The following is a 57,093-nucleotide window of genomic DNA, read 5'->3' on the forward strand; positions in this document are numbered from 1 at the left end:
TCCCAGCCAAATATCCGTTCAGGTTCAAGCAATAATGCTTATCCGAACGGCATTACACCTAGTGTGGGCTTTTTTGTGTCTGTCGTCTTTCAGCTAAAACAACCGCTTTAGCTGAAAGACTTGAGTAGAGCTCTAACCTCGAATGATCATTTGTTCGCGCTCTGGACCTACAGACACCATCACAATTGGCACCCCCATCAACTCTTCGATACGCGTAACGTAATCTTGTGCTGCTTGAGGAAGGCTCTCAAACGTGCGGCAGCCAGTGATGTCTTCATCCCAGCCAGCCATATCTTCATATACAGGCTTTAGTTCAGCCGTTTGTGGCCAAATCGGGTTTTCAGTGTGCTCACCAGAGTAAGCGGTACAGATCTTAAGTTCAGACAAACCAGACAGGCAGTCAATCTTAGTCAGTGCGATTTCCGTTGCAGCTTGCAGGTCAACGCCGTTGCGAGTTGCTACCGCATCAAAGTAACCCATATCACGTGGGCGACCCGTGGTTGCACCGTACTCGTTAGAGCTTTCGCGGAAGCTATCTTGCTCTTCCATTGCAGTCACTAGCGTACCAGTACCTACAGATGAGCTGAACGATTTAGCCACAGCAATAACGCGCTCAGGGCGAAGGGCAGGTAAACCACTACCGATGCCTGCGTATGCAGCGGTTACATTTGAAGATGTCGTCCAAGGATATTCACCGTAAACAAGGTCGCGACCTGCGCCTAGCTGAGCTTCAAACAGTAGGTTCGCGTCTTGTGATTGCAGAGCTTTAAGCGGCTCAGTTACGTTGCAAATGAATGGGCGCCAAGCTTTAGTCACTTCAAGTAGCCATTCTGTCATTTCAGAAGCTGTCTGAGTGAAGTCACATTTAGGGTATAGCGCTTTAAGTTGAGGCATCTTCCAATCAAGCAGGAATTGAATGCGTTGCTCTAAGATCTCAGGTTGATTCAGCCAACCGACAAGAATGCCTTTCTTCATCACACGATCGCCGTACGCTGGCGCAATACCTTGACGTGTTGAGCCATAAGCGCCATCGCCTAAACGCTCTTCTTCAAGCGTGTCTTCAAGGGCGTGTAAAGGTAGACACAGTGTTGCACGGTCTGATATCGCCATTTTCACTTTGATGCCAGCTGCTTGTACTTCTGCAATTTCTTCAGTTAGCGCAGCAGGGCTGATCACCATGCCAGGGCCAAGAACTGCCGTACAATCAGGATTAAAAATACCACTCGGTAGTTGGTGCAGTTTGAATGTACCGAAGTCGTTTACTACGGTATGACCGGCATTGTTTCCGCCTTGAAAGCGAATGCTAGCAGAAGCTTTGTCTGCTAAAAAATCAACGATACGGCCTTTGCCTTCGTCGCCCCAGTTTGCGCCTACAACAACAATAGATGGCATAATTTTTCTCCTAACTGATTGAAAAATCATGTTAGGCCTACAAAGTGGATAAGAGAAATTAATTATCTTTATTATCTTGATAAGGATTTCATATATCATATAGGGAGCACAGGAGAGATATGATGCTTGATATAAATTTGTTGAAGACGTTTGTGACGCTAGCGGAGTACAAGCATTTTGGGAAAGCGGCCAACGCGCTTCATATGACGCAGCCCAATGTGAGTTTGCACCTGAAACAACTAGAACAACAAACCCGCATTAAGTTGATAGAACGAAGTCCGTTTCAACTGACTCAAGCAGGTGAAAGGTTACTAGAGACAAGTCAAAGAACATTACTCGAACTGCAGATTTGTCAGGCCGATCTTAATGCCATTAATGACCTCAAAATAGGTACATTAACTATTGCCGTGAGTGACATCATCTCTCGATTCTTGCTAATTCGCCCGTTCCAGAAGTTCAAAGCGCGGTATCCGGGTATCGACCTAACGCTACTGAACACTACGTCATCTCAAGCATCGAGTTTAGTTAAGAACGCTCAGGCGGATCTTGGTTTTGTGATTGCGAAAGAGCAGCACAACGAGTCGCTCTATTTTACTAAGCTTCAAGAGCTTTCATGGTGTGCGTTAGGCGATGGCCTAGACATGCAATACTCTGATAGCAAGACAGGAAACGAGGTTAAAGATGACGATATAGAGACAGAACTCACCTTGATTCTACTTGGCCACGATACGAGAACCCGTGACTTCATTGATGAAGGTTTACCAAGCCTTAATCTACCCAATCATAGAGTCATGGAAGTAGGGAGTGTCGATGCTCAAATCGACTGGGCAGAAGCTGGGTTTGGTGTCGCCATCATTCCTGAGTTTGCGATATCCACCAAGCAGCATTTGAATTCAAAGGTTACGCCATTGACCAATTTCTCTAGCACCAGCCTTGGCTATATCGTGAGGCAGAACCAAGTCTTATCTAAAGCGACTAAGCAGTTATTAGGCTGGGTGAATGATGAGATTACTCTGTTACAAAACAAATAAACGCCATCACTGACTTTGAGTTACCTGAGCCTGCCAAGTGTGGGCTTTTTGTGTTCTGTTAATCATCGTTTTCTAGCATGATAATTCGTAGGTGACTTCCCAAAATAAAAGGGTCGCTAATGAAGTGCTTGGTTAATACGGTATAATTCAATGATATGAAAGTTAATTTAGTACGCGAGTTTGGTAAATAGAACATGAAAAACACTGATTTTAGTCTGATCCCGTATTTTGTTGTCATGATGGAAGAGCTCTCTATCTCGAATACCGCGAAACGTTTTGGCGTTACTCAGCCCGCAATTAGTAAGGCGCTTAACCGACTAAAAGAAACCTATGATGACCCGTTGTTTGTGAAAACAAAGGAAGGTTATAGACCGAGCAGTTTTTGTTATGACATCTACCCTCAGATAAAACAGGCCTACGATGCCTTTGAATCGACTTTCCCGAGTAAGCGAAAGTTCGACCCAACAAAAATTGAAAGGTCGTTTAATGTCGCTTGCATTAGTGGTGCAACTTATTCATTGATGAAGCGTGTATCCGATATCCTCTATGCGGAAACGCCAGATATCGGTCTTCATATTGACCCTTACTATACTGCAGACATCATTCTAGACCTTCGCCAACACCGATATGATTTGTGTATAGTCCATACGCCTATCAACGATCCGGCAATGGAATGTATTCAGCTCTCTAACGAACCTATGGTGGTTGCTTATGATAAAAACCACCCTAGATTAGGGAACGAGATTACGTTGGAAGAATACCTTGAAGAGAAGCATGTTCTTCATAGTATGTGGGATACCAAAGAATCGCCGTTAACCAAAACCAGTAAGTATGCGAAGAGTAGAAAGGTTGCACGAAAGGCGCCTGGCCCATTTGAAATGCTTGATATGGTAAGAGGAACGGATTGGCTTTGTATTAGTCAGAAATCGATACTTGAAAGGTATGGCCTGTTGGATGATTTTAAGCTGTCGCCTTTACCGTTTGAATCGGATCTTGGTACTGAATATCTGGTGTGGCACAAGAGTCGTAATGCAGATATGGCGCATTCATGGTTTAGAAAAAAGATTGTTGATGCCTCACAAAAAAAGCCCCAATGGGGCTTTAATTAGTCAGTTATCTTTAATGGTCGGTAGCCAGGTTATCTAGCTGTTGCTTCGCTGTTTAACCCTTGCTCCGCTATTTCGCGTTTTGTGCTTGCATCTGCTGAATCAGCTTTTGCATTTTTAGCGTGTTGTAATTGATCTCTGCGGCACTGAAGCCTTGGCCTTGTTGCATTGGGTAATCGTTTAGAGAGCCCATGAACTTAATCACTTCTTGAGACATTGGTACGAATAACCACATGTTGTCTACCATCCAACGAGTGTACATGCCAGATTCTTTCGCTGCGGTTTCAAACGGGTCCATACGTAGGTTTGTAATTGAAGCCCAAGCAGGAGCTTGACGGATAGCCGATTGCATTGTGCCTTCCATCATAGCGAAGCTTGCTTTCCAATCGTTCCAACGAAGCGCATTGAAGTCACCGTTTGCAGAGAAGTAGAAGATAGTTTCACGGGGTGACTTTTCAGCCTCTCCTTCAAAATATGGCATAAAGTTCGAGCCATCTAAGTGAACACGCCAATCTGTATTATTTAGAGAAACACCTTCTTTAAGGTCTTCAACGATAGAGTCATTACCGGCAGCAGCAGCTAGTGTCGGTAACCAGTCTTCTTGAGACATTAGCGCGTTAACCGCAGAGCCAGGTTCGATTACACCAGGCCATTTCACGATTTGTGGAACACGCATGCCGCCTTCGTAAGTTGTGCCTTTTTCACCGTGGAAAGGAGATGTACCGCCGTCAGGCCATGTGAACTTCTCTGCACCGTTATCAGTAGAAAGGATAACAATAGTGTTGTCAGCAACCTCTAAGCGTTCAAGAGTATCTAGTAGTGCGCCAACGTTGTCGTCTAATTGAGCCATACCATCTGCATAGATGCCTTGACCAGAAATGCCGCTGTAATGTTCGTTCAGACGAGTCCAAACGTGCAGACGAGTCGAGTTGTACCAGATAAAGAACGGCTTATCTTCTTTTACAGATTTCTCCATGAACGTGATAGCCGCTTCGGTAAAGTCCTCATCGATGTTTTCCATACGAGCGCGAGTCAGTGGACCCGTATCTTCGATTTTGCCATCAGAGGTTGCTTTAATAACGCCACGAGGCCCGTAGTTCTTTCTGAATTCTGGGTCTTTAGGATAAAAGTAGGTTTCAGGCTCTTCTTCCGCGTTTAAGTGGTAAAGGTTACCAAAGAACTCATCAAAACCATGGTTTGTAGGAAGGTGTTTGTCTTGATCGCCTAAGTGATTTTTACCGAATTGTGCCGTCGCGTAACCTTCTTCTTTAAGAGCATCACCAATGGTAGGAGCCCAGTCAGGAATACCATGCGAAGAACCTGGCATACCGATAGTAAGTAGGCCGGTACGGAATGGGTGTTGACCCGTCACGAACGAAGCACGGCCAGCCGTACAAGATTGTTGTGCGTACATATCCGTAAAAATAGCACCCTCATTAGCAATACGATCGATGTTCGGCGTTTCGTAGCCCATCATTCCACGGTTGTATGCGCTAGTGTTGTAGTAACCAAGATCATCTGCCCAGATAGCAAGAATGTTCGGTTGGTCTGCCGCAGCGACGCCTTGAGCAACGCTGAGTGCGCTCATTGCTAACACGGTTTTGGTTAATTTAGTCAAGGTAATGTCCTTTCTTTAGTTTCTATTTGTTTAGAAAGAAAATACCAATTTTGTATTAACTCAGAGGACTACTGGGTATGAATTCTAGTTACTTAGAGGAATAGTGGAGCCGTGATTAGGGCTAGTGTTTTACTCAAAATCAGAGACCTGCCCAGAGTTTATTTCTTGATTAAGTGAGCCTTATTCATTTTCGTCCCATTTCGAAAATCAAATTCGCCGTTGACAAAGTTTGATGATCAAACTAAATTTCAACCAATTGCTTTGATTATCAAATTACTTGTCAATCAAAGGGCTTTTATTAACAACGATCATCTAACCGCAAACATCAGCTAAGGACGCCATTTTGAGTTTTCCAACACGTCACCAACACAACTTTTCTTCACATAACAGCCAAGGTGAGAAACGCACGTTCTATGTCCTGTTATTGACCGTCGTTACCATGGTTGTCGAAATCGTTGCGGGTACCATTTATGGTTCAATGGCATTGCTTGCCGATGGTTGGCACATGGGAACGCATGCTGCAGCGTTTGGTATCACCTTATTTGCATACCGATATGCGAAGAAACATGCCGAGAGTGAACGTTTCTCGTTTGGTACTGGCAAAGTCAGCGTGTTAGGGGGCTACACCAGCGCGATTGCATTGGGTATTGTGTCATTATTGATGCTGGTGGAATCAGTGCATCGTTTATTTAACCCACAAGCGATTCAGTTCAATGAAGCGATCATCGTTGCCTGTATTGGTTTAACTGTGAATGTGGTGAGTATGTTTTTACTCGGCGATCACCATCATGATCACGGACACGAGCATGGCCACGATCATAGTAACAATCATAGTAAGAATCACGGTCATTCACATAGCCATGATCACGACAGCGACCATAATCATAAGCATGGTGAGCACCATCATGACCATAACCTACGCGCAGCCTACATGCATGTGTTGGCGGATACGTTGACTTCACTGTTGGCCATTGTTGCGCTGCTGTTTGGTAAGTTTTACGGTTGGAACTGGTTAGATGCAGCAATGGGAATGGTTGGCGCATTTGTGATTGCTAAGTGGACGATGAACCTTATGAAACAAACCAGTCCAATCCTGCTTGATGAGAATATCCACCAAGATTATCGCGACTCAGTGACCGAAACCTTAACGCCTTATGCGTCGGTCACCGATTTCCATATGTGGAAGGTGAGTGGGCATCACTATTCAGCAGCAATTACTCTTGAATCAAACAGTGATAAAACCGTGTCTGAATATAAACAAATGCTCTCCAAGTTTGATAAGATTAATCATCTTACTCTTGAAGTGCATTCAAACGACCATGCGAAATATAGAACAGCTTAACCAAATACTGACTGAGTTCTACGATAAAATGTCTTCGTGGGAACAGTCTGTAGTCAAAGAGACGGGTTACTCCCTGGCTCAAGTACACACTATTGAAGTACTTGGTATGCATGGCGCGTTAAGAATGAAAGAGCTCGCTGAAAAGCTGGGCATCACCACGGGTACATTGACCGTTCAAATCGAAAAGCTGGTTAAAGCCGAATTGATTGAACGCCATGAACACCCAACGGACCGTCGTGCAATCGTGGTTGCATTAACTGATGAAGGACAGAAGATTCACGTTCACCACAATCAGCTTCACTTGAACCTAGTTAATGAATTAACGCAAGACATCGAAGAAGATGAGAAAGCGGTATTACTAAAGTGCCTATCTAAGATGGTAAAAGCGTTTTAGTCAGCCTTAAGTTCGAACCCTAACTTATTAGCTGCAAAGCAATTGATTAAGAAATCTAAAAATGGACCTGACTCGAATTGAGTAGGTCCATTTTTTCGCCGTTTTCTCTCGACTATACAATCACTAATCGATGGACTCACCGTTTCAAAAACAAGTCAAAACCTCCCAATATTGCTCTTCGTTCTTGCTCCGCTGATGAGCCAAAAAAATGTCATTCACAGCCGTCAGATCAATAATTGCCCAAGCTGTTTTAATTCAAAGCCTTAATAGTAAGGCGTTCAGCTATTTATACCCCGTCAAATATCTGTCTCTCAGTTTTATAATTCTATTAATGTACATGTAGCGAAAATGTGTTATTGATTGATCTGTCGTTAATGGGTTGGGTCTTCTTTGTTTGAATGTATTGATGATGTCACTACTGGCGGGCAGGGCCGCTGCAAAAACTCAACCCCATTACTGATAAAAAATCATAACAATAACTCGATCGCACTAGCCGTATATCCATGCTTTGATGCGATCAATTAGATACTTATAGTTAATTTAGTAAAGACGAGCCATGTATATGAATATAAAGAAAAAGCTCTATTCGTTGGGGGTGTTCTCCATCTTCGGCATGATTTCATTGTTGTTTACCACATCTCAATTTGCGGACACCACCGCTAAAATGAGCGAAGCCAAACAAATTACCAAAGAACTTGAAGTGCGACTGCTAAACCTTCGTCGTAACGAGAAAGATTTCTTACTTCGCAGTGATCTGAAATACCTCGACAAGTTCGACGTAAATTACAAAAAATTCTTAGCGTCTGAATCTGAGCTTAATGCTGTGCTGAATGATCTGGGTTTGGCCAACAGTACGCATTTGCGTGAAGATATCGAAACGTACCACACAAGCTTTGTTAACCTTGTTAAAGCCAGCCAAGTGTATGGACTAGCACGAGACAAAGGATTGTTAGGGGAATTTCATGCTGTACTCGATAACATAAGTGCTTCAGCAAGCGCCGAGCAAAAAATTGAACTGTATCTCTTCAATGATTTGATCGAGAAGGGTGAGTTCGACCCAAGTGTTCTGTCTATTACTTCTAATGCGGGTGGCTCAGCTGCTTTGATAGAAGCAGCTCGTCAAGTCGTAGATCAGAAACGAGTGATAGGGTTAAAACATAACGAAGGGTTACTAGGACAAGCGCGTACAGGTTCGCACGTTATCGAGACTCAATTCAAAGAATTCTCGGCCGTGTTAGATCAACAGGCACAGCAAGAGATGGATAAACTATCGCTGATCAACAACACCCTTTGCGTCACACTGTTAGTGGCGATCATTCTATTCAGCTGGTTAATCGTACGTTCAATCATCGGTAAGATTGAATCTCTACTTACTGTGATCCGTAATATTGTCGACTCGAACGACGTGTCTATTCGTGCGACGGAGAATGGCAAAGACGAACTCGGTAAGCTAGGCGAATACTTCAATCAACTGCTAGACCAGCTTGAAGGGTTGATTGCGACGTCTCAATCTAAGTCACATCAGTTGACACAAAGTACGTCGAGCATGCATGACGAGCTAGAATCGGTCATCAAACAGTTCGAAGTTCAAGCAAACCACACCTCAACAATGACAACTTCAGTGCAAGAGATGGTACTGACTATTGGGGAGATATCAGAAAGTACATCGGTTGCCGCTGAAGGCGTTCATCAAGCGAAAGTGAATGCCGACAAAGGTCGTGAAGTGGTGGTTGATACCATCAATAACATTACCCAGTTGTCTGAACGCCTTTCAAGTAGCCAAGATTCGATTAGTTCTTTGAATCACCATGTCGATCAAATTGGTAGTGCCGTTAACATTATCCAAGGTATTGCGGAACAGACTAATTTATTGGCATTAAACGCAGCCATTGAAGCCGCTCGTGCTGGTGAGCAAGGTCGTGGCTTTGCCGTTGTTGCGGATGAAGTCCGAGCGTTAGCAAGCAGAACGCACCAATCAACCACTGAAATCACCAGTGTAGTCACTGCAATCCAGAGCCAAATGAATGCTTCTATGACAGAGATTGGCGAGTGTAACCAACAAGGCCAGCTGACACTTAAAGATTCAGAAGAACTGGATGCAAGCTTGCAACTGATTTTGAGTGATATGGAAAGCATTCAAGGCAACTCAGAACGTATTGCTTCAGCGATTGAAGAGCAGGGTGCCGTAATGACACAAGTGAGTGACTCAATTACTGAGTTGAATACCATCTCGAATGATAACAACGCTTCGGCGCAGCATTGCTTGGTCGAAGTGGATAAAGTAGCTGAGCAAGCGAACGATATGGATCAAGCGGTAGCGCAGTTCAAGACGTCATAAGATTTCTAGAGTAAGTTAGAAACCAAAGACGTGAGTTCATAGAAAACAAAGGCGTGAATTATTCGCGCCTTTTTTGTGCCTGAAGGATAGGCAAGTTTCTGAATCGATAGAAATAAGAATAAGGCATTACAAAATAGACTTAAGTATCTGTGGAATAAAACTAAAATAATGACAGACTAACGATGAACGAACGCGTTGACGTGAGCCATGTCTTTGGCGCGTTTCGAATAAACGTTAAATCTTACGGAAGAGGAACAGCATGCACTACGACGTATTCAATGGAGACGCAGACGGTATCATCGCGTTGCTACAACTGCGATTAAGTGAACCGAGAAAAAGTGTGCTCGTCACCGGTGTAAAGCGTGATATTAAGTTGGTTTCTCAAGTTGTCAGTCAAATCATAGAGCCGGGCAATCCAAATGATGTCTCTTCCGTTACCGTTCTTGATGTGTCGATGGAGAAGAACCTGCCAGCATTGCACTCACTGTTAGATGCCAACATCGATGTGTTTTACTGCGATCACCATCGGACAGGGGACGTGCCAACCTCTGAGCATTTAGACACTCTGATAGACACCTCGGCAGAGAGTTGCACGAGTTTATTGATTAACCAGAAGCTAAATGGTGCACACGTAGCTTGGGCAATCGCGGCGGCCTTTGGTGATAATTTAAAAGTAGTGGCCGCACAGTTAGCTGATGAAAATGGATTCGAACAATCACAAATTGAGTTCTTAGAAGAGCTAGGTACCTTGGTTAATTACAACGGCTACGGCACATCATTGAGCGATCTACATTTCACGCCAGTTGAGCTCTACCAAAACCTTTATCAATACCCGAACCCGTTCGATCTTATGGATGACAAAGACTCCGTGTTCTATCAATTACGAGCGGCTTACCAAAATGACCGCCAGCAACTATCAAACCTTGCCCCTGTTTATGAAAGTAAAGTCGCACGTGTGTTTGAACTGCCCGGTGAGACTTGGGCAAGACGTATCAGCGGTGTATTTGGCAATGAGATCGTGAATCAAGATCCAAACCGAGCGCAAGCAGTATTAACGAAAAACCAAGATGGCGAATCTTATACTGTTAGCCTAAGAGCACCACTATCCAATAGAACAGGCGCAGATGAAATTTGCTCTAGCTTTGTAACTGGCGGAGGAAGAAAAGCAGCGGCTGGCATTAATCAACTTAGCGAACTTGATAGAGGGAATTTCATTTCACTGTTGGACGCTTATTATTCGCCGAGTGTTGAGCGCTAACGAAAATAGTAGCGAGAGTGAATAGGGTAAAGAGAGGCCATTTGGCTTCTTTTTTTGTGTCTAAAGTCACCCAAATAAGCCTTTCAAAAACTTAGTTAGCATCAAATTCGGCACTTCACATTGTATGACATCAAAGTAAGAGTGATTATCAATTGTATTAATTCTGGGGAAATAGCACTATACGCATATTGAATCTTCAGTATTTTGAATATCCTTATAATGAATCTTGCCCAGGTCGACCTTAACCTACTCGTTATTCTTAAACACCTTCTTGAAGAGAAGCACGTATCAAACACAGCCTTGGCGCTAGACATGAGCCAACCGACGGTGAGTCGTTCACTACAAAAACTACGAACGGTATTCAACGATGACTTGTTAGTCCGCGCAGCCTATGGGTATGAGTTAACTCCGAAAGCAGAAGTCATTAAGCAAGACCTCAACTCTGTGCTCACACGCCTTGAGAAATTGGTACATGGAGACGTATTTGAACCGCAGACGAGCAATAGTACCGTTCGGTTCTTTGGCTTGGTTCCGCAAGTCTCGCATTTGTTACCAAAAGTGGTGGCACAAATCCGCAAGCAAGCGCCGAATATGGTTGTCGATATCGACTCGATTCCTAAACGACACTTTGAACCTCTGTTATCAGGTGATGCGCACTTTGTATTGTCGACGCATGAACCATTAAGTTCTGAACAAAACTTGTATCGAATGTTCGTAATCAGTCGCGACTATCGGTTATTGATGAGCAAAGACCACCCTCTGGCGGATAAAGAGATCACCGTTGATGATTTATTGAGTAGCCAACTCGGCCAGATCTCACTGCAAGGGGATAAGAAGCTCTCGATTGAAAGTCGTTTCAAAGATTTGGGCTTGATCGATAAGCAGCGTCAGCTATCGATACCGATTCAACTGTCTAACTTTAACGTCGCTCCAGATATGGCTGAAGCGACCGATATCATCTTTCACCTGCCGACACCTTTCGCTCAACAAGCAGCAAAACAGAGAAACCTCGTTTGTAAACGCGTACCCAAAGCGATCAGGAGCCCATCAGAAGACGTATATCTCTACTGGCATAAACGTTTCCACAATGACCCTATGTGCCGTTGGATTCGTGAACTATTTAAAGAGACATACTCCTAAGTTATCTGGCACATGAATATTACGGGCTCAATGCTAATGAATTGAATATATTTTGTCTGCATTATTTGATAAATGAATAATCATAATGAATTTTCAGCATGAAACTTTCGTTGATTGGAGTGATAACTGACTGTTTAATGCAAACCATTATCATTACTAATTACATATAAGAATAAATATCATGTCTGAGAAATCTCTGTTGATTCGCAAGCCTCTTTTGGTTCGCAAGCACCTTATAGTTCGCAAACCTCTTATGATTCGTAAACCCCTTTCGGTCGCAGTAGCTGTTATTTGCACCTCACTATCGGCTAACGTGTTAGCGCAAAAAGAAGCGCAAGCGACAGATGAGCAAATGGTTGTTACGGCAACTCGTACTGAAATGGCTCTAAAACAAGTGCCAGCTTCAATGTCGGTTATCACCGCTCAAGACATCGAAGACAGCCCTGGAATCACTTTGGCTGACATCGTTGCAGAATCAACGAGTGTGGAATCTGATTTTGATAGCACACGTGCTGGCCGTCAGATGATCTCTATTCGTGGTATGGATTCAGACTATACGCTTATCATGGTGAATGGCCGTCGCTTAAGCTCTGCAAGTGCCATCATTCGTGGTAACGATTTCGATCTCTCGACTATTCCAGCTGAGTCAATCGAACGTGTTGAAATTATCCGCGGCCCAATGTCTGCACTTTACGGTTCAGATGGTATGGGTGGCACAATCAACATCATCACCAAAGCTCCAGAAAATGATTGGAGCTCAACGATTAACATGGACACTTCGTCTCCATTAGACGGCAATGGTGGGGAAGAATATTCTGTTGGTTTTACCACGTCCGGTGCATTGATTGATGATGAGTTATTTGCGCGTTTTTCTTTAAATCAAACCTCGCGTGACGCATGGCAACCATATACAGGTAATGGTCGTGAGAATATTACCGCTCTAGAGGAACGCGACACTTTAAGTTTGCTTGCCAACCTGACATGGAATATGACAGACAATCAGACGATTGATTTAGACCTTGGCTATAGTGACGATAAACGTGATGGTTTAGCAGAACACGCTACAGGTTCGAACCTAGTGGATAGTAGTGTTGTACGTAACAGTCAAGCGATTACACACAGCGGTTTTTGGAACTGGGGTGACACACAAGTTCGTTACTCTCGTGAAAACGTGACAGACAACGATGCCGCTGATCTAGGTAACAATTACAGTAGCGATGTAGAAGAGCTAACTCAAATAGTAGAAGCGTCAGCAACGACTTATCTTGGTGACAGTCACACCGTAACTTTTGGTATGGACTACCAGTTGAGCGAATTAACCAACAAAGAAAACTTGATCAACGGTACATCAGAAGCGTATCAAGGTGCTTTGTTTGTTCAAGACCAGTGGTTGATGACTGAACAACTCACCGCAACCATTGGTGGACGTTTAGATAAGCACGAATTGTACGGTGAAGAATTCAGCCCGCGTGTGTACTTAGTTCACCAAACGACTAATGCCCTCATCATCAAAGGTGGTGTAGGTAAGGCTTTCAAAGCACCTTCGCTGACTCAAAACCAAGCCGACTACACAGTTAATAGCTGTAAGGGAGCGTGCGATTTATATGGCAACGAAAACCTGAAGCCTGAAACGAGCTTGAACTATGAAATTGCAGCAATATACAACCAACCACGTTGGAATGTTGAAGGTGCCTTGTTCCGCAACGAAATCAATGACCTTATTGATCGCGATGAAACGTACTGCGAGAACGGCGGAGTGTTTGAATCGGGTAAAGGGTGCGCAGACAGTTCTAGCTCTACTGGCTATGTGAAAGGGAAGCGTACTTATACCAATGTATCTGAGGCGGTGGTTCAAGGTGCCGAACTTACGGGTCAATTCCAGATTACCGATGAGTGGGGCGTGTCTGGTAACTACACGTTCTTAGACACAGAAGATAAGTCAACGGGTGAAGAACTGCTCGAGCGTTACAAGCATTCAGGCTTAGTTAAACTGAACTGGAGCCCAATTTTCGATCTGAATGCCTTTATTAGTGCGCGTTACCGTGGAGAGCGTAATATCGAAACTGATTTGACTCAAGATGCATACACTACTTTAAACATTGGTGGCGTATACAACATTAATGATTCAGTTAGAGTACGTGCAGGCATTACTAACTTGACTGATGAAGCTGTATCACAAGAGCTAGAGAGTATGGGTTATGTTGAAGAGCCACGTACTTACTACGTAGGTATGACAGCGGACTTCTAATCAATCTGTGTTTGATTTGGTAGCAAGATACATATAGAAACGAAGAACCCACATTGGCTCGATACTCTATAAAGAGAACGGCGAGTGTGGGTTCTTTTTTGTGTGCTTGTATCGGTTTAATTCGTTTGGAATTGGCTTACCTAGATTTTTACACAAGTGACCAAAGCATTACCTGATTTGGTATCCCAAGGCAGCAGCTTGTCATAATCGTGCTCAAAAATATGAACCTCAAAGTAGGGCTTCAATATCTCGATCAATTCCTTAAACGAGAATGCCACCATAGGGTGTTCGTCATTCCATACTTGAGTTTCACCCGCAGTCGTTTTTTCGATACTTAGCTTTAACATTTGCTTACTACCTTCGCCGGAGTAGTACCAACCTGAGCGAAAGGTAAAGTCATCATGTTCTTTGTTGGCTGTATGTCGAACAAACAAGTCATTGCTTATCTTCTCTTTATCAACCACGTTGAAGCAGAAGACACCTTCGTGTTTCAAAGCTCGGTGCACGCTTGCAATGCACTCTTTTAGTCTCTCAATACCGTCGTTGTAATGGATGGAATACAAGAAACAAGTGATAAGATCGAGCGGTTCTGAGACCTCAAAGTTACTCATGTTTTGTACTGAAAAGTTAGCTTCAGGGCAACGAACTTGAGCAATGTCGAGCATTGGTTTATTCAGATCAAGGCCACTACTTTGATAGCCGTAATCAATAAAATGGCGAACGTGTGGTCCAGTGCCACATCCAAGGTCGAGGTGTGTTTTTCCTTCATTTCCAAAAATCTGATGTAACCTACGAACGCAGTCACTCTGCGCTTGGTAGTCAATATCGACACACATTAAATCATAGTAACCGGATAGGTCGGTATAGAGTGCGTTGGCGGACATGTTTGCCTGCAGCATTTGCTGAAAAAATTGGGGTGGCGCATAGTAAACTAGAACTTAAAAATAACAAGAAAATCTTGGGTCAACTTATAGGCTTAAATGACCTTTTCTTGATGCTTAGCAATTGTTTCACGAGCCACACTCTATACATGCACCTTCGTGGTTTACTGAGACTCTATTTTTTCCGTTGGATTTAGCACGATAGAGCGCGTCGTCTGTAACTCGAATCAACGTATCTAGGGAGTTGTTGGTACGAACGATGCAGCTGTCGGTAATGCCAATACTGACGCTTGATTGAAACTTGGTGCGATTAAATCCCAAGAATTGATGAGTTCGAAATTCTTCGCAAATACGTTGACCAACAATTTTCGCTTGGGAGTATGCCGTGTCGAAAATGGTTCCATGAGTCGTTCGGTTTTTTGGAAAGAAGACGATAAACTCTTCACCTCCCCAGCGGCCAACCACGCCGTTCAAGGCTTTGACGTGCTTCTTAATGGTATTCGCGAGAGTGCGAATCACTTCGTCACCAACACTGTGTCCAAATTGGTCATTAATTTTTTTGAAGTCATCAATATCCAACAGTAAACAAGACATCTCAGTTTGTTCTTTTAACGGTTTTTTTAACCAATCGTAAATGGCACTGCGGCTGAATACTTGTGTTAGGTCGTCGTGAAGTGCGCGGTGCAGTAGCTCTTGTTCTAATTTAACCTTGTCGGAAACGTCTTCTACCACCACTTGGATCGCTTTTTCGCCTTCCCAATTGATGATGTTGTCGTAGATGTTGAAGTGTTTTTTACTCCCGTCAAAGCATTGGTTTTCAACCACAGAACTGAAGCTTGGTGTATCACCGGCAAGAATACTCTGGCTGCGTCTCATGGCATTGATACGACTGTCCGGCGGAATAATTGAAATGATTGAGTCCATGGAGAGCACTGCTTCTATCGATTTGGCACCCTGCATTTCAACCCAGGCTTGATTAACCATTAGAGGCTTGAAATTTTGGTGGACGAGCACGCCCTGTTTCGAACTATTGAGTAAAGTCCGGTACATACGATCTTTTTCTTGATGTTTACGCTCTGAAGCAACAACTGAGGTAATATCTATGATCATTACACGAAGAGCGGGGCGGTCGTTGACTCTGACCGCTTGAGCAAGGCTAAACAGCGAGAGAAGGCGGTTATTCACCGGAATATCTTTATAAAGCTTTCCCTTTCCCAGTTGGCCTTTAATCGCAGAAAGGTAACGTTCACGGACAGAGCCGTGATAATCTTTGGGTATTAATGAGTAGACAAAATCGACGTTGTTGAGAAGTGCTTCACGGCAACTGTAACCGAAGATTTTTGCAATGTTTTCGTCGACATCGATGACACGGTGGTCTTGCAGCGTAATATAGCCCTGTGCAGAGTCGAAATTCTGCCTAGGGGTGGCTGTGGTTAAATCTAGTTGGATGCTCATATAGATCTGACTACATATCCTCTCACCAAAAACAGGTGCTTTAAATAAATGGTGGTGTCGTAAATAAATTGTGACTGCTGTATATCGACAAAGCTATCAGATACCTAACACGGCAAGCGTCACGAGACTATGTGATTAAAGTGTGCCGTACGCAACTTTTTGAGGGTAGCGTAATTTTACTGTATCTAAAACGGATAAAAAAATTATTAAGGATAATTAAAGAGTTATGGAAATAAAAATTGATGATTTGTCGGGTGGAGAGGTTATTGAGCTACTCGAAGAGCATTTAGCGGATATGTATGCGACATCGCCAGTCGAAAGCGTTCATGCACTGGATCTAGATGGGCTCAAGTCGCCAGAGATTACTTTTTTCAGTGCTTGGAAAGACAGCCAACTGCTTGGGTGTGTCGCCATTAAAGAGCTTGATACACAACACGCTGAACTGAAGTCGATGAGAACCTCGCAGTTTGCAAGAAAGTCCGGTGTCGCAAGCAAGCTATTGCAGCACGTTTTGGATACGGCAACCGCTCGCCAATATCGACGTATTAGCCTAGAAACGGGATCGGAAGACTACTTTAAGCCAGCGCGTAATTTGTACCAAAAATTTGGCTTTGGTTACTGTGAACCTTTTGCTAATTATGTGTTAGATCCGCACAGTCAGTTCATGAGTATTGAGTTACGTTAAGAGGCTAACCTTTGATACCGACTTATTTTGCAGGTTTTACTCTTGGGCTTTCGCTTATCCTCGCGATCGGTTCTCAAAATGCGTTCGTTCTTAAACAGGGCTTAAAGAATCAGCATGTGTTTGCTATTTGTGCTGTCTGCGCGATTTCAGATGCATTACTGATCAGCTTTGGTGTGATGGGCTTTGGTGCGATCGTTGAGCAGTTCCCTCAAGTTGAGCAGTTTGCTCGTTACGGTGGGGCTATCTTTTTAGGCGTTTACTCATTCTTGAGCTTTCGCTCAGCATTTACCGAAAATCATGCCTTAGAAGCCGGTGTCGAAACCAAAAACTCTTTAACCAAAGCAGTTACCATGTGTTTAGCGTTTACTTGGCTTAATCCGCATGTGTATCTGGATACTGTGGTATTGCTTGGTTCTATCTCTACACAATATCAACCAAATCAAATGTTGTTTGGTGCAGGTGCAGTATCGGCTTCATTCGTGTTCTTTTTTTTACTAGGTTATGGCGCTCGCTTCTTAGCTCCAATGTTTAAGAACCCGAGATCATGGAAGATGTTGGAGTTTGTTGTAGGAGTGATCATGGCATCTATTGCACTATCTTTGGTTGTTTAGTTTTACTCTGCTTTCGTTAACTTCTCCTCATCAGTTGAACGCTGGTGGGGAAAGTACGGCTTGTTAGCTTGCTAGCTCGTTAATTAGTAATTAGTACTGTATCCCTCTGTCTTGCCTCCCTAGCTATTAATTATTCTTTGCAAAGATTTCGCATTTCTCTGTTGGTTTTAAACGTCTTGATAACAACAAATTAAATTATTTCGTGAAATAACGAATTATTCTTCGTCTTTTGGATTTTGGGTTCGTCTTAGGGGTGTAACAAGAAATTATTAACCCGATTCGGAGGTAAAAATGATTAAATTGATTAGCTTTAAAAACTGCCCATTTGTTCAACGTGTAATGGGTTCACTAGTAATGAAAAACGTCCCGTTTGAAATTGAGTACATTGAGCTGAATAACAAACCACAGTGGTTTTTGGATATCTCACCGAACGGGCAGGTTCCTGTATTGATTACAGAAAATGACACGGTTCTTTTTGAGTCTGATGCGATTGTTGAATACCTAGACGATAAATATGCCCCTATTGAAGAGGTTTCACCCGAGCAGAAAGCACTCGACCGTGCTTGGTCTTATCAAGCGAGCAAACATTACATGCCACAGTGCGGCACCATGGCGAGTAAAGACAAAGAGACTTTTGAAACACGCTTAGCCAATTTACAAAAGGCGTTCCTAAAGGCAGAGAAAAAACTGGGTGATACTGAGTTCTTTAAAGGGGACTACATCTCTAACGTCGACATCGCTTGGTTACCACTGTTACACCGAGCATTTGTAATTAAAGGGCGTTCAGGCTTCGATATGCTAGAAAGCTTCCCGAAAGTACAGAGGTGGCAAGCGGCTCTGATTGAATCTGGGTTGACCGATAAAACCGTTCCAGCGGACTTTATTGACAAGTTCAGCGGCTTTTATTTAACGAATAACTACCTGGCAAGCCTAGCAGAAGCTCGCTAAATAAAGATTAAGTAATTTATGGCGTATAGTTTAGGCCACAGACAATTAAAACCGCTCTAACGTTGAGCGGTTTTTTTATGTCAAAAATAATGATTGGTTACGCTATGGGCATAGTTGATCCAAAGCCTGAAATTAGTTGGTTTTCACAAGCTTATAAAAGGGTATTTTGTCGACTATTTTGGTAAATTAAAGCTATTACCGACTTCCAGTGAGCAGCAATGAAGATTCTTCACACGTCCGATTGGCACCTTGGCCAAAACTTCTACAATAAAAGCCGTAAGAATGAACATGAACGGTTTTTACAATGGTTACTTGAGCAAGTTACTGAGCACAACATCGACGCGATCATTGTTGCTGGCGATATTTTTGATACCAGCACACCGCCGAGTTACGCTCGTGAGATGTATAACAAGTTTGTGGTCGACTCGAGCAAGATCGGCTGCCAATTGGTGTTGTTAGGTGGAAATCACGATTCGGTGTCTGTGCTTAAAGAGACACAACAGCTGCTCAAATACATGGGTGCCGATGTGATTCCTAATACCAATGAAGATCATGCGACTCAGGTTGTCGAACTAAAAGGCAAGAACGGCGATGTAGAAGCGCTGGTTTGTGCCATTCCCTTTATTCGCCCTCGCGATGTGTTGACCAGCCAGGCGGGTGTTACTGGTGTAGAGCGTCAGAAGCAACTCGGCGATGCAATCAAACAGCACTACCAAAGTGTTTATGATGCCGCTTTAGAAAAACGTGCGACGTTTGAAAACAGCGAGCACATGCCGATTATCGCTACTGGTCATTTAACAGCGATGGGTGTCCAACAATCGGATTCGGTGCGTGATATCTATGTTGGCAACCTTGATGGTTTCGCCGCTGATGGCTTCCCAGATGCAGACTATATCGCACTTGGTCATATCCATCGCCCACAAGTGGTGGCAAAGCGTGAATACATTCGTTATTCAGGCTCTCCAATCCCACTAAGCTTTGATGAACTTAAATCTCAGAAACAAGTGTGTGTTGTTGAGTTTGTTGAAGGTGAGCGCACCATTTCTCAATTGCCTGTTCCTACATTCCAACCTCTAGCTGAAATCAAAGGCGACTTGAGCGAGATCGAATCTCAGCTGAACCAATACATAGGTTTAGATAGCGAACAAAGCGTGTGGTTATCGATAGAAGTGCAAGCGCAAGATTACTTGTCGGATCTACAAGAACGTATGCGTTCATTGACTGACGGTTTGAATGTGGAAGTACTTCAACTGCGCAGAGCAAGAGAGCGTCGCAATCAAGCATTAGAGCAAGAGTCGGCAGAAACCTTATCTGAACTGAGCCCGATGGACGTGTTTACGAAGCGTATTGCCTTAGAAGAGTTTGAAACCGATTCTGAAAAAGCGCGTTTAGAGCGCATGACGGTGAAGTTTAAACAAGTGATGGTTGAAGTCTCTTACGGTGCGGATAGCCAAGAAGAAATAGAAGCGCAAAAAGGGACAGGTGAGTAACGAATATGAAGATTTTAAGCCTAGAATTTGAAAACCTGAACTCTCTGAAAGGTCGTTGGAAGCTCGACTTTACTCAGTCACCGTTTGCAGAAAATGGTCTGTTTGCGATCACCGGCCCAACGGGTGCGGGTAAGACAACGATTCTTGATGCGATTTGTTTGGCACTGTTCCACCGAACACCACGTTTGAAAAGTATCGCTAAAGGCACCAACGAGCTAATGACGCGCGGTACCGGTGAGTGTTTCGCTGAGATTGAATTTGAAGTGAAGGGTAAAACTTACCGTTCTAATTTTCATCATAAGAGAGCGCGCGGAAAACACGACGGTGCGCTGCAGACACCAACCTGTGAATTTGCGGATGCTGATAGTGATGCTGTATTAGAAACGCAGCTCACTAAGAAAATTAAGATGGTTGAGACCGTGACCGGTTTGGACTTTTCACGATTTACTAAATCTATCATGCTGTCGCAAGGTGAGTTTGCTGCTTTCTTGAATGCCAACGCTAACGACCGTGCCGAGTTATTGGAAGAGCTTACGGGTACCGAAATTTATAGCCTGATTTCAGAGCGTATATACGACCACTTCAAATCGAGCGAAGAATCACTCAACCACCTAAAAGCGAAAGCTGAAGGGGTTAGCTTACTGTCTGAAGAGCAAATCCAAGAGCTAACCGCAGAGCGTGAAACGTTAGAAACCGAACAGAAGCGATTAGCTGAGCAGTTAAAAGAGTGGCAAGCGCATCTAAGCTGGTGGAAAGACGTGACCAAAGCTCAGCAAACTATTGCAACCAGTGAGCACGATTGTAAAACCGCTCAAGATGAACTAGGCCGTAACCAACCTTCATTAGAGCGCTTGGCAAACAGTGAGCCGGCTGAAAAGCTGCGCCCAATGCACAAAGATTTAAAGCGTTGCGAACAAGAGGTGAACACTACTCAAGCTCACTTAGATAACAGCACCAAGTTACTTGCCCTTCGTGATGTAGAGAAGCAAGACGCGCAAACTCAACTGACTCAAAGCAGTGCAATTGTCGAACAGGTTAAAGCCGAGCAACAAGATCAAGAGAAGATCATCGATCTCGTACGTCCGCTAGACAACCAAATTACCGTACTCAAAGATAAGCAAACTGCGGCCGTTAATGCAGCAAATACGCTAAACGAGCAACACACGCAACAGCGTAATCAACAGATTGTTTTAGTCCAAAAAATTGATGCACTGAAGCAACAAGATCAACTCAGCACTGAGTACTTAAATACACATCAAGCTGACCAACATCTGGAAAAATACTTAGGTCAGTGGCAAGCCAAAGTTGAGCAAGTTCGTACGCTAGAGCGTCAACATGCAGAACAGTTAAACTCGGCTAAGCAAGCTTTGTCGGCTCTTGATGCTCAGCAAGCGGTTATCAAAAGTGCGCAACAAGCCAAAGCAACGCAAGACAAAACTTTAAGTGAATTGGTTGTGTTAGAGAGTAGTGCAAAGCAACAGTGGGAAGCATTGCAAGGCAACACCAGCGAACAAGTATTGAATGCGCAAAAAGATCTGTTGGAGTACTGGAATCGCAATACGCACTCATTACTTGAGATCAACCGTGGCTTCCTAAATGCCCAGCAACACCTGCACGCAAAAACTCAGGCACATCAGACCAACATCCAATTGGTCGACAAGCTTTCGAAAGAACGTGAAGTGTTGGTGGAGCGATATAAAGAGAAAGAGACTTCGCTTGAGCGATTAACGCGTTTGATTGATCAAGAAGGCGAGTTGGCGAAGTACCGTGCAGCTCTAGAATCAGGCTCTGAGTGCCCGCTATGTGGTTCAACAGACCATTCGATTGAACAGTCACAAGACACTGCAAATTTGGTTGCTCAAAAAGAAACGGAAAACCTAGAGTTAACGGCCATCAAAAAAGAAGGCCAAGAGCATCGTCAGCAGTTAGATTCTCTGGCCCCTATGATTGCGGCGCTTAACGATGACATTCAGCGAGCGCAAGCGGATATTCAACAAGCTCAACTGAATTGGCAAGGCGTTGTCGGCAAGCTTCAACAGAGCTTATCTGATTTCGTTGACACGGCTCCAGAGCTAGCACTGCTAACGGTAAACGATTTAGGCAATGAAGCTACAGTCGCGACCTTTGCTCAGCAGTGTGAACTTCAACTAAGTCAGTTCTCGCAGCAACTCAAAGCGTTGGGTGATGCTAAAGCACACTATGCCGAAGCTGAGAAACAACGCTTGTCGGTAAGTGTTATGGCTGACAAGGCGAAGTCTAATCTCGAGTTGGCCGAGCAACGCTTAGCGGATCTGAATAAGCAAAACCAAGTCGCAAACGAGCAAGTGACTCAGATTGCTCAAGCGAAAGATCAGCAATGGAACGCTTTGAAAGAGAGCATTGTTCAAACGGCTATCGAAGCGCCTGAACTTGAACATATCGATGATTGGTTTACTGCAAAATCACAGGCATCAAGCACTTGGCAGCAAACTAAACAGCAACAGGCCGATATTGAAAAGCAGCTGATTACTCAAAATGCCGAACTGAAAACTTTAGATGACAAGCTAAGCAGTGTTGAGAAAGAGCTTGCGACACTGACGCAAGAGCATGAGTCTTTAGTGTCAGAGCTCACTCGTGTAACGGCTGAAAGAACTGAGTTGTTTGGTGACAAAGACATTCAAGCCACCAGCAATGCGATGAAGCAAAAAGTCACTGACGCGGTAAATGCATTTGATGCTGCGCAGTTGGTGCTTAACCGTTGTGAACTGGAGCATCGAACTGAGCAAACCAAACACACCAGCTTCTCTGGCGAGTTGATCAGCAAGCAGTCAAGTCATACACAAGCGTTGAATGTTTGGTTACAAGCACTGAAAGCTAGTCCTTTCGAAGTTGAGTCTGATTTTGAAGCGGCGTTGTTAGACGAAGAGATTAGAATTCAACTTCAAAGCCTGAAGAAGTTTTTAGACGAAGCGATTGTCAGTGCGCAAGCTAGGTTGAACACCGCCAAAGCGACACAAGTGGAGCTACAAAATCACGAAAATGCGAAAGCATGGCAAGAGCAAGACCAACAGCAAGTTGAAGAAGCGACTACTGAGTGTCAAAACGCACAGCAAAGCCATGCGACAAAGATCGGTGCAATTTCTGCCAATCTTGAAACGGATAGCCAGAACCGCAGCAATCAGCAAGATCTGTTCAAGAAAATCGACGAGCAACAGATCGAGTTCGATGATATCTCACGTCTGAATTCACTTATTGGTTCTAAGAACGGCGACAAGTTCCGTAAGTTTGCTCAAGGTCTAACACTGGAAAACTTGGTGTACTTGGCCAACAAGCAGCTACAGCGTTTGCATGGTCGTTACGAGCTAAAACGTAAAGCCGACGATGGTTTAGAACTGCAAGTGCTCGACACATGGCAGGGCGATGTGATGCGTGACACCAAGACGTTATCAGGTGGCGAAAGCTTTTTGGTGAGCTTGGCGCTGGCATTAGCGCTTTCTGATCTTGTGAGCTACAAAACCAGTATTGATTCTCTGTTCTTAGATGAAGGTTTCGGCACGCTCGATAGTGACACATTAGACATTGCTCTAAACGCGCTGGATAACTTGAATGCGTCAGGCAAGATGATAGGCGTAATCAGCCACGTTGAAGCACTGAAAGAGCGTGTGCCTGTGCAACTTAAAGTGACGAAACATTCAGGCCTTGGCGTGAGCGAGATGGAGAAACAGTACAAGGTTGTCGCTTAGGTTCTTGCTATATTTATCAGCGCAGAAATAGAAGCAGAGCTAGATGAAGCGATCCCCGACTCGGTCGTTCCTCCTTCTCGAGGATGACGGAGTCGGGGTTGTTATCAATCACATCGTCGTCACTCGCTAAAGTCAGGAACGAGCGTAATAGGGAATCTCTCTTCAACGAATAGGTTAATGGATTCATCGACAAGGAAGCGGTCATGCACAAGAAACAACATCTACGCACCAAGACATGTCCCGTTTGCCTCAAACCATTCTCATGGCGTAAAAAATGGCAACGTTGTTGGGAAGAGGTGATTTATTGCTCTGAACGTTGTCGTCGCCACAAGACAAAACCCACATAATCTCCCTTCATTTAAGAATCTATTGAGAATAACCACTCATTTAACGAGTTAATATTTTATCTGTCAGGTAACTCATGTATAAAGACGACATGAAGATACCTAAAAGAATACAGCCCTTAGTTGACGATGGTTTAGTCGACGAGGTGACAAGCCAATTAATGAGTGGCAAAGAAGCATCAGTGTACATCGTACGCTGCGGCGATACGATCCGTTGTGCCAAGGTATATAAGGAAATAAGCCAGCGCAGCTTTAAAAAAGCAACGGCGTATCGTGAAGGCCGAAAAGTCCGAAATAGCCGCCGTGCTCGAGCGATGGAAAAAGGCTCTGGCTTTGGTCGTGAGCAACAAGAGAAAGTGTGGCAAAGCGCTGAAGTGGATGCCTTGTATAAACTGGCAGAAGCGGGCGTACGTGTGCCTGTGCCTTATGGCTGTTTTGATGGCGTGCTGCTTATGGAGCTAGTCACTGATGATGACGGTTATGTTGCTCCAAGATTGAACGATGTTGTAATGCCGCCAGAACAAGCGATTGAAGATCATGCGGTGATGATGACTTACGTGGTTAAAATGCTTTGCGTTGGTTTGATCCATGGTGACTTGTCTGAGTTTAACGTATTGGTTGATGAATACGGCCCGGTGATTATCGATCTACCACAAGCTGTCGACGCTTCGGCTAATAACAACGCTGAGTGGATGTTGGCTCGTGACATCAATAACATCCGTGATTATTACGCTCAGTTTGCCCCTGAATTGGCGAAAACCGAGTATGCCAAGGAAATGTGGGCTTTATACGAGAAAGGCGACTTAAAGCCAGACAGCAAACTGACGGGCGAGTTTACGGAAACGGACGACTTGGCTGATATTGAAGCCATCATGCAAGAGATAGACGCTGCGCGAATTGAAGAACAACACCGACGCGAGCGTGTTAAAGAAGAAAAAGAAGGTGTAGACGACAGCAAGTTCAATTGGGCTGAGTAGTCGTGATCATCGTTTTTGATCTTTCGTTAAATGTCAGTCATAACGCCTTAAAAAACTAAGACGTTCTTTCAAAAAATAACCCAATAGAGCCTCAACTCTGTTGGGTTTTCTTTTTTAGCACTCATGGAAGACGGCCACTGGTATTAATTACCAACTTAACTGCTCACCATCGTAAGCGTAGAAGTGCCCACTGTTATCCGGTGTAGCAGTGCGAATGATGTCCACCAATTGATGGGCGACATAGCTCGACTCAAACAACTTACCTTCAGGGACATTGGTCTGAAAAGGTTTCGATAAAGCCGTGTCTGTTGTGCCCGGGTGTAGCGCTAATACTGTGCCTTTCTTTATGGTGCGTTGCCATTCAATCGACATGGTTTTGATGAACATGTTGAGTGCCGCTTTCGATGACCGATAGCTATACCAACCTCCTAATCGGTTGTCTGAAATGCTACCTACCTTTGCGGAAACTACAGCAAACTTTGGATTGTCGCTCGTTCTAAGAATAGGTGTGAAGTGCTTTGCCAGTAATAAGCTGGGTAGGGTATTCACCGAAATGTTTTTCAGGAAAAACTCAGGGTCGATAGAAGACAAGTTTTTTTCCGGCCCGAGCTCTGATGTGTGAAGCATACCCACGCAGTTTATCAACCAGTCCAATTTTTCAAACTGTTTGCTGAGTTGCTCAATATCAGCTTCATTGGTTGCATCGACTTTGTGCCAGTTCAAACGACTGTTTTCTAGTTCTGGCTGTTGAGAGTGGTAAGTCGCGTCGACATGGACATCGAGAAAATCAAACCGAGACAGCTCAGATAATAGGTGTTTAACCACAGCGAAACCAATACCGCCACTCCCACCGACAACTAGTATGTGTAATCTGAGTTGCTCAACCATTATAAATTCTCCAAGTTTGTGATTCGTTGTTCTGCGGTCTCGAGTATCGCTTGTTGGTCTTGTTCATCCATATTGTCCCAAGAGCGATATAACATGCCCATGCGTGGGTTACGGTTTAACGCATCGCGGTGCTGGTTCATAAAGCGCCAGTACAAGCTATTGAAAGGGCATGATTGCTCTCCGCTGCGTTCTTTTATCTTGTAGTGACAACCTTTGCAGTAGTCACTCATACGGTTGATGTAAGAACCGCTGGCAGAGTATGGTTTGGTTCCGACGATCCCGCCATCCGCAAACAGTGCCATACCTCGCGTATTTGGCATTTCGACCCACTCAATCGCATCGACGTATATACCAAGGTACCAACTGTCTACTTGGTCGGGGTCTATGGCCGTAATTAAGCAGAAGTTGCCAGTGATCATTAACCTTTGGATGTGATGCGCGTAAGCAAATTCAAGGGACTGGTCAATCGCATGCTTCATGCAATTCATTTTGGTTTGTCCATCCCAAAAGTAATGAGGCAGCTTGTTGGTTGCTGAATAATGGTTTTTATTGGCGTACGCAGGCATGTTTGCCCAATAGACGGCGCGTATGTACTCTCGCCATCCCAGTATTTGGCGTACAAACCCTTCGACTTGTGCAATGTCGATAGTGGGTGTGTTTATCTTAGAAGAGGCTTGATAAGCCGACAGCGCAGCATCAATCACTTCTTGGGGGCTTAGCAGTTTGCTGTTCATCGAAAAGGAGAGGCGGCTATGGTACAAGCTCCATTTTGAGTCGTGTTCTGTCGTCATCGCATCTTGAAACTGACCGAACAGCGGTAAACAGACTTGGCAGAAGTGCGCGAGTAAAGACAAGCTTTGTGCGCGGTTAACTGGCCATAATAATTGGTCGCCAACTTCACCAATGGTTTGAACTTGATGATGCTCGATGCGTTTTAAGATCGCAGAAATGTCGTTGGCAAACATTAACGGTTGCGGCAGGTTCTCGATGTCTTGTTTCTTCAGCTTCTTGCGATTGTTTGCATCGTAATTCCATTTTCCGCAAACCGGTTTGCCATCGTCGAGCAGGATGTCGAAACGCTTTCTCATTCGACGATAGAAGTGTTCCATCATGATGTGTTTGTCTTTTGGAAATTGGGTTTCAATCTCGTCAAACGGAAACAGGAAGTGCTCAGAATCGCTACAGCCTTTGGTTACTCCGGTTAACTTCAGCTTTGCCAGTTGTTGGAGAAGTCGATATTCATCTGGCCTTTGATATTCGAATTTCTCAGCGCCGAATTCGTGGACATAGTGCTGCAATAGCGCATCAAGATTTTCAAATTGAGTCGTGTCATCAAGAGTTAAGTGGAGTACCTGATGACCTTGTTGTTTGAGTTCGTCGGCAAAATAGCCCATCGCCGAGAAAAAAGCCGCCACCTTTTGGATGTGCGATGCAACGTAGTCAGTCTCTTGCTTAAGTTCGGCAATGATGTAAGTGACCTCGTCATCAACCTGTTGAAACCAAGAGTGCTGGACATTGAGTTGGTCGCCTAAGACAAGGCGCACGGTTTTGAAGTTCATAACATATCCTGATTGTTGGTTAAGAAAGGTTCTTTGCTGCTCGCATTCCACTTGTTGATGAACGCATGGTCTGGATCGTACATATCCGTTTGCATAGCCAAATCAAAATGTCGTGATTTAGGTTGCTTAGCATTATTTTGCTTATTGGCTTGGGTGTTTACCTGAGAGTTCAGGGCTCCGGCTATATATGCCCAATTACCCCAGTTTGATGCCACGTCATAGTCGATAAGTTGGCTCTCAAAATAGGCTGCGCCGTGTCGCCAATCGATCCCTAGTTCGTAGATCAAACAGCTAGCGGCCAGCTGCCTTCCTCGATTAGACATGTAGCCTGTTTCGTTAAGTTGGCGCATACACGCATCGACAATAGGGTAATTGGTATTGCCACTTTTCCATTTGGCAAAATTAAGGTTCGACGTTCCCGAGGAGTTTGGGGTGTTGAGTTTTTGGTCTGAAGAATCACCGAATAACGATGAGCCCAGAGATAAGCATTTCCAATAGAAATATTCGCGCCACAACAACTCAAAGTAGATCCAATAGGTTGAATCGTTACTGCCATGATCGGTTTCGAACTGCTTCAAATGTCGATAAATTGTTTTAGGCGCAACGCAGCCGAGTGCCAACCATGGCGAGAACTTGGTTGAGTTTTCGACGCCGTCAAATGCGTTTCGAGTCTGCTTGTAGTTAAGGGCGTAATCATGTGAGAAGTAGTTATCTAGATGTGCTAGTCCTGCGTCTTCGCCACCCAAATAATCGTTTGTTGCTGCTCTTTCTGAATTTGCTGAACTGAATAGTGGGATTGCCAATACTGGTGTTGCTGCAAGTGTCACTGCTTGCGGTAAACGTGAAATAACCGTCTCACCGCTATTAACGTCCAAGTGTTCGACTAGCTTTCTAAATTTGGTAAACGAGCTCGGGACTTTTGATAATTCAAACGGCAGCTCATGTGAGTCAAACAAGGTCGAGTGATGTGGCAAGCATGTTATTAAGTCAGGGTGACGACGGTGAACTGAATCAATCAATCGTCGCTCATCGTAACCGCAATGTGCATTGGCGAAAAAATGGGTGACGTGTTGTGTAGCAATGATTTGGCTGAGTGTTTGCTCGGCTGCGTCTGGTTCTAAATGATTACTGTGAATCACGACAAGTTGCTGACCAAACTTAACTAAATTCGCTTCTAGGTGAGTTATCGATTGTGAAACAAAGGTCTGGCGATGCGCGCCATAACTTTGTTCTTTCGCGAAATCAGCAGAGAAACGAACCAAAGTGGGTTCGACAATCACAAAAATGAGTTTATCGACGCTCTGCGCAGCGCAATGGAGCAATTGATTGTCGTTGATTCTTAAGTCGTTTGTAAAAAGATAGAGACCAATCTTTTTCATTACTTACACTCGTAATTTTTTAATTATTAGACGCTTACGAGTTGATAAGCTGACAAGATCACAAATGATTGTTTTGAAAAGGTAATGACTGAACTAAGCGCAAAGAGGGATGTTAAGGAGAGTATGAAGCCAACCAATAATACCGATAGAGATTGGCAATGCAGAAGTTTTTAAAGTTCGAACGGCAGTATCTAATCCATTGGAACGATTAGAATATCGACCGGAGATGTGTCGATGATCTGTTTCGAATGGGAAATGATTTTATGCCAAAAATCGTGGTGATGGCCACATAGTAGTAGGTCAACGCCATTTACCTCGATGGTATTTTTGAGCTTATCATTCAAATCTCCCGTTCCCACGAATATGTGCTTGATTGGGTGTTTAGCGTAGGCCTCAAACTCTTTCAAATGTTTAACGGAATCTTCATTGATGGGTAGATCGCCTTCATTTCCCTGAATATCAACGAGTTCAGGGTAAATCTCTCCATGCGTGCCGTCGATATAAACAAACGAAATGCCAGCCTCTAGTTTGTTTGCGAAGAAGGTCGCTCGATCAATCAGAATCTTAGTGTCGTCGGACATTTCAACAGCGACCAGAATATGTCGGTATTCCATAATTAAAGCCTCGTGTTATCAGTTATATAACAAGCATAGTTTTTGTTAGCACAAATGATATCGAAGAGGTCTCATATTGCATAAATTCATCATTCAATGATCTTCTAAGCACTATCGTATTTATATCGCTTTGATTGATAAGAAATTTACAAAAGGTTGTTATAGTGGTTGAAGCGCTAGCTTATTCTGTTAGATAGGCTTTACGGTTTAATGCGCCAATAACGAAGAGGCATCAATGACAGCACTACTCACCATTCCTACTAGGACGTTAGGTTTCGACTACGATATTGAGATCCGAGATTGGTCTCAAAAGCTTGTCGGCTTTCATGTGTTTGAAGATGGTCGACGCCCGCTCGATGGTGGCATTGGGCTGAGCCTAAACCTTGTTGAGCAGTTTGATAAGAATGGTCGTTGGTTGGATTCATTGCCTGCTCGTTATCGTGAGATCACTGACGATTTTCCTGAGTATCAATATCAAATGCTATGGTTGGCTGCGAACACTTATGAGGCAGCACAACTGCTTGAGTTAAGACCGGTTATCTTGGCGCTAATCTGCATGAAACACAGTGTCGATAACAAGAAAGCATTGGAACTGAGTCGCCTAGGACAAAAGAGAATCTTAGCCAAATTGGGCTTAGACAGTAGTAAAGCGACCCTTAAATTTATCGATAAGCTAGAGCTGCATTACGACATCGGTGATGAGCTTGACCACATTGTTCGCATTCTCGAGCCGCTGCAAAGACGTGTGCTCAAATTCAAACATTACTCTAAAGTAGGCTACACAGCGCTGCGTTTGGATCAGGTTCATCCGTTTTTAACCGGCAGTCGATTAGGTATTGCAATGGTTGAAGAGGGAAGGCTCAATGCGCCTTCAAAGATGGCCATGTTCCAAGACGCGATTTTACTGGGTCAAGATTTGGAGATGGACGATCCATTGCGTGCCATCACCAGTCAAAATTCCTTTGCTATGTTTGAGCAACTGCATGATAGATGGACAGAACAGCGTCAGTTACGCCGTCTAGAAGGGAATCGCCCTGTGGACATGGACATCCCTTATCCTGTTCCTTTACTTGGTAATGACAACATTCATCCGCTTACTGATTACTACGACCTTGAGCAAGAGGGCGTGGAACAAAAACATTGTATTGGCGTCTATCACAATCGAATCATGAGCGACCGCTATGTGGTGTTTCGAATGCTCAAGCCTCAGCGCTTAACCATTGGCCTACGTCGTGTTCCAAGCAAAGCCTTTCCGTTTGAAATTGACCAGATTTGTGGGAAACGAAATGCACCGCCATCCGAGTCTGCTCGCCAAGTTATTCATGATTGGTTAGAAGCGAGTAAGCAAAAGCATCCGAAGCAATACCTGTGAAGTAAAGGGATGACTCATATGTATCAACAAGGCGATTTATGTCCGCATTGTGGTTTGATTATTGTCATGCCAACAGATTTGCAAGCCGAATGCTTAGGGTGTGGCGAAGAGATCAATCAAGACCCTGCAGACGATTACGACGAAGAAGAGTAATTTTACCTACACTGATATAAACCAAGGCTAGGATGGCCGTATTAGCCCTTCAAAGGACGGAAACATGCAGAAAGTAATCTTTAGAAATTGCGATGAAAGTTCGCCATATTGGAGTGAATTAGAGCGCTTGTTTCAAAGTGAATGGTCGGATTTTAAGTTTAAAGATACCTATAAAGACTGCGTACAACTCCCTCCAGTAATAGTAGCGCTTCGCGATAATGTGGTCATTGGTGGCTTGGCGTATTCCCATTTTCAGGAACCTCATCAAGTAAGAGATGTGGTTTGGATTAATGCTGTTTATGTTGATGCTCAATGGCGTGGCCAAGGTATTGCAAGTGAATTGATTAATCGTGGTGTTGAACAAATGCCAGTTTACTATCAATCTCAATCCTCGAAGGATTCAACGTCTAACTTGTACGCCTATACCAATATTGCGCCTTTGTACCTTTCTCTTGGTTGGTCAATCGTCGAGATTGAAACCGAACCCAATCATCACGTCATGAGCATTTTGTTTTAGATTAAAACTAAATAGTCGCTATGTATCTGCCGAGTAGTAACACACCGTCAGATACGCGTTCTGTTGTGCTAAGTAGTCGTATTGGCAAATTACGCTTCTCGAATCATCATGACTCTCTGAATCCGAAATCTGCGAAGTAATATATTTGGACAATTCGAATTCAACTGTGTCTTCGTCAATTTTGGTCAATGTTGCCGAATTAAAATCCAGTCCTCTTCTAACAAAGCGAGCCAATGCTTTGTAAATGGCCTCCTTCGCCGAAAACAGCAATGTCACAGCTTCTGTTCGAGTTAATCCATACTTCACCACCAAATCGACCTCTTGAACGGTTACGACCATGTTCTCGATATCATCACAAATTTCACTGGAGATTCGTTGTTGGATATCGATCCCAATGTTTTCTCTGTTCACATTAGAAGAAGGTAAAACTCCAACAGCGGCTATGTCGTCACTATGGGAAATAGAACCAATGACATCACTTGGCAGACGTGGACTTCGGTCGATATTCTGTTCAAGGGCCTGATGTGGGAAGCCTAGGTTTTGTAATTCCCTCGCGACCAAATAACGTCCCGCAAAATACTCCGCCTTTCTTTTGTCGACCGATTGAGCGATCGCGATAGGGCAGTACACGTTTGTTATATCAAACAGATTGTCGTCAAAGCTTTGTAGAGCAAACTGCGCGACATGGACTTCAATACCCTTAGCTTTGCAGATCCATTCTTTTTGAAAGTTAAATTCGGCCACAATAAATGGATGATCCGTTGGTAGTGGACGAAAGGTGTTGTTCATCATTAGCTTAACCATTTTGCAACAAGGTGAATAATCAATAATAAGCATCCATTATTCATGGTAAGGACTCTAACCCTCTAAAAAATAGGGGAAAAGGTCGTATGGCATATAGTTTAATCTAAATGAAAATCGTTTGCATTAGGGTTTTTGCAAGTGTATAAATGTTTGTCTGTTAATGATTTTATGAATATGTTCGTATTTCATTAATTTTTTAGTGAATGATGTGTTTTAAGGTTGAAGGTATGCTCGAAGCAAAGGGACTCGGTTTCAGTGTAGGGGATAAGCAATTGCTCAAGACATTCAATGTGTCGTTTGAGCAAGGAAAAATCTACGCTTTGGTTGGGCATAATGGCTCGGGGAAATCGACCTTATTAAAGTTGCTAGCGAAGCAACAGCACGCCACTTCAGGCGATATTTTCCTGAAAGATAAACCGGTCGCTAAATGGTCGGATAAGGACTTCGCACAACAAATTGCTTACTTACCTCAACATTTACCTGTAACCGACAGTTTATCCGGCAAAGACCTGGTGAGCTTTGGTCGCTACCCTTGGCACGGCTTATTGGGTCGACTTTCAAGTAAAGATAAGCAGTATGTTGAAGAGGCGATGCAACTTACCGACACAGCGCAATACGCTGATCGTTTGGTGGATACTTTATCGGGTGGTGAACGCCAACGTGTGTGGCTCGCGATGCTGTTGGCTCAACGCACCAAATACCTTTTGCTGGATGAGCCTTTAGCCGCGCTCGATATCGGCCATCAGATTGAAATGCTGACATTGATTAAGCGTCTGAGTAAAACATTAGAGATTGGCGTGATCATTGTGATACACGACATCAATATGGCTGCACGTTTCTGCGACCACATTATTGCCTTACATAGCGGTGAACTATTAGTCGAAGGTGAGGTTGATGAGGTGTTCAAAGAGTCAATATTGAAAGATATCTATGGTGTGCCTATGCACATTACTCAACACTCTGCGGGTTACCCAGTCGCGATGCCTGGTGATTTGGAGCCAGCATGATGCTTAAACAGTCTTTCCAATCAATATTACATCGCTCGCACGTCACTCGTAATCTTATTTCAAGAGTCGTCATATCGAGCGTACTGGTATTTTCTCCACTTGCGTTAGCCAATCAAGATACATCTGAGTTGAATGATGGCGATCGACCTCGATTAGTTTCCATCGATTGGACTCACACTGAAACGCTTTTGGCGTTGGGCGTTACACCTATTGCTGTCGCGCAAATACCCGATTACAACTCGTGGGTAAAGTCTCCTCAAATTCCCCCAACTGTTGCGGATGTTGGCTTACGAACGCAACCAAACCTTGAACGTATTCATGAGCTCAAACCCGACAAGATATTACTCTCTCCAATGTTTTCAACGTTGGAGACTCAACTTAGCAAAATTGCCCCTGTTACGACCATTGGTTTGTACCGAAGTGGTGATGTTGATTGGTCAGCGCTAGAAACGGTTACTCGAAAGCTAGCAGAAGTCTCTGAGAAACAACCTCAAGCTGAAGTTTTGATTCAGAAAGCGAACACTGAAATGGATCGTTTAGGATCTTTGCTACCCAACAGTGCTCCTGCAATGTTGATGGTGCAATTCATGGACACTAATCACGTTCGCGTCTTTGGGGATAACAGCCTATACAAAGCCTCAGTAAACAAGATTGGCCTTGAATCAGCATGGAAAGAGCAAACCAACGCTTGGGGTTACAGTTTGGTTGGTGTCGATCAGCTTATTGGCGTTAAAGGACAAATCGTGATTATTTCGCCAATGCCAGCAGGAACTAAAGAGAGCCTTAAAGCAAATCAGTTTTGGCAATACATTGTGAAAGAGTCGGGCTACCCCGCGTTACAAGTTCCAGCGGTGTGGAGCTTCGGTGCGATACCTTCTGCAACACGCTTTGCGCGCTTCATTGTCTCTGAATTGAACCAAGGAGACGTGCTATGAGAGTTCTCTCGTTAGGTGTTATGACTCTTTTATTGGTTTCTACACTGGTGTTAATAGGCCAACACCTATCTGTCCCTCAGTTCGGACTGAGCCGATTTTCTAGTTTGTGGAGCGCTGATTTCACTTCTCCAGACTCAGTGAAACTGCATTTAGCTTGGTGGCCGAGGTTATTCACTACATTGCTATCTGGCGCAGCGTTGGCAGTTGCGGGTGTCTTGATGCAACAGGTGCTCAGAAACCCTTTGGCTTCACCGTCTACGTTAGGTGTCGCGAGTGGTTCGAGCTTTGCACTTATGTTAGCGACGCTTTACGCCCCTTGGCTTTTAGAGTGGTCTTATTCGCTGGTGGCGTTTGTTGGTGGCGTAACTACCATTGGTTTGGTGTTTGCTTTGTCTTGGCGACGAGCTTTGTCTCCAACTGTGGTGATTGTATCTGGCTTAGTCGTGAACCTCTATTTTGGCGCTGTGAGTACTGTATTATTGATGGTGAACCAAGACAAACTGAATGGCTTAATGATTTGGGGCGCAGGTTCATTGGTTCAAACCGGATGGGAAGATGTTCAGTACTTGGCTCCGCGCTTAGCGATTGCGACTCTGATGGCGTTTCTGTTCGTAAAACCACTGAGTTTGCTCCAGTTATCAGAGCAGGGCGCTATGAGCTTAGGTGTTTCGTTACCGAAATTGAGAGTTGGTTGTTTAGGGTTAGCCGTATTGTTGACGGCTTGGGTTGTCAGTGCTGTGGGTGTAATTGGATTCGTTGGTTTAGCGGCCCCCGCATTAGCACGCTTGATGGGTGTGCACCGTTTAGTTCCTAAGTTATTGGTATCTATGGTGTTAGGCGGCTTGTTGTTAAGCCTTACCGATCTGCTGATTCAACAACTACCAGGCATCATGTCGATGTTTATACCGACAGGTGCTGCAACGGCTGCATTGGGTGCTCCATTGTTGTTGTGGTTGCTGCCCAAGTTGTCCATGAAAAGTCAGTCACAAACACAAACTGTATTAACGCGTCATAAGGAAGTAGCTTCTCGCTTAAACAAGCATTCAGTGGTATTGGCCGGCTTGTTTATTGTGCTGTCGCTGGTCGTGTTCAGTTTGTTCTCGGTACAAACTGAAGGTTGGAATTGGTTATTTCAAACTCAAGACTGGGCAATGCTCGAATGGCGTTTACCTCGATTAACAGCAGCGGCATTGGCGGGAGGCATGTTGGCAGTCGCTGGTACGATCGTTCAGCGTTTGAGTGGCAACCCAATGGCTAGTCCAGAAGTGATTGGTATCAGTTCTGGTACTGCATTAGGTTTGATCATCGCAATCTTTGCGGGCTTTGGAAGCAGCGTGGTTGGGCTTTATGTCGGTGGCTTTATTGGCGCGGTCTGCACTTTGGGCATCATTGTCGTGCTTAATCAAAAGTCGGGCTTCCAACCGGAAAGAGTATTACTAACAGGCGTTGCGATAACGGCACTGATGAACGCTGTGCAAAGTTTTGTATTGGCAGGTGGCGACCCAAGAAGTTATCAAGTTCTGGCTTGGTTGGCAGGTTCAACGTATTACGTCACCGAGGCAACACTCGTTCCGTTACTGGTATCTTCAGTTGTATTTATCTCGTTAGGTTTCCTCTGTGCGCGATGGTTGGATGTGTTGCCATTAGGGCAGGCGAGTGCGCAATCTCTCGGTATCAATGTATCAAGATCTCGAATTCTATTGTTGGTGCTGGTGGCATGTTTAACCGTGAGCGCAACACTGGTGGTGGGCCCGTTAAGCTTTATCGGTTTGATGGCTCCACACATGGCGAGATTATTTGGTTATAGCCGTGCTAAAGAGCATCTGATCTGTTCTTCGTTAATTGGTATGGCACTGATGTTGTTCTCGGATTGGCTTGGTAGACAGTGGCTTTACCCACAGGAGATCCCAGCAGGCTTGGTGGCTTCGATTATCGGTGGCATGTACTTGATGTGGGGCTTAAGAAGGTTATAGCTTAGTCGCTTGCAGTCGCTTGCAGTCGCTTGCAGTCGCTGTAGTTACTTGTAGCGACTACTGAACGCTTGTTAACGGGTGTCTGTTGAATGAACGGGTTGAGCTTCTAGAGGCCAAGACTAAATAACAAGATTATCGTACCTGGTTTATACGGAATCGTCTCTTTCTATATTGATAATGATAATCACAACAATAACTAGTTGGTCATTTCAACGAAGACGCTGAACGTATTCTAAAAATGGATAACGGCAATCTTATTGAGTTGAGTAAAGGGCGTTTAGCTCAAGCGCACCAAGCACTAGAAAGTGTTGTCGCGTGAGTTTTTAAGAGCCTAGTTAGGTTCAAGAACAAATGATTTAAAAGTAAAAATCATTTGTTCTTTTTTGCAATTGGTTCATAGCCGTATTGAAGGAGAAATATATGAATCGGCACTTTATGCGCACCCCAACAGCACTTGCGGTCGCTTTAGTTATATCGTCAGGATTGGTTCAGGCAAAAGAGGATGAAACCGTTGTTGTTATTGGACAGCAGCTTGAAGACAGCTCAATAGGTCCAGATTTTAGTTACGTTGGATTAAGTAGTCGCACGGCAACCAAAACAGACGTTGCGATAGGCGGGACACCACGTGCGATCTCTATTGTGACTCGTGAACAGATGGACGACCGAGCGTCAATCAGTATTGCAGATGCATTACAGTACACGCCGAGTATTCAAGCGAACTACTTCGGTGAAGACAATAAGCAAGATTGGTTTGTTATCCGTGGCTTTAAGCAAGCTAACAGTGGTTTGTATCAAGATGGTACGCGTTTGTATTCATCGGGTTTTTACAGCTGGCAAATCGACCCGTTTGGATTGGAGCGTGTAGAAATTCTGCGTGGTCCTGGCTCTGCGTTATACGGTCAAACCCCTCCGGGTGGTGTTATTAGCGTAATCAGTAAGCGTCCACAGTTTGATGGTGGCTCGGGTCAGTTTGCTATCGAATACGGTACTGATGATCGCAAGCAAATTAGTTTAGATGTGAACTCTGAAGTTAACGATAACATGGCGTTTCGCTTGCAAGCACTTGGTCGTAAAAATGGCAGCCGTGTCGATGGTGTAGAGGCTGAACGCATTTTTATCGCTCCTTCTCTGGCTTACAAATTTACAGACGATACTAAAATTACGGTGCTAACTAGTTACCAAAAGGATGACTCTGACCCATACCTACAATTCTTACCGATGGAAGGGACGCTAACGTCAAATCCAAATGGAAAAATCAGTGATAGCCGGGCATTGGGAAATACAGATTGGGAGACGTTTGAGCGTGAACAAATCTCGATAGGTTATGAATTTGAACATCACTTTAATGACCGTACCTACTTAATGCAAAACGTTCGTTACAGCCAAATGGACATAAACCTACGTCAAATGTATTACTCGCGGTATATTGGTGACACAGCTCTAGCACCTTACGATCCAACCCGTTCTTCTATTATCCGACAAGCATCGACGGAAGAGGGGACATCCGATGCGTTTAATATCGATAATCGTTTGATCCATAAATTTACAACGGGTTCGGTAGAACACACCTTGTTGACTGGTATTGATTACCAAAGCATCGATATTGATAGTAAAGATTACGCGGCTGATCCAATTATTGGTGACGGAAACCGTCTTCTACCTGTACCCGGTGTGGGAAATATTCCTAGCCCTATTTTTAACGTGTTCAATCCGTCATATAGCACAAATGTAGCTTTGTTGAATCCAACAACGTTTGCGCCACTTGATGAATCAGATCGTCAAACCACTAAAACGAAAAATAATCAATTAGGCGTCTATTTACAAGACCAAATGATGATTGCGGATAAGTGGGCAGTACAAATCGGTGTTCGTTACGACGATTCCCAAAACAAGACACATAACACGACTACTGGCGCCAAAACTAAGGTCGATAGCGAAGAGTGGACAACCAACTTCGGTGTTGCTTACCTGATGGATAGTGGTTTTACACCTTATGCGAGCTATGCTCAGTCGTTTAACCCCATTATTCAGCTTGACCAAAATGGTAATCCAGCGAAACCGGAACGTGGCGAGCAATATGAAGTGGGTTTGAAATATCAACCGCGTAGTTTTGACGGTTACTTCAACATTGCTGCGTTTGAAGTATCGAAAGAAAACTTAGTGCGTCAGGTTGCCGGTCAGCTAACGCAAATTGGTGAAGTTCGTAACCGGGGGCTTGAATTAGAAGCCGTTGCAAACGTGACTGAAGCATTGACTTTGATTGGTAACGTTTCATTCATCGATTCTGAAATAACGGAAGATGCTACAAGCAGCAATGTAGGAAATACGCCGTCACAAATTGCTGACCAACTGGCTTCTGCTTGGGCAAACTATCGTTTCCTAAATGGTCCATTAGATGGCTTAACGATTGGTGCGGGTGCTCGTTATGTTGGTGATTCTTACGCCGACAACACTGAGACGAACAAAGTGTCTTCTTACACATTGTTTGACGCAACATTGAGCTATCGTATTGAAGACTATAAGTTCCAAGTTGCAGCGAAAAACTTAGCAGACAAAGAGTACGTTGCGACGTGTGATTACTACTGTTTCTACGGTGATCGTCGTAACGTCATTGCAAGTGTAACGTACGACTGGTAAGACTGACTAATAAGCACTCAGCTTGTGGGCTGGGTGCTTTTATTAAGTTCATCATTTTTCTTCTTATTAACAATGCATAACTCTGTTAAATTTTCGTTGAAACTCATGCCTATATCGCCTTTAAATCAAACAACTCGCTGTTGATTAAAACGATCTCTACGATTTATTGCACCAGTTGTTGAGCACTAAGCCTATATTGACTAGAATGACGCACTTTTTTTATTTACGTACATACAGGTAATGAACATGAGCGATACTAATTCAAGACCAGCTTTACCAGATCATCTTGCAGGTAACCCACGCAGCCCACACCACGTAGCTGAGTGTTTCGAATACCCAATCGGCATTCGTCTAAATGGTAAAGAGCGTACTGATGTTGAAGAATACTGCATCAGCGAAGGTTGGGTTAAGATCCCTTCTCCTAAAGCGCTAGATCGTTTTGGTCAGCCAATGCTTATTACTCTTAAAGGCACAGTAGAAGCTTTCTACATCGAAGATTAATCACTTCGTGTAACTCGATAATGTCGAGTACAAAACGCTGTTATATAGAAGGGTCTAGAGAAATCTAGGTCCTTTTTGTTTGCGTATGATTCCTTAAGTCGACTTTACCATGCGATACCTGCACCAATCGAAAACTCGACGTCTTCACCTTCTGCTTTATCAAAACCTGCGGTTACAACAAAGCCACTGTCCATAATATAGGTTGCACCTAAGCCACCGACTTGTTTGGTTGAGCTATCAGAGAACTCGCGGCTATCTAAAGTGACGTCCGTGTGGGTACGCTTGATCCCGTAACCTGGGGTGATGTACAAGTTTTCGGTGATACCAATAGGGGCGTGAAACTGATATTCGTTGTCGCGTTGTTTGTATTCGTATGATTCTTCATCTTCGTTATAAGCCGAGCGAGTAAACTCGATGCCATAACCGATGCTTCCCGGACCACGATATTTGATGTAAGAAGCAGACCAATCTCTCCACCCTCGTTCAGCTGATAGGCCAAATGTTATCGCAGTTTCTTCTTGGTTTTGTTCATTGGCTTGTGCGTTAGACATAGTGAACAGCAAGACAGCGGCTAATGTCAGAAGGGGAAACTTTTTGATGGTCATTGGATCTCTCGCTTATGTATACAAAATATCGGCGAATTCAAAGTACTGAATGCCAGTAAATTAGTAACCTAGTCCGGATCTTCCTTGAGCTTTTTAGTTATGTATTCTTGGTTGATGCTTGATCGGCATCCTCTTGGATTTGAGGATGCCTTTTTGATATGGGATTGGTGATAAGTATTACTTCAAAGTACGTAGCTTATTAACCTGCATTTTTGCTCGCACTTTGGTGGCTTGTGCTTGCGACGGCAAGTTGTCTTTAACCTTGTTTTTAATGTCTGCGACAGGGATGAAGTTCCACTGACCGTCGTGATACTTAACCACAAATGTTTCACGGTTCATCTCTTCACGGAACACCCAAACACCATCGTCGAGTCGCTTAAAGTCACCAACTACATTGCCGTTAGTGTCTTTTACTGTCCAAAAGGTATGTTCAGTATCAAGATAAGACTTCTGCTCACCTGAGATCATCTTGTCACCAGAGCTAACCGTGACATAGTTGTCACGAATGATGATTTCACCAACACGCTTATCATCCACGTAGATGCTGTAGAGAGTATGCTCGTCGCTAACCTGCTCTCGAACGGCTGAGACATGGGCATCGCTGTCATCTCGGTTAAAGAAAGGAATGTCTCCCAATTCAGGGATATGAACAAAACCTAAATCAGCTTCATCAATTCTGTCGGCAATACTTTTTGGGTTGCCGTACGTTGGGTCTGCGTTGCCATAACCATTATCACCGTCAAAAGATGGGTCGCCGTTACCAAAAACTGGGTCAATGTTTTTGAAACCATAATCACCATCAAATTGAGGTTGTGCTGGTTCAGAACCACCGCTAGATGAGCAACCTGCTAAAACTGCAGTAAGAACAAGTGCGATAAGTGATTTGTTCATGATATTTCCTATCGTTATTTAATTTCGTAAAGGCAATGTGTGGCTAACCAATCCCACTAGTCGCTGGCCTAACGCACTTAACGCTGTAGGGCTGCTGCATTGCTTGAGGTTGTACGATACGTAAACATCGATGTTGGATAAATAAACTGAACAATAGATTTAACATCACGATTGGTTATGTGTTGTGACTTCGAAAGAATGCTGGTGGGTATGGATAGTGGGCGAAAACTGAGCGTGTAATCGTCTTGCAATGTGGATCTTGAGTGGCTTCAATAGTTCATTAACTGGACAACGTCATACTAATAAACAACAGAGGCAGGTATATCCTGCTTCTGTTTTATTTGGTATCTATTGACAAACATTCCCACCAATATTCTTCTTTCTCAGCCCACATTTTGATATTCACTCGGTTTACAGCAATAACCTGACTTGATAGGTTACTCCCAATGCAGCCAGATGCTTAATCTATAAGTATTTATCGGCTCAACCTAATATTGAATTTGGAAAGATCATGGAAGAAAGAAGCAAAGCTTATCTTGATCACTACCTCAACACATTGCCAGCAGACATTGCCAAGCGATACACCTCCTTTAGTGCTGATTATTACTGCGCCGACGAGTACAACGCCAACCTCTGCGCGCAGTTGATTTTAAAAGGTGAAAAACAAGCGTCCTGCGGCCTTGAACACTGGTATACCCATGAAGGCGAGACGAGACCAGTAGTTGGTCACTTGCAAGTCGTTACCGATTGGGATGGCAAGCCTGTTTGCATTGTTGAGATCACGTCGGTGTCGTCGTGCAAATACAACGAAGTGAGTGCGGAGTTTGCTGCTGCAGAAGGCGAGGGTGACAAAACACTAGAATGGTGGAGAAAAGCACATTGGAACTTCTTCTCTCGTGAATGTGAAGAGCTCAATATAAACCCAAGTGAAGACATGATGTTGGTACTTGAGCGTTTCAAAGTGGTTCATCAATAGTGAAGTCCCAGCGAGTGATGTGTTGATTCGTTAGGCATGGCACTTAGGCTGCTTTTGACTAACGCCAGAAGATTAACATTCACAAGGAGAGTGATGTGAAAATAGCGATATTGGATGACTACCAGAACGTCGTTAAAGACCTCGATTGCTTCAACAAACTCGAACAACACGATGTCACGGTATTTACCCAGACTTATTCAGAGCAAGAGCTCGCCATTAAGTTAGTCTCGTTTGAAGCCATTGTGCTCATTCGTGAAAGAACCGAGATCACCGAATCTTTGTTATCGCAGCTCCCAAACCTCAAGCTGATTAGCCAGACGGGCAAAGTAAGTAACCATATCGACCCGCAAATGTGCGAACGATTTGGTGTTACCGTGTTAGAAGGCCGAGGCTCGCCAGTCGCACCCTCTGAATTATGCTGGGCGTTGATTATGGCTGCATCGCGCCACATTCCTACTTACGCGTCAAACCTTAAGCAAAACCAGTGGCAAGATTCAGGCTCGTTAGGGCTGGGTCGAACATTAAAGGGCCTAAAGCTAGGCATTTGGGGCTATGGAAAGATAGGACGTTGCATCGCGCAATATGCCCAAGCATTTGGAATGGACGTGATGGTGTGGGGAAGCCAAACCTCAAGAGAGCAAGCGCTGGAAGACGGTTTTGAAGCAGCAGAAAACAAACACGCGTTTTTCAGTGACGTAGATGTACTCTCGTTGCACCTACGCTTGAATGACGCCACTAGAGGTTGCGTAACTGCTGAGGATTTGACCTTAATGAAGCCAGACTCACTGTTCGTGAACATCAGTCGTTCAGAGTTGGTTGAGCAAGGCGCTTTATACCGAGAGTTGAGTCTGGCACCAAGCAAACGAGCGGCGATTGATGTTTTTGAAGTAGAGCCCGCTACACTAGAGACTGAACCTCTTTTAGCCTTACCAAACGTCACTGCGACACCGCATTTAGGCTATGTTGAACAAAATAGCTACGAACTCTACTTTGATATCGCCTTCGACAACATTCTGTCCTGTCAAAGGGATGGCATATAGCGATAGAATCTACCCAAAGCAATAAAAAGGTAGAGAAGTATGAGCTTAACAATCAGAGAAGTCGCGGTAGAAGATGCACAAGGCATTATTGATGTATTGAATCCAATCATTATCGAAGCGCGTTATACGATCTTGGATCAGACTTTTACTGTTGATGAAGAAAAGGGATTCATTGAGTCGTTCCCAAAACGTGGTGTGTTTAGCGTTGCAGTCAACGAAACGACCAACCAGTTACTTGGTTTTCAGAATGTCGAACCATTTGCTACTTACACCAAGGCCTTTGACCATGTTGGTATTATTGGTACTTATGTTGATGCAAATAGCCGTGGGCAGGGCGTTGCAAAACAGTTGTTCGATTACACATTCAAATCAGCCAAAGCCAAAGGTTACGAAAAGCTGTTCGCCTATGTAAGAGCAGACAACGAGCGCGCGTTAGCGGTATACCTTAAGCAAGGTTTTGAAATCGTCGGAACGGCTAAAAAACACGGTAAGATTAGCGAACAGTACTTTGACGAGATCCTTCTCGAGAAGTTTTTATAGGCTCGCTTAAACATTAGATAATTCATCGTATGCAGGAGGCAAGATGACAAAGCTAATCGAATTAACAGAAATAGTCTTATTCGACTGGGGCAATACGCTGATGGTCGATTTCCCAGACGCACAAGGGAAGATGTGTGACTGGGAAACCGTACAAGAAGTGAGTGGTGCTCGCGCATTACTTGCTGATCTATCGAAAACTCAACAAGTTTATGTTGCCACCAACGCTGGTGATTCCAGTAAAGACGACATCATTCGAGCCTTTGAGCGTGTTGGCCTTTCTCAATATATATTGGGTTACTTTTGTAAGGCGAGCATTGGCTTTTCTAAGTTCGATTCGGGCTTTTATCCTGCCATCATTTCCAAACTCGGTGTAGCACCACAAGATATCACCATGGTGGGTGACACCTTAGACAAAGACATTTACCCAGCACTTGAAGCGGGTTTGAAAGCGGTGTGGTTGAACACGGAGGGCGCTGATCTTAAGTCAGGGCATCCGAATGTCATGCAAGTTCAATCCCTAAGCGAACTGTTGGAGAAGTACCATGGATGATCACTCTGAGATCTGGCGTCAGTATTACCAAAAGGCACTAAGCAAACCTCATTTAAAGAGAACTGAGTACGCAATTAAACTGAATGAGTCAGGCTTAAATGTTGCGATTGATTGTGGTTGTGGAACAGGTAGTGACATCGCCTTTTTAGAACAGCAAGCGTATCAAGTGTATGGCTTCGACGTTAATCCTGATTCGATTGCACTATGTCGGGATCGTTTTGGTCGCAAATCTTTGGTCGAGATATCTGAAAGTGGATTTGAACACTATGATTACCCGAAATCTGGCGTAGTGATTGCCAATTCGAGTCTGTTTTTTGCTGAGCCAACCCGTTTTGTCGAGGTTTGGCACAATATTGAAAACTGTCTTGAAGTGGGAGGCGTGTTCGCGGGCGATTTCATGGGCGTCGATGACAGTTGGGCACATGGCTATCGAACCCCAACAACGCCGTTAACAAAAGCCAAAGTACTTAGCTTATTCAACGACTTTGAGATAGTACGATTCCATGAGCGAGACGAACAAGCACTCACGTCGCTGGGTAGGATGAAGCATTGGCACACTTATTCGGTTGTTGCGATTAAGCGCTGTTAAAATATCAGTATTTAAAACTCGTTTGGATGCATGTCTGTTTTGACGCCAACCTCTCATCTCTTTGCTGTTTAATCTTCTAAGCTAACTCTAGTTTCTACTATGAGGGCTAGGTTATGAGTATCGAACGTCATGGAATATCGGTTGGCATTGAACGTCTTAGCGGTGAAACCATTGTTGTGTTTAAAGCGAAAGGCAAACTCACACACGATGACTATCAAGCGATGATGCCAATTCTAAATACCACGCTAGAAGAACTCGATTCATCTGAACTCAAGATGCTGGTCGACATCTCCACCTTAACGGGTTGGGAGTTGCGTGCTGCTTGGGATGATTTCAAACTGGGATTAGAGCTCAATTCGAAGATAGACAAAATCGCGATTTATGGTGATAAAAGCTGGCAAGAATTCGCTTCAAAAGTAGGGAGCTGGTTTGTGTCTGGTGAGATTAAGTCATTCGAAGACCATGACTCAGCGCTTAAGTGGCTAGTCGATTAGCGGTTTGATTATTACGAGTGATTAACGTGATGGTTGAGATGTTGTGGTTAACCGTCACGGTTCTATAGCTTATGATTGGCTATTTTAGTCGTAACGATACAAATATATTGTTTCAAAGCAACAGTTTACGTTTGTACTATGCGTTCTTTTTTTGAATAAATTAATATGAATAAAGTTGTTGTAGCTCTTATTGCTTTAGTTGCGTTGAATGCTTGTGTAACGCGAAAAATTCCTGTTATGAAAGAAGCCATGTCTGTCGGTCAGATATCTGAAATTGCTGTACATAACTTAAATTGTACAATGATCGATACTTATACACTTGAAGATTCCCATCCAAATAACGTGATTCCGGCTCTCAAAAACCAAGCATATATGTCCGGCGGAAATCGTTATCGAATAGCGGATGTGCTTGATACTCGCCGTGGACGACCAAGCAGTGTAGTTGCAGAATTTTATCTTTGTCCGACGACTTCATATCAAGTGAAGCCATCGGGAGTAGTTCAATTATTGCCAGGTGCTCATGAAGTTAAGCCTATTGCTTTTGCTGAGATTGAAAACACAGCTTGTAACGTTATTGGCAGCCACGTAGTGCAAGAAACTAATCCTAAGTCAGTGTACACAGAGCTAGCCAATGAAGTATTTATGCGAGGTGGAAATCGCTACCATATTACGAATATTATAGCGACAGACGGGTCAAATCCGACTTCAATTTCCGCTGATGTTTACCGATGTAAGCATCGTTCAGTTGCTTTTAACTAAGTTAGCGTTAAGCGACTAGTTGTGCCGTTTGGAATTCCACTTATAGCAACTTCAATCGGCATTTTTGTTTTCTTTGCTACTTGTTCACATTCGTTATTGTTTAACGGTTTAAAGTTCGTTAGTGTTCGGAAATAACAAATTGTTTAAATAACAAGGTCTAAGAACATGAATAAGGTAATTGATAAGCTGGCTTGGATATTCATCAAAGACGGCAAGTTGTTGATGGTGAGATCAAAAGGCAAAGAACTGTTCTACCTACCGGGTGGTAAGCGTGAAGCTGGCGAAAGTGACGAACAAGCACTGGTTCGCGAAATCAAAGAAGAGATCTCAGTTGATTTAGTGCCTGATTCCATCAAATACGTTGAGACGTTTACAGGCCAAGCTGATGGAAAAGCGGAAGGCGTATCGGTGCAATTGACTTGTTATCTTGCTGATTATACGGGCGAACTGTCTCCAGATGCCGAAATTGAAGAGCTTAAGTTTGTGGATGGCAACGACAAAGCGGTATGTTCATTGGCGGCGCTGGTTGCGCTTGATTGGTTAGAAGCGAACCAGTATTTGGCTTAAGGTTTTAGCTGATATTAGCTCATGCTGAAGATTGAACTTCAAAAGATCATCGCTTACGAATAGCTTGAAGGGCGGCTGTCTTTCATCAACAGGTCGAGTTTCCTTTGAGCTTTCTTCGTGTCTTGTAAATCTACCACCTCAATCATTTCACACTCATCTCGTACCATCTCATTAATCAGGCTTGGATAGTGTCTGCAATCTTCTGGTCGGTCTAAGTAGATGCTGCATGTGTACTTGGCTTGAGCCTTGGTGTCTTTCGTCGGAACCAGCTCTAGAAAAGGGCAGCGAGTTAAACGTTCGCCAGATTCAGGGTCAAACCATATCTCGCTTCCTCGAACATATTCAAAGATATCTGGGTTGAACAGCTCCCACAAATCGATCTCTTCTTGCGTTGCGGCAAGGTCACCATCTCCGTATTTGATACAGCATTTCCCGCATTGATTACAATTTTTCATTAGTGACTTCATTGGTTGGTGAGCTTTTATCATTTTACCACTGATAGGCGTGGCACGTTGACTTTGTTGTTCATGATTAAACTGTTTCGGAAAGGGAGCCTAAAATAGAAGTACTTAATATTACTTTAACTACCTAACACCACTCCAAACAAGGCTGTAAACAGTGATACAATTTGCGCCTAGCAAGTTATTAAAACAAGGCATAAAAATGAGAACCGTATACACCACCGAAGGCGACATCAACGCAAAGAAACAGAAAGACGCTTACCCAAAATTGGCGCTATGTGATAACTGCGTTCGAGACTATGTGGTGATTGCTCAAGGCGAACGTACTTATAAGCCATGCGCAAAATGTGGTGCCGACGATTAATGCGCCTTGATAAATATCTATGTAAAAGCACTGACCTAACCAAGCCTGAAGCGATTGAACGCATCCATAATGGCGAGGTGAACGTAAACAGCGAGACGGTCACCGATGAATCGACTCAGGTTCATGAAAGCAATACCATCTTGTTAAATGGCACGCCGCTTAAGTTGCGAGAATTTCGATACCTCCTAATGCACAAGCCTGCGGGTACTATCTGCTCTAATGTCGATGAAGTTTATCCTTCACTGTTCAACTACATCGAGATAGAAAAAGCATCAGAACTGCACATCGCAGGGCGCTTAGATGCAGACACTACTGGCTTAGTTTTGATTACCGATGATGGGCGATGGTCATTCAATATCACGCTGCCCACCAAGTCATGTAAGAAGGTATATCGCGTGACATTGTCACGAGATATCAAAGACGATGTCGCTGATAAGTTCAAAGCGGGCATTCAATTACAGGGCGAACAAAAACCGACGCGTCCGGCAGAGCTCGAAGTGATTACCAGTAAAGAAGTGCTGTTGACCATTACAGAAGGTAAGTTTCATCAAGTAAAACGAATGTTTGCCGTAGTAGGTAACCGAGTTGTTGGCCTTCACCGTGAACAGATTGGCGATGTACGTTTAGATGTTGAAGCAGGCCAGTGGCGTTATCTAACTAAAGACGAAGTTGACTCATTTCAGCAAGACTCTGAACAAGAGCTCTGAATAAACGCCGTAACCACTTAAAGCGTTAAGCGTGTCAGGGCCAGAATATCAACACTATAAGGATGTAGGATGGAAAATCTCAAAGTCTCAGAAATTAAGTCTTTCGTGCCCGCGAAAGACTTCGATTTATCTAAGCGTTTTTACCAGTCAATCGGCTTCGAAGTGATGTCTGAATTTCACGATATCGCCTATCTACGACACGGAAGTTGCGCCTTCCTTTTGCAAAACTTTTATGAACCTGCGCACTGTCACAATTACATGATGCACTTGCTGGTTGAAGACGTAAAAAGTTGGTATCAACACATCCAGAACTCTAATGTAGTGTCGGAATTTGAAGTTACCGTTTCCGAGGTTGTTGAACAGCCTTGGGGAATGCTTGAGTTTTGTATCACCGACCCAAGTGGTGTGTTGTGGCGTGTGGCTGAAAACATCAGGTCGCGCTGATTCATCCAACTTGCATTGATAGTATGTCTAGGTTCACGGTGCTTTTCTGTCCTATTTGCTAGAGTGACAATTCAATGAGCATGGAGGTTTTATAATGGGAACTGTAATCGGTTTGGTGATTTTAGTTGCTATAGATTGGTATCTTGTTCGTAAAACAGGGCTTCATATTCATAAATGGATCTCTAAAAAGTATGCCGCGTATCTGTCGGAGAAGGGAAATCAAAAATAGCCTTTCTTATTAAGTCATCGGTATAAAAAGCGTTATCTGCTATTCATTTTACACACATTGCAAAGATTGGAGGATTTATGAAAGGTAAAGGAAAGTGCCTATGTGGCTCGGTTAAGTTGGAAGTAGAGTACGCCAGTAATGAATTGGGGGCTTGTCATTGTAGTATGTGTAGAAATTGGTCTGGCGGTCCGATGTTAGCCATTGATTGCGCTGATTCTGTCAAAATATCAGGTGAATCAAATGTAGTGAGATATAAGTCATCCGATTGGGCTGAGAGAGGGTTCTGCGGTAAATGTGGTACTCACTTGTTTTACTTTCTGGTGCCAAATAATCAGTATCACCTTCCTGTCGGTTTATTGATGTCTGGGGATGACTACAAGTTAACTCATCAGATATTCATCGATGAAAAGCCCGAATACTACGAATTTAAAAATGAAACACAAAATATGACTGGTGCAGAAGTATTTGCCCACTTTGAAAGTGGAGAGTAGCACTTAGTTTTTGTTGGCTTAAGACTAATTCCCAACACTCGGTATTTTCAGTTGCGTCGAGTTTTGTGTTTGCAGTGTAATGGTTTCGGTTAGGTGTTGCTCACGCTTAACGTCCCAGCATCAACCCCCAATTTGAAGTGACTCGAAACTCGATTGTGTGAACTGCTAATAGTTGAATGGTTACTCTAAAGTACACTGAGTTTTCTAACGGCTCTTAGGGGGGCAGAAATGACAGATATGGCAATATCAAGCTACCTTGGCTGGTTGTTACTTCTTATAGGTTGTTATCCTTTCTGCCTTGTTGGTGTCAGTATGTTTTTCTATGATGCAGAGCGTAAACAAGCATTAAGGTGGTTGAACGGCGTTAGTTTTCTATTGGCTGTATTCCTTCTTTATATGCATATGCAAACAGAAGTTATCTATGGTCGGGAACTGCTCGAAGCCTGGTATCGTGATAACCCAGGAGATAGCCCTCAATAGAAAGCACATAACAAGCGCTTATTATCTATATCAGCATGATGCTAAACGATTGGCATTTCCAGTTCGAATCAACTTTAGTGTTTTCGGTACAATGGTTGAGGTTAGGTGGTTGCTATGTCAGCCACTTAAAGCGGCGATAACTCGTCTATCCAATTATGCTTATCTGAGTGAACCATGTTCTCTTATAAGTATAGCTCACCATTTTTGGCATCAACTACGTACGGTTTTTGACTGGTAAAAAGAGTTACTTAATGTTGGTAATTACTTAGGTTACTATTTAGCAAAGTATTGATTTGGTATACAAAATTTTTGGACGAAGGTTATGAGAAAAATAATATTAAACATTGTCTTACTATCGGTGTTTGTTGCGTCTTTATTTCTAACAATTTCATCAGCAATAGACATTTCAAAAGAAGTGACAGTAAAGCTCCATGAGTTTGATTGGAGTGGTGTCTCCGGTGTAATGGACATGGTCATGGTTATTTTAACTTTCGTCTTACTGGTTGGACTGAAACAAGGTTCGAAATCTATTGAGGAATCGACCCGAAGTCGTAACGCCGAATTGTTGAATTGGGCGATGGAAGAGATGTCAGCATTAAAACCTGCGATTAGGTTGGTGACAGACGCTCACAAAAGAGAGCCTTATAGTCAGGTAACTAGTGACGTTAGTGTGGATTATGTATCGACATGGAGCAAAGAAGAACTACAAGCAGCTCAAGCTGTAAGTGTCGCGTTGCAGAGAATGGGGTACTTTGCTACTCATGATTTGGTATCAAAAAAGCATTTTCTGAATCTTTGGGGGCCTTTATATCTATCATGTTGGTATTCACTCGAAGGTTGGGTTAAACATAAGCGACTTCAACTTGATGAACCTTTTGATATCGCTGATGGTGCATACTCGAGACTGTACTTTGAAAAATACGCCATGTACTGTGAAGAAAAGTTACCGCCTTTGTTATTGAATAATACAAGAAAGCAGTTTGGCTTAGAGCCAATGGTTCAACCCAAAGCCCACATTAAGTTGGGCATAAAATTGAAAGCAAGGCTCACAGAAAAGGTTGATATCTAACTATTCACATCACAATACTTTTTGGAATCAAAGGGGCTTGTTAACGCGATCAACACATAAATGCCAAGAGTGTATTGGCTGATCGCATATTGAAGAATGTTTCTTCAAAGGGAGATGCATGTCATTGGTTATGTGTAATGGAGAGAATAAGGGAATAACGAAAGTACTAATTGCGGGGGCTAGTGGATACATTGGTCGTCACGTTACATCGCTATTCACAAAAAGTGGCTTTGAAGTTTTTACATACGGTAGAGACAAAGTCGTCACTCCTCCTTTAGTTGGGTTAATAAAAGATAGAGCTGACTATGAAGGCTTCTTTGACGTGGTTGTGAATTGTGCGCGTCCACATTGGTCACAATTCTCCGCACATGAAATTGCCGATGTGGAGCAGGAATTGCTCTCTGAGTTAGACCTACTTGCTGCTAAAGGCGCAACAAAGATACATACATCAGGTGTTTGGCTATTTGGCAACGCCTCTAGCGCTGATTTGAGACAGTTTAGACTGAAACCCTTAGACGCCGTTAGATTAGACGTAGAAACGATACATAGCGCTATTAGAAACAGGTGGCACGTCGTTTACTGTCCTAGTTTGGTTTATGGCGGTGAGGATTGTCAGCTAAAACGAATTGTAGAATCTTTCGCTAGCCAAACGATTCAAGTAGGTGTGCCGTCTATCGGCTATAACCAATATGTTCATGTCTACGACATTGCGAAGTTCTATCTACTTTTGGCGCAAGGCCGAACCTTAGAAAAGCAGCATTTTATTGCTGAGACGCAAGGCTATAGTCCTGCAGAGTTCGCTCGACTCTTACTAGCTGCAAAAGCTGTAACAAAAGTAAGAAAGATCCGTTGGGAAGAGTTTGAGGTAGAAAACGGTTCGTTAGCTGTAGAAGTCGAGAAGATGAACCTTACACTTCCAATTAGTTATTCGTTTGAGGCTACTGAGTCAATTAGCGAATATATTGGAAATTACATATAGTTGAGTGCTTATTTCTGATTCCCAACCCTCGGTACTTTTAGTTGAGTTTAGTCTCTCCGGCGTCTGTACTTAAGTTAATCGGTAGCGTCACAATAATTTCCTTTCGCAACAGATGTGAAGCTACCGAGTCGCAGGAATAGATCTTTTTGTAGAGCTGAGTCCGAGGTCAACGTTATCTTTGAGTTAGCTCTATATCATTGAATGACAAGCGTGCGTCACACCTTTGTTTGGCGTGAGGATTAGTTCAAACATGGAGTGAAAATATGAAGTCAGACTTTTCAAAACTTGCGACAACCGATTACGGAAACATACTAAGTAACGACCACTTTATTAATTTTAGTATTGGTCCTCTTTGGCAGGGAATGCCACGAATTTGTGGAGAAGCGTTTACTGTCCAGTTAACGTCTGGTGATAATTTAATGCTTCATTCAGCCATATACGAAGCACCAGAAGGTTCCATCATTGTAGTGGATGGAGTTGATAGCGAATATGCCGTAGCCGGCGGTAATGTATGCGCAGTCGCGAAGAGTCGAGGTATTAAAGGCTTTATTATTGATGGTGTCATTCGAGATTTGACTGAAATTTCAGATATAAAGTTTCCAGTTTTTGCGAAAGGTGTTCATCCAGTTCCGGGAAAGAAAGAGGTCTATTCTGAATTGGGCGCTCCAATCACTTGCGGGGGAGCAAAGGTCTCTACGGGAGATATCATTGTTGCTGATGCAGAAGGTATTGTCGTTATTCCTAAATCCAGAAAAGACGAAGTGTTTTTAATAGCTTCACAGAAAGCAAGTAAAGAGGCGTCATTAACACTCGCTGAGTGGGAAATAAACCATAGGGCCAAAATAGCCCAAGCAATAACGTCTGCGAAACAAAAATCTTAATTGGTGCAGCAAGTTGATTTGTAACGCGTGGCATTTTGCATCAATTAACAGGTGTTAGGCGACAACGAATAAATTCATCCATGGAGAAGAGAGTGATCGTAAGGACTGCGACGAAAGAAGACTCAAGTGTCTTGTTAGAGTTTATTGAACAAAAAGCTGACTTTGACCGGAGTATGAAAGGGTTTAGTGGTGAAATCTCGACAACTATAGAGAAAATCGAACGTACACTATTTGGTGATTACGCATTTGCCCATGCATTAATATTGGAACGGAATTGTGAGCCTTTTGGCTTCGCACTGTATCACTATCGATATTCATCCTTCAGTGGAGAGCCATCAATCTGGCTTGACGACCTATTGGTTACAGGAAATCAAAGATCAAAAGGGTATGGCCGTGAACTTATGTTGGCTTTAAAGTCACAAGCGGAGTCATCATATGTCTCTCACATCTCATGGACGGCAAGTCCACATAATAAGAAAGCGCATGATTTCTACAAAAGGTTGGGTGCAGAGGTTGAGCGAATGGATGATCAAAGACCTTATTTCCGTTGGGCAATGTGCGATTCGTGAACAGATAAAAAGAGAGCGATGAATAAACAAAAACTAAAGAACCTCATTCAACAAGTTCCTGAGTTAATCGAAACAGCCAACGTATGTCGTGAGGTGGGCTTGCCAAACTTCTATATTGCAGGCGGTGCTATCACTCAAATCATCTGGAATGATATCGAAAACAAACCGCTTCTAGACCAAGTTAAAGACTTCGATGTTGTCTATTTCAATAATGCTTCAGCCCTCACTGAGGACGAATTCAAAAACCGCATTCGTTCGCGGTTAAGTCATCATGTCGACGTGGATGTAAAGAACCAAGCGACCATCCATGAGCATTACGCTAAGAAGTTCGGTTGCTTGATTCAACCATACGATCGTGTTGAACAAGGTATCGAGTCTTGGCTTTCTGCGTTTGCTATCGGGTTTACTCTGGATGATTCAGGAGATATCAAGTTGTTTGCACCATACGGTGTAGAGGACGCGTTTGATATGCTGATTAAACCGAATAAGCGAGCAATGACAGAAGCGAACTACAACAAAATGACGGCTGGTTATAAGGCCCGATGGCAGCAAGTAAAAGTGTTCCTTTGGGATTGATCGATAGAGCTTTACGAGATGATTCTCAACATTTGGTATTTAACTCGGCTTGGCGTTAGGGGCAAGTTTGAACGCAATCTCAGAATTGTTAGTCACTTAGCTGTACGTTTGTCACTTGGTAAGAATTAAGGAGTTTTAAGTGAGTCATGAAGTAAGAGTAGGTGTCGCTGCGGTTATTCTACGTGAAGGACGAGTACTACTTGGAGAGCGAATTGGTTCTCATGGGGCTCATACGTGGGCAACGCCGGGCGGACACCTTGAATGGGGTGAGAGCATTGAAGAGTGTGCCAAACGTGAAACACTTGAAGAGACAGGCCTAGTTGTTAGTGGATTTGAAAAGCTCACTTTTACCAATGATATTTTTGAGAAAGAGAACAAGCACTATATTACGCTGTTTGTTGTTGCTTCTGACGCTAGCGGCGAACCGCAGGTGACAGAACCTGATAAATGTAAGCAATGGAAATGGTTTAAGCTAGATGAGTTACCTGAGCCATTGTTTCTTCCTCTGACGAATCTGTTGAGCGATCCGGTCATCCTTGGGAAGCTAGCTTAGTAAAACAGATTCTCCTCATATCTTTAATTGAATGACTAAAGGATCAATGATGACATTCCGAGTAGTTCCTGAGCTTTATTGTTTCGATATTAATGTGAGCCAATCCTTCTTTGTCGATGTGTTGGGATTTGAAGTGAAATACGAGCGCCCAGATGAAGAGTTTGTTTATCTAACGCTTGATGGTGTTGATGTGATGCTTGAAGGGATTGCGGGCAAAAGTCGAAAATGGCTTTCAGGTGACCTGGAATTTCCTTTAGGGCGTGGCGTTAACTTTCAATGGGATGTTATCGATATCGAACCACTTTATCAGAGAGTTAACGAAAGCGCCGCTGATTCTATTTACTTAGCGTTAGAGTCGAAGTCTTATCAATGTGGGGGTTCGATCGCGACTCAGAAGCAGTTCATCGTTCAAACTCCTGACGGTTATCTCTTTAGGTTCTGCCAAGATATTCGTTAACACATAAGTATTATTAGCTACTCATTTATTACGAGAAACACGGCTAACTAAGTACCCGTATAAACAAGGAGAGTAGAGTGGTCAACATTCGGGAAATGGCAATTTCAGACTACGACTCAGTGATCGCGTTGTGGTGCCAGACAGAAGGCATGAGTATTCGCGATGCCGATTCGAAAGAAAGCATTGCGAGCTATTTAGATCGTAACCCTGGTCTGAGTTTTGTGGCTGAAAGTAACAACGAGATCATTGCCGCTGTGTTAGTAGGAACGGATGGACGTCGTGGGTATTTACAACATTTAGCTGTCTCGGCCAACTTTAGAGGACAAAAGTTAGGTTGTAGGCTTGTCGCAGAGGCGGTCAATGCACTTGCAGGGTTAGGCATCCCGAAGACCCACTTGTTTGTCTATAACGACAACATCAACGCTCAACAGTTTTACGAAAAATTGGGCTGGTTTCCTCGAGATGAAGTTCGAATGTACTCGTTTAATAGCTCGGATAATAGTAACGTTTAGCCTTAAAGGTTAGTGTTGGCTGAGCGTTAATTTGTAACAGGTTCGCGCGCATCTTCCCAATATCAAAACAATCCTTGGAGTATTTAGAAATGTTGTTTTTTAGTCTGTCTAAACCATTGATTCAAGGCTCCGAGTTATGTTCTGAGCTGCTCAATTTCTTAACCGAGCATAAGAGTGATTTCGAAGAAAAGTTAATCCCAGACCTGTCATACATCGATGATATGGCACACGTGGTGGACGGTATTAAAATCAAAGACGTTCTACACATCAATGCGAATCAATACCGCCTTCAATATTCGTTTGATTGGGATCTGTTTCTAGGTTGTTCAGATAGGAACGAAACTGGTGTCGAGAATGGAAGCGTTCTATTCACACTTGAGGATGATAACGTTCTTAATATCAACTTCCCAAACTACGGTTCTCGAGACACTAGCGATGAACTTTAGTCGGTTTTTCGTGCGTGTTATACAGAAGGAACAACAATGATAACTATTGAAAGGCTTGAAGAATCCCATGTGGCGTTAGTTCAGGCCATCCAACTCGCCGACGAACAGGTCAAGTTCGCTGGCACAGCTGCAGAGTTTTTATTAGACGGCAGTGAAACGACGCACTTGCACGTGATTAAGTCTGATAACGAAGTTGTGGGTTTCTTTAAGCTGGATATCGCTTACGCAGAGCACTACGAATTCTGCCCTGAAGGAAGTATTGGCTTAAGAGCTTTTGTGCTTGATAGAAACCAGCAAGGTAAAGGTTTAGGAACGGGCACGGTCAAAGCTTTGTTTCCATATTTAAAAGCGAATTACTCAGCGTATCAGTCGATTTACTTAACTGTGAATTGCAAAAATCCGGCAGCATTCAACTGTTATAACAAAGGCGGCTTCGAAGATACCAATGAACAGTATTTAGGTGGCGCAGCAGGCCCGCAATTTATCATGCGCGGTCAAATCGCTTAGTTACATGAAACAGGTTAATTGTCGAACGACAAACGATCTAGGGAGGGATTATGTCAATTACATCAGGAATAGCTCTATTTGTTGCGATGTTACTATCTGCAGCCATACCGGGCCCCAGCGTTCTCGCAGTTCTGTCGAGGTCTCTAAGCTTTGGTTGGAAACAAGGCTTGTTAGTGGTGCTTGGCGTACTAATCGCGGATTACATTTTTATATTCTTAGCTTTGTCTGGTTTATCGGCTTTAGCTAGCGCAATGGGTGAATTTGCTACGGTAATTAAATATGTAGGCGTTGCCTATTTGTTTTGGTTGGCTTACACAACATGGACGTCAGATGTTAGTGAATCATCGAGTACATCTTCGGAGCAAGGAATGAAAGCTTCAAGCGTGATTATCGGGTTATTGATGACAGTTTCAAACCCAAAGGCGATTTTGTTTTACATGGGTTTCTTTCCCGCATTCATAGACCTAAAAACATTTACCACAACAGATGTGATGATGATTTTGGTGATTTCAACTGTAGCTGTAGGTGGAGTATTGAGTCTCTATGCTTGCACTGCCTCTAAAGCTCGTTTTGTATTTCAAGGGCGCTCAGCAAAGATGCTATTGAACAGGTTATCAGGTGGCTTTTTGGCGACTTGCGGTGCTTTGCTAGCAACTAAAACATGAGTACTCTTAGGACTGTTTTAACCATAACACCAAACTAAGTGTTAACACCTAGTGTCTTTGCCTGCTTCATGGCATCATTCCACGTAGCTAAAACCCCAACAAGGTATGTTATGAAACAGAATATTGTCCACATTGCACTCGTGGTAAAAGACTACGATGAAGCGCTTGATTTTTATGTAAACAAGCTTAAGTTTGATCTCATCGAAGACACGTATATACCAGAAGAAGATAAACGCTGGGTTGTTGTTGCTCCACCAAATTCAACCGGTGTGAGCCTGTTACTTGCTAGAGCTTCCAAGCCAGAGCAACACGATTTCATCGGTAACCAAGCTGGTGGACGCGTATTCCTATTCTTAAACACCGATGACTTCTG

The 57,093-nt window shown here is 43.6% G+C and carries 60 protein-coding genes (1 of these 60 only partly in view); 48 read left to right on the plus strand and 12 right to left on the minus strand.

Features of this window, described 5'->3' with window-relative positions; genetic code table 11:
* Positions 1 to 132: 132 nt before the first annotated feature.
* Positions 133 to 1,392 carry an adenylosuccinate synthase gene (locus tag ACED25_RS13955; protein WP_371695471.1) on the minus strand — a complete coding sequence of 420 codons (1,260 nt, stop codon included), beginning with the start codon at positions 1,390 to 1,392 and terminating at the stop codon, positions 133 to 135.
* 119 nt (positions 1,393 to 1,511) lie between these two features.
* Between ACED25_RS13955 and ACED25_RS13960 the strand changes: the two genes are divergently transcribed.
* Complete coding sequence (locus ACED25_RS13960) at positions 1,512 to 2,423, plus strand: LysR family transcriptional regulator (RefSeq protein ID WP_081228560.1); 912 nt, start codon at positions 1,512 to 1,514, stop codon at positions 2,421 to 2,423.
* A gap of 194 nt (positions 2,424 to 2,617) precedes the next feature.
* A complete protein-coding gene (locus ACED25_RS13965) occupies positions 2,618 to 3,532 on the plus strand; it encodes a LysR family transcriptional regulator (protein ID WP_012604073.1) in 915 nt (304 codons plus the stop codon).
* A 67-nt stretch (positions 3,533 to 3,599) separates the two neighbouring features.
* Here the strand turns inward: ACED25_RS13965 and ACED25_RS13970 are convergent, their stop codons facing one another.
* Complete coding sequence (locus ACED25_RS13970) at positions 3,600 to 5,117, minus strand: arylsulfatase (RefSeq protein ID WP_371695513.1); 1,518 nt, start codon at positions 5,115 to 5,117, stop codon at positions 3,600 to 3,602.
* A gap of 373 nt (positions 5,118 to 5,490) precedes the next feature.
* Here ACED25_RS13970 and dmeF point away from each other — a divergent pair, with 373 nt between their 5' ends.
* From dmeF to ACED25_RS14000, 6 genes are all read left to right on the plus strand, one after another.
* The gene (dmeF, locus tag ACED25_RS13975; protein WP_012604071.1) at positions 5,491 to 6,489 is read left to right on the plus strand and encodes a CDF family Co(II)/Ni(II) efflux transporter DmeF; all 999 of its coding nucleotides are present in this window, start codon (positions 5,491 to 5,493) and stop codon (positions 6,487 to 6,489) included.
* Positions 6,467 to 6,883, plus strand: a complete 417-nt coding sequence (locus ACED25_RS13980) for a MarR family winged helix-turn-helix transcriptional regulator (protein ID WP_009846872.1) — start codon at positions 6,467 to 6,469, stop codon at positions 6,881 to 6,883. The genes dmeF and ACED25_RS13980 overlap by 23 nt, the downstream gene beginning before the upstream one ends.
* Positions 6,884 to 7,496: 613 nt before the next feature.
* Complete coding sequence (locus ACED25_RS13985; RefSeq protein ID WP_371695514.1) at positions 7,497 to 9,221, plus strand: methyl-accepting chemotaxis protein; 1,725 nt, start codon at positions 7,497 to 7,499, stop codon at positions 9,219 to 9,221.
* A 259-nt stretch (positions 9,222 to 9,480) separates the two neighbouring features.
* The gene (locus tag ACED25_RS13990) at positions 9,481 to 10,479 is read left to right on the plus strand and encodes a DHH family phosphoesterase (protein ID WP_371695472.1); all 999 of its coding nucleotides are present in this window, start codon (positions 9,481 to 9,483) and stop codon (positions 10,477 to 10,479) included.
* A gap of 219 nt (positions 10,480 to 10,698) precedes the next feature.
* Positions 10,699 to 11,619: a LysR family transcriptional regulator gene (locus ACED25_RS13995; protein WP_009846869.1), complete on the plus strand. Its 921-nt coding sequence runs from the start codon at positions 10,699 to 10,701 to the stop codon at positions 11,617 to 11,619.
* Positions 11,620 to 11,872: 253 nt separating this feature from the next.
* Entirely contained in the window at positions 11,873 to 13,867 is a 1,995-nt protein-coding gene (locus ACED25_RS14000) for a TonB-dependent receptor domain-containing protein (protein WP_371695515.1), read from the plus strand.
* Positions 13,868 to 14,007: 140 nt separating this feature from the next.
* Here ACED25_RS14000 and ACED25_RS14005 read toward each other — a convergent pair whose 3' ends face one another.
* Both ACED25_RS14005 and ACED25_RS14010 read right to left on the minus strand, forming a co-directional pair.
* Positions 14,008 to 14,751, minus strand: coding sequence for a class I SAM-dependent methyltransferase (locus tag ACED25_RS14005; protein WP_102248871.1), 744 nt, complete (start codon positions 14,749 to 14,751; stop codon positions 14,008 to 14,010).
* A 126-nt stretch (positions 14,752 to 14,877) separates the two neighbouring features.
* Positions 14,878 to 16,203 (minus strand): diguanylate cyclase, encoded by a 1,326-nt coding sequence (locus tag ACED25_RS14010; RefSeq protein ID WP_371695473.1) that lies wholly within the window; start codon positions 16,201 to 16,203, stop codon positions 14,878 to 14,880.
* 226 nt (positions 16,204 to 16,429) lie between these two features.
* Between ACED25_RS14010 and ACED25_RS14015 the strand changes: the two genes are divergently transcribed.
* The 7 genes from ACED25_RS14015 to ACED25_RS14045 all read left to right on the plus strand — a co-directional run bounded on the left by ACED25_RS14015 (position 16,430) and on the right by ACED25_RS14045 (position 24,980).
* The gene (locus ACED25_RS14015; RefSeq protein ID WP_371695474.1) at positions 16,430 to 16,888 is read left to right on the plus strand and encodes a GNAT family N-acetyltransferase; all 459 of its coding nucleotides are present in this window, start codon (positions 16,430 to 16,432) and stop codon (positions 16,886 to 16,888) included.
* A 14-nt stretch (positions 16,889 to 16,902) separates the two neighbouring features.
* Complete coding sequence (locus ACED25_RS14020) at positions 16,903 to 17,499, plus strand: LysE/ArgO family amino acid transporter (RefSeq protein ID WP_269336368.1); 597 nt, start codon at positions 16,903 to 16,905, stop codon at positions 17,497 to 17,499.
* A gap of 291 nt (positions 17,500 to 17,790) precedes the next feature.
* Positions 17,791 to 18,447 (plus strand): glutathione S-transferase family protein, encoded by a 657-nt coding sequence (locus ACED25_RS14025; protein ID WP_017099860.1) that lies wholly within the window; start codon positions 17,791 to 17,793, stop codon positions 18,445 to 18,447.
* A 218-nt stretch (positions 18,448 to 18,665) separates the two neighbouring features.
* Positions 18,666 to 19,937 (plus strand): exonuclease subunit SbcD, encoded by a 1,272-nt coding sequence (gene sbcD / locus ACED25_RS14030; RefSeq protein WP_017099861.1) that lies wholly within the window; start codon positions 18,666 to 18,668, stop codon positions 19,935 to 19,937.
* A 5-nt stretch (positions 19,938 to 19,942) separates the two neighbouring features.
* Positions 19,943 to 23,659, plus strand: coding sequence for an AAA family ATPase (locus tag ACED25_RS14035; protein WP_017099862.1), 3,717 nt, complete (start codon positions 19,943 to 19,945; stop codon positions 23,657 to 23,659).
* 203 nt (positions 23,660 to 23,862) lie between these two features.
* Entirely contained in the window at positions 23,863 to 24,006 is a 144-nt protein-coding gene (locus tag ACED25_RS14040) for a DUF2256 domain-containing protein (protein WP_102579980.1), read from the plus strand.
* Between the two features lie 89 nt (positions 24,007 to 24,095).
* Positions 24,096 to 24,980, plus strand: coding sequence for a PA4780 family RIO1-like protein kinase (locus tag ACED25_RS14045; RefSeq protein ID WP_029221996.1), 885 nt, complete (start codon positions 24,096 to 24,098; stop codon positions 24,978 to 24,980).
* Between the two features lie 147 nt (positions 24,981 to 25,127).
* On the opposite strand, the gene ACED25_RS14050 is transcribed toward ACED25_RS14045, so the two are convergent.
* The 4 genes from ACED25_RS14050 to ACED25_RS14065 form a co-directional block, all read right to left on the minus strand.
* Positions 25,128 to 25,868, minus strand: coding sequence for an SDR family oxidoreductase (locus ACED25_RS14050; protein WP_076646972.1), 741 nt, complete (start codon positions 25,866 to 25,868; stop codon positions 25,128 to 25,130).
* Positions 25,868 to 27,427 (minus strand): cryptochrome/photolyase family protein, encoded by a 1,560-nt coding sequence (locus ACED25_RS14055; protein WP_371695475.1) that lies wholly within the window; start codon positions 27,425 to 27,427, stop codon positions 25,868 to 25,870. Before ACED25_RS14055 ends, ACED25_RS14050 begins: the two co-directional genes overlap by 1 nt.
* On the minus strand, positions 27,424 to 28,806 hold the full coding sequence (locus ACED25_RS14060) for a DASH family cryptochrome (protein WP_371695476.1): 1,383 nt from the start codon (positions 28,804 to 28,806) through the stop codon (positions 27,424 to 27,426). The genes ACED25_RS14055 and ACED25_RS14060 overlap by 4 nt, the downstream gene beginning before the upstream one ends.
* Positions 28,807 to 28,997: 191 nt before the next feature.
* Positions 28,998 to 29,420 carry a universal stress protein gene (locus ACED25_RS14065; RefSeq protein WP_012604051.1) on the minus strand — a complete coding sequence of 141 codons (423 nt, stop codon included), beginning with the start codon at positions 29,418 to 29,420 and terminating at the stop codon, positions 28,998 to 29,000.
* 235 nt (positions 29,421 to 29,655) lie between these two features.
* Here ACED25_RS14065 and ACED25_RS14070 point away from each other — a divergent pair, with 235 nt between their 5' ends.
* The 3 genes from ACED25_RS14070 (at position 29,656) to ACED25_RS14080 (ending at position 31,462) form a co-directional block, all read left to right on the plus strand.
* The gene (locus ACED25_RS14070) at positions 29,656 to 30,792 is read left to right on the plus strand and encodes a PcfJ domain-containing protein (protein WP_371695477.1); all 1,137 of its coding nucleotides are present in this window, start codon (positions 29,656 to 29,658) and stop codon (positions 30,790 to 30,792) included.
* A gap of 18 nt (positions 30,793 to 30,810) precedes the next feature.
* Entirely contained in the window at positions 30,811 to 30,945 is a 135-nt protein-coding gene (locus ACED25_RS14075; protein WP_261875693.1) for a hypothetical protein, read from the plus strand.
* A gap of 64 nt (positions 30,946 to 31,009) precedes the next feature.
* Positions 31,010 to 31,462 carry a GNAT family N-acetyltransferase gene (locus tag ACED25_RS14080; protein ID WP_371695478.1) on the plus strand — a complete coding sequence of 151 codons (453 nt, stop codon included), beginning with the start codon at positions 31,010 to 31,012 and terminating at the stop codon, positions 31,460 to 31,462.
* 18 nt (positions 31,463 to 31,480) lie between these two features.
* Here ACED25_RS14080 and ACED25_RS14085 read toward each other — a convergent pair whose 3' ends face one another.
* Entirely contained in the window at positions 31,481 to 32,254 is a 774-nt protein-coding gene (locus tag ACED25_RS14085; RefSeq protein ID WP_371695479.1) for a 4'-phosphopantetheinyl transferase, read from the minus strand.
* A 239-nt stretch (positions 32,255 to 32,493) separates the two neighbouring features.
* On the opposite strand from ACED25_RS14085, the gene ACED25_RS14090 reads away from it, so the two are divergent.
* The 5 genes from ACED25_RS14090 (at position 32,494) to ACED25_RS14110 (ending at position 39,319) form a co-directional block, all read left to right on the plus strand.
* The gene (locus ACED25_RS14090) at positions 32,494 to 33,273 is read left to right on the plus strand and encodes an ABC transporter ATP-binding protein (RefSeq protein WP_371695480.1); all 780 of its coding nucleotides are present in this window, start codon (positions 32,494 to 32,496) and stop codon (positions 33,271 to 33,273) included.
* Positions 33,270 to 34,208, plus strand: coding sequence for an ABC transporter substrate-binding protein (locus tag ACED25_RS14095; protein WP_371695481.1), 939 nt, complete (start codon positions 33,270 to 33,272; stop codon positions 34,206 to 34,208). Before ACED25_RS14090 ends, ACED25_RS14095 begins: the two co-directional genes overlap by 4 nt.
* Positions 34,205 to 36,181 carry a Fe(3+)-hydroxamate ABC transporter permease FhuB gene (gene fhuB, locus ACED25_RS14100; RefSeq protein ID WP_371695482.1) on the plus strand — a complete coding sequence of 659 codons (1,977 nt, stop codon included), beginning with the start codon at positions 34,205 to 34,207 and terminating at the stop codon, positions 36,179 to 36,181. Before ACED25_RS14095 ends, fhuB begins: the two co-directional genes overlap by 4 nt.
* 435 nt (positions 36,182 to 36,616) lie before the next feature.
* Entirely contained in the window at positions 36,617 to 38,818 is a 2,202-nt protein-coding gene (locus ACED25_RS14105; RefSeq protein ID WP_371695516.1) for a TonB-dependent siderophore receptor, read from the plus strand.
* 246 nt (positions 38,819 to 39,064) lie between these two features.
* Positions 39,065 to 39,319: a DUF3297 family protein gene (locus tag ACED25_RS14110; RefSeq protein ID WP_029223190.1), complete on the plus strand. Its 255-nt coding sequence runs from the start codon at positions 39,065 to 39,067 to the stop codon at positions 39,317 to 39,319.
* Between the two features lie 104 nt (positions 39,320 to 39,423).
* Here the strand turns inward: ACED25_RS14110 and ACED25_RS14115 are convergent, their stop codons facing one another.
* On the minus strand, positions 39,424 to 39,924 hold the full coding sequence (locus tag ACED25_RS14115) for a hypothetical protein (RefSeq protein WP_371695483.1): 501 nt from the start codon (positions 39,922 to 39,924) through the stop codon (positions 39,424 to 39,426).
* Between the two features lie 177 nt (positions 39,925 to 40,101).
* Positions 40,102 to 40,815 carry a membrane lipoprotein lipid attachment site-containing protein gene (locus tag ACED25_RS14120; RefSeq protein WP_371695484.1) on the minus strand — a complete coding sequence of 238 codons (714 nt, stop codon included), beginning with the start codon at positions 40,813 to 40,815 and terminating at the stop codon, positions 40,102 to 40,104.
* Positions 40,816 to 41,326: 511 nt separating this feature from the next.
* Here ACED25_RS14120 and ACED25_RS14125 point away from each other — a divergent pair.
* The 8 genes from ACED25_RS14125 (at position 41,327) to ACED25_RS14160 (ending at position 46,330) form a co-directional block, all read left to right on the plus strand.
* Positions 41,327 to 41,791 carry an ASCH domain-containing protein gene (locus tag ACED25_RS14125; protein WP_371695485.1) on the plus strand — a complete coding sequence of 155 codons (465 nt, stop codon included), beginning with the start codon at positions 41,327 to 41,329 and terminating at the stop codon, positions 41,789 to 41,791.
* A 95-nt stretch (positions 41,792 to 41,886) separates the two neighbouring features.
* Complete coding sequence (locus tag ACED25_RS14130; RefSeq protein WP_371695486.1) at positions 41,887 to 42,831, plus strand: D-2-hydroxyacid dehydrogenase family protein; 945 nt, start codon at positions 41,887 to 41,889, stop codon at positions 42,829 to 42,831.
* Positions 42,832 to 42,870: 39 nt separating this feature from the next.
* Positions 42,871 to 43,371 (plus strand): N-acetyltransferase family protein, encoded by a 501-nt coding sequence (locus ACED25_RS14135; protein ID WP_371695487.1) that lies wholly within the window; start codon positions 42,871 to 42,873, stop codon positions 43,369 to 43,371.
* A 43-nt stretch (positions 43,372 to 43,414) separates the two neighbouring features.
* Positions 43,415 to 43,921 (plus strand): HAD family hydrolase, encoded by a 507-nt coding sequence (locus ACED25_RS14140; protein ID WP_029223189.1) that lies wholly within the window; start codon positions 43,415 to 43,417, stop codon positions 43,919 to 43,921.
* Positions 43,914 to 44,510 carry a class I SAM-dependent methyltransferase gene (locus ACED25_RS14145; RefSeq protein ID WP_371695488.1) on the plus strand — a complete coding sequence of 199 codons (597 nt, stop codon included), beginning with the start codon at positions 43,914 to 43,916 and terminating at the stop codon, positions 44,508 to 44,510. Before ACED25_RS14140 ends, ACED25_RS14145 begins: the two co-directional genes overlap by 8 nt.
* 113 nt (positions 44,511 to 44,623) lie before the next feature.
* Complete coding sequence (locus tag ACED25_RS14150) at positions 44,624 to 45,004, plus strand: STAS/SEC14 domain-containing protein (protein ID WP_371695489.1); 381 nt, start codon at positions 44,624 to 44,626, stop codon at positions 45,002 to 45,004.
* A gap of 165 nt (positions 45,005 to 45,169) precedes the next feature.
* Entirely contained in the window at positions 45,170 to 45,763 is a 594-nt protein-coding gene (locus ACED25_RS14155; RefSeq protein WP_135381708.1) for a DUF1471 domain-containing protein, read from the plus strand.
* Between the two features lie 165 nt (positions 45,764 to 45,928).
* Complete coding sequence (locus tag ACED25_RS14160; protein ID WP_137002088.1) at positions 45,929 to 46,330, plus strand: NUDIX domain-containing protein; 402 nt, start codon at positions 45,929 to 45,931, stop codon at positions 46,328 to 46,330.
* A 53-nt stretch (positions 46,331 to 46,383) separates the two neighbouring features.
* Here ACED25_RS14160 and ACED25_RS14165 read toward each other — a convergent pair whose 3' ends face one another.
* Positions 46,384 to 46,785: a YkgJ family cysteine cluster protein gene (locus ACED25_RS14165; protein WP_004733901.1), complete on the minus strand. Its 402-nt coding sequence runs from the start codon at positions 46,783 to 46,785 to the stop codon at positions 46,384 to 46,386.
* A 208-nt stretch (positions 46,786 to 46,993) separates the two neighbouring features.
* Between ACED25_RS14165 and ACED25_RS14170 the strand changes: the two genes are divergently transcribed.
* From ACED25_RS14170 to ACED25_RS14250, 17 genes are all read left to right on the plus strand, one after another.
* Positions 46,994 to 47,155, plus strand: coding sequence for a hypothetical protein (locus tag ACED25_RS14170; RefSeq protein WP_012604036.1), 162 nt, complete (start codon positions 46,994 to 46,996; stop codon positions 47,153 to 47,155).
* Positions 47,128 to 47,862 (plus strand): pseudouridine synthase, encoded by a 735-nt coding sequence (locus ACED25_RS14175; protein ID WP_371695490.1) that lies wholly within the window; start codon positions 47,128 to 47,130, stop codon positions 47,860 to 47,862. The genes ACED25_RS14170 and ACED25_RS14175 overlap by 28 nt, the downstream gene beginning before the upstream one ends.
* A gap of 69 nt (positions 47,863 to 47,931) precedes the next feature.
* Positions 47,932 to 48,306, plus strand: coding sequence for a VOC family protein (locus ACED25_RS14180; RefSeq protein ID WP_017099885.1), 375 nt, complete (start codon positions 47,932 to 47,934; stop codon positions 48,304 to 48,306).
* Positions 48,307 to 48,612: 306 nt separating this feature from the next.
* On the plus strand, positions 48,613 to 49,026 hold the full coding sequence (locus tag ACED25_RS14185) for a GFA family protein (RefSeq protein ID WP_012604033.1): 414 nt from the start codon (positions 48,613 to 48,615) through the stop codon (positions 49,024 to 49,026).
* A 228-nt stretch (positions 49,027 to 49,254) separates the two neighbouring features.
* The gene (locus ACED25_RS14190; RefSeq protein ID WP_009846834.1) at positions 49,255 to 49,506 is read left to right on the plus strand and encodes a hypothetical protein; all 252 of its coding nucleotides are present in this window, start codon (positions 49,255 to 49,257) and stop codon (positions 49,504 to 49,506) included.
* Positions 49,507 to 49,828: 322 nt separating this feature from the next.
* Positions 49,829 to 50,575, plus strand: a complete 747-nt coding sequence (locus ACED25_RS14195; protein ID WP_017061792.1) for a hypothetical protein — start codon at positions 49,829 to 49,831, stop codon at positions 50,573 to 50,575.
* 118 nt (positions 50,576 to 50,693) lie between these two features.
* Positions 50,694 to 51,554: an NAD(P)-dependent oxidoreductase gene (locus ACED25_RS14200; protein WP_017061793.1), complete on the plus strand. Its 861-nt coding sequence runs from the start codon at positions 50,694 to 50,696 to the stop codon at positions 51,552 to 51,554.
* Between the two features lie 263 nt (positions 51,555 to 51,817).
* The gene (locus ACED25_RS14205; RefSeq protein WP_371695492.1) at positions 51,818 to 52,435 is read left to right on the plus strand and encodes an RraA family protein; all 618 of its coding nucleotides are present in this window, start codon (positions 51,818 to 51,820) and stop codon (positions 52,433 to 52,435) included.
* 80 nt (positions 52,436 to 52,515) lie between these two features.
* Positions 52,516 to 53,004 carry an N-acetyltransferase family protein gene (locus ACED25_RS14210; RefSeq protein WP_371695493.1) on the plus strand — a complete coding sequence of 163 codons (489 nt, stop codon included), beginning with the start codon at positions 52,516 to 52,518 and terminating at the stop codon, positions 53,002 to 53,004.
* A gap of 18 nt (positions 53,005 to 53,022) precedes the next feature.
* Positions 53,023 to 53,580, plus strand: a complete 558-nt coding sequence (locus ACED25_RS14215) for a nucleotidyltransferase family protein (RefSeq protein ID WP_017104351.1) — start codon at positions 53,023 to 53,025, stop codon at positions 53,578 to 53,580.
* Between the two features lie 139 nt (positions 53,581 to 53,719).
* Positions 53,720 to 54,133 carry an NUDIX hydrolase gene (locus ACED25_RS14220; protein WP_371695494.1) on the plus strand — a complete coding sequence of 138 codons (414 nt, stop codon included), beginning with the start codon at positions 53,720 to 53,722 and terminating at the stop codon, positions 54,131 to 54,133.
* 49 nt (positions 54,134 to 54,182) lie between these two features.
* Complete coding sequence (locus tag ACED25_RS14225) at positions 54,183 to 54,590, plus strand: bleomycin resistance protein (RefSeq protein ID WP_371695495.1); 408 nt, start codon at positions 54,183 to 54,185, stop codon at positions 54,588 to 54,590.
* A 77-nt stretch (positions 54,591 to 54,667) separates the two neighbouring features.
* Positions 54,668 to 55,102, plus strand: a complete 435-nt coding sequence (locus tag ACED25_RS14230) for a GNAT family N-acetyltransferase (protein WP_371695496.1) — start codon at positions 54,668 to 54,670, stop codon at positions 55,100 to 55,102.
* Between the two features lie 89 nt (positions 55,103 to 55,191).
* A complete protein-coding gene (locus ACED25_RS14235) occupies positions 55,192 to 55,548 on the plus strand; it encodes a hypothetical protein (protein WP_371695497.1) in 357 nt (118 codons plus the stop codon).
* Between the two features lie 36 nt (positions 55,549 to 55,584).
* Entirely contained in the window at positions 55,585 to 56,055 is a 471-nt protein-coding gene (locus tag ACED25_RS14240; protein WP_132761877.1) for a GNAT family N-acetyltransferase, read from the plus strand.
* A 50-nt stretch (positions 56,056 to 56,105) separates the two neighbouring features.
* Positions 56,106 to 56,720, plus strand: coding sequence for a LysE family translocator (locus tag ACED25_RS14245; protein WP_009846822.1), 615 nt, complete (start codon positions 56,106 to 56,108; stop codon positions 56,718 to 56,720).
* A 110-nt stretch (positions 56,721 to 56,830) separates the two neighbouring features.
* Positions 56,831 to 57,093, plus strand: partial view of a VOC family protein gene (locus tag ACED25_RS14250; protein ID WP_029223184.1) — the 5' portion only. The gene runs 154 nt beyond the window's last position; the window shows 263 of its 417 coding nt (coding positions 1-263); its start codon is at positions 56,831 to 56,833; the stop codon falls past the right edge of the window.

This window comes from Vibrio sp. 1F263, assembly GCF_041439035.1.
Classification (GTDB): Bacteria; Pseudomonadota; Gammaproteobacteria; order Enterobacterales; family Vibrionaceae; genus Vibrio; species Vibrio tasmaniensis_A.

Bases quoted from the DNA above. Each gene is read 5' to 3' on its own strand.
- ACED25_RS13955 (WP_371695471.1), bottom strand. From the start codon at position 1,392: ATGCCATCTATTGTTGTTGTAGGCGCAAACTGGGGCGACGAAGGCAAA.
- ACED25_RS13960 (WP_081228560.1), top strand. From the start codon at position 1,512: ATGATGCTTGATATAAATTTGTTGAAGACGTTTGTGACGCTAGCGGAG.
- ACED25_RS13965 (WP_012604073.1), top strand. From the start codon at position 2,618: ATGAAAAACACTGATTTTAGTCTGATCCCGTATTTTGTTGTCATGATG.
- ACED25_RS13970 (WP_371695513.1), bottom strand. From the start codon at position 5,117: ATGAGCGCACTCAGCGTTGCTCAAGGCGTCGCTGCGGCAGACCAACCG.
- ACED25_RS13980 (WP_009846872.1), top strand. From the start codon at position 6,467: ATGCGAAATATAGAACAGCTTAACCAAATACTGACTGAGTTCTACGAT.
- ACED25_RS13985 (WP_371695514.1), top strand. From the start codon at position 7,497: ATGATTTCATTGTTGTTTACCACATCTCAATTTGCGGACACCACCGCT.
- ACED25_RS13990 (WP_371695472.1), top strand. From the start codon at position 9,481: ATGCACTACGACGTATTCAATGGAGACGCAGACGGTATCATCGCGTTG.
- ACED25_RS13995 (WP_009846869.1), top strand. From the start codon at position 10,699: ATGAATCTTGCCCAGGTCGACCTTAACCTACTCGTTATTCTTAAACAC.
- ACED25_RS14000 (WP_371695515.1), top strand. From the start codon at position 11,873: ATGATTCGTAAACCCCTTTCGGTCGCAGTAGCTGTTATTTGCACCTCA.
- ACED25_RS14005 (WP_102248871.1), bottom strand. From the start codon at position 14,751: ATGTCCGCCAACGCACTCTATACCGACCTATCCGGTTACTATGATTTA.
- ACED25_RS14010 (WP_371695473.1), bottom strand. From the start codon at position 16,203: ATGAGCATCCAACTAGATTTAACCACAGCCACCCCTAGGCAGAATTTC.
- ACED25_RS14015 (WP_371695474.1), top strand. From the start codon at position 16,430: ATGGAAATAAAAATTGATGATTTGTCGGGTGGAGAGGTTATTGAGCTA.
- ACED25_RS14025 (WP_017099860.1), top strand. From the start codon at position 17,791: ATGATTAAATTGATTAGCTTTAAAAACTGCCCATTTGTTCAACGTGTA.
- sbcD (WP_017099861.1), top strand. From the start codon at position 18,666: ATGAAGATTCTTCACACGTCCGATTGGCACCTTGGCCAAAACTTCTAC.
- ACED25_RS14035 (WP_017099862.1), top strand. From the start codon at position 19,943: ATGAAGATTTTAAGCCTAGAATTTGAAAACCTGAACTCTCTGAAAGGT.
- ACED25_RS14040 (WP_102579980.1), top strand. From the start codon at position 23,863: ATGCACAAGAAACAACATCTACGCACCAAGACATGTCCCGTTTGCCTC.
- ACED25_RS14045 (WP_029221996.1), top strand. From the start codon at position 24,096: ATGAAGATACCTAAAAGAATACAGCCCTTAGTTGACGATGGTTTAGTC.
- ACED25_RS14050 (WP_076646972.1), bottom strand. From the start codon at position 25,868: ATGGTTGAGCAACTCAGATTACACATACTAGTTGTCGGTGGGAGTGGC.
- ACED25_RS14055 (WP_371695475.1), bottom strand. From the start codon at position 27,427: ATGAACTTCAAAACCGTGCGCCTTGTCTTAGGCGACCAACTCAATGTC.
- ACED25_RS14060 (WP_371695476.1), bottom strand. From the start codon at position 28,806: ATGAAAAAGATTGGTCTCTATCTTTTTACAAACGACTTAAGAATCAAC.
- ACED25_RS14065 (WP_012604051.1), bottom strand. From the start codon at position 29,420: ATGGAATACCGACATATTCTGGTCGCTGTTGAAATGTCCGACGACACT.
- ACED25_RS14070 (WP_371695477.1), top strand. From the start codon at position 29,656: ATGACAGCACTACTCACCATTCCTACTAGGACGTTAGGTTTCGACTAC.
- ACED25_RS14075 (WP_261875693.1), top strand. From the start codon at position 30,811: ATGTATCAACAAGGCGATTTATGTCCGCATTGTGGTTTGATTATTGTC.
- ACED25_RS14080 (WP_371695478.1), top strand. From the start codon at position 31,010: ATGCAGAAAGTAATCTTTAGAAATTGCGATGAAAGTTCGCCATATTGG.
- ACED25_RS14085 (WP_371695479.1), bottom strand. From the start codon at position 32,254: ATGATGAACAACACCTTTCGTCCACTACCAACGGATCATCCATTTATT.
- ACED25_RS14090 (WP_371695480.1), top strand. From the start codon at position 32,494: ATGCTCGAAGCAAAGGGACTCGGTTTCAGTGTAGGGGATAAGCAATTG.
- ACED25_RS14095 (WP_371695481.1), top strand. From the start codon at position 33,270: ATGATGCTTAAACAGTCTTTCCAATCAATATTACATCGCTCGCACGTC.
- fhuB (WP_371695482.1), top strand. From the start codon at position 34,205: ATGAGAGTTCTCTCGTTAGGTGTTATGACTCTTTTATTGGTTTCTACA.
- ACED25_RS14105 (WP_371695516.1), top strand. From the start codon at position 36,617: ATGCGCACCCCAACAGCACTTGCGGTCGCTTTAGTTATATCGTCAGGA.
- ACED25_RS14110 (WP_029223190.1), top strand. From the start codon at position 39,065: ATGAGCGATACTAATTCAAGACCAGCTTTACCAGATCATCTTGCAGGT.
- ACED25_RS14115 (WP_371695483.1), bottom strand. From the start codon at position 39,924: ATGACCATCAAAAAGTTTCCCCTTCTGACATTAGCCGCTGTCTTGCTG.
- ACED25_RS14120 (WP_371695484.1), bottom strand. From the start codon at position 40,815: ATGAACAAATCACTTATCGCACTTGTTCTTACTGCAGTTTTAGCAGGT.
- ACED25_RS14125 (WP_371695485.1), top strand. From the start codon at position 41,327: ATGGAAGAAAGAAGCAAAGCTTATCTTGATCACTACCTCAACACATTG.
- ACED25_RS14135 (WP_371695487.1), top strand. From the start codon at position 42,871: ATGAGCTTAACAATCAGAGAAGTCGCGGTAGAAGATGCACAAGGCATT.
- ACED25_RS14140 (WP_029223189.1), top strand. From the start codon at position 43,415: ATGACAAAGCTAATCGAATTAACAGAAATAGTCTTATTCGACTGGGGC.
- ACED25_RS14145 (WP_371695488.1), top strand. From the start codon at position 43,914: ATGGATGATCACTCTGAGATCTGGCGTCAGTATTACCAAAAGGCACTA.
- ACED25_RS14150 (WP_371695489.1), top strand. From the start codon at position 44,624: ATGAGTATCGAACGTCATGGAATATCGGTTGGCATTGAACGTCTTAGC.
- ACED25_RS14155 (WP_135381708.1), top strand. From the start codon at position 45,170: ATGAATAAAGTTGTTGTAGCTCTTATTGCTTTAGTTGCGTTGAATGCT.
- ACED25_RS14160 (WP_137002088.1), top strand. From the start codon at position 45,929: ATGAATAAGGTAATTGATAAGCTGGCTTGGATATTCATCAAAGACGGC.
- ACED25_RS14165 (WP_004733901.1), bottom strand. From the start codon at position 46,785: ATGAAAAATTGTAATCAATGCGGGAAATGCTGTATCAAATACGGAGAT.
- ACED25_RS14170 (WP_012604036.1), top strand. From the start codon at position 46,994: ATGAGAACCGTATACACCACCGAAGGCGACATCAACGCAAAGAAACAG.
- ACED25_RS14175 (WP_371695490.1), top strand. From the start codon at position 47,128: ATGCGCAAAATGTGGTGCCGACGATTAATGCGCCTTGATAAATATCTA.
- ACED25_RS14180 (WP_017099885.1), top strand. From the start codon at position 47,932: ATGGAAAATCTCAAAGTCTCAGAAATTAAGTCTTTCGTGCCCGCGAAA.
- ACED25_RS14185 (WP_012604033.1), top strand. From the start codon at position 48,613: ATGAAAGGTAAAGGAAAGTGCCTATGTGGCTCGGTTAAGTTGGAAGTA.
- ACED25_RS14190 (WP_009846834.1), top strand. From the start codon at position 49,255: ATGACAGATATGGCAATATCAAGCTACCTTGGCTGGTTGTTACTTCTT.
- ACED25_RS14195 (WP_017061792.1), top strand. From the start codon at position 49,829: ATGAGAAAAATAATATTAAACATTGTCTTACTATCGGTGTTTGTTGCG.
- ACED25_RS14200 (WP_017061793.1), top strand. From the start codon at position 50,694: ATGTCATTGGTTATGTGTAATGGAGAGAATAAGGGAATAACGAAAGTA.
- ACED25_RS14205 (WP_371695492.1), top strand. From the start codon at position 51,818: ATGAAGTCAGACTTTTCAAAACTTGCGACAACCGATTACGGAAACATA.
- ACED25_RS14210 (WP_371695493.1), top strand. From the start codon at position 52,516: ATGGAGAAGAGAGTGATCGTAAGGACTGCGACGAAAGAAGACTCAAGT.
- ACED25_RS14215 (WP_017104351.1), top strand. From the start codon at position 53,023: ATGAATAAACAAAAACTAAAGAACCTCATTCAACAAGTTCCTGAGTTA.
- ACED25_RS14225 (WP_371695495.1), top strand. From the start codon at position 54,183: ATGACATTCCGAGTAGTTCCTGAGCTTTATTGTTTCGATATTAATGTG.
- ACED25_RS14235 (WP_371695497.1), top strand. From the start codon at position 55,192: ATGTTGTTTTTTAGTCTGTCTAAACCATTGATTCAAGGCTCCGAGTTA.
- ACED25_RS14240 (WP_132761877.1), top strand. From the start codon at position 55,585: ATGATAACTATTGAAAGGCTTGAAGAATCCCATGTGGCGTTAGTTCAG.
- ACED25_RS14245 (WP_009846822.1), top strand. From the start codon at position 56,106: ATGTCAATTACATCAGGAATAGCTCTATTTGTTGCGATGTTACTATCT.